Source organism: Microcoleus sp. B4-C2, from assembly GCF_036705265.1.
Classification (GTDB): Bacteria; Cyanobacteriota; Cyanobacteriia; order Cyanobacteriales; family Microcoleaceae; genus Microcoleus.
Window position 1 is genome coordinate 13135 of record NZ_JAUBUB010000033.1, and the last position, 43147, is coordinate 56281.

Annotated in this window: 21 protein-coding genes; 12 read left to right on the forward strand and 9 right to left on the reverse strand. The window is 46.7% G+C overall.

Annotated features, from left to right (window positions below; all coding sequences use genetic code 11):
• Nucleotides 1-218: 218 nt before the first annotated feature.
• The 9 genes from QUB20_RS12265 (at nt 219) to QUB20_RS12305 (ending at nt 28018) form a co-directional block, all read left to right on the forward strand.
• Nucleotides 219-4880 (forward strand): amino acid adenylation domain-containing protein, encoded by a 4662-nt coding sequence (locus tag QUB20_RS12265; protein ID WP_333246363.1) that lies wholly within the window; start codon nt 219-221, stop codon nt 4878-4880.
• 1 nt (nt 4881) lies between these two features.
• Nucleotides 4882-8154, forward strand: a complete 3273-nt coding sequence (locus tag QUB20_RS12270) for an amino acid adenylation domain-containing protein (RefSeq protein WP_333246362.1) — start codon at nt 4882-4884, stop codon at nt 8152-8154.
• 205 nt (nt 8155-8359) lie between these two features.
• The gene (gene panP / locus QUB20_RS12275; RefSeq protein WP_333246360.1) at nt 8360-10048 is read left to right on the forward strand and encodes a pyridoxal-dependent aspartate 1-decarboxylase PanP; all 1689 of its coding nucleotides are present in this window, start codon (nt 8360-8362) and stop codon (nt 10046-10048) included.
• On the forward strand, nt 10038-11579 hold the full coding sequence (locus QUB20_RS12280) for a condensation domain-containing protein (RefSeq protein ID WP_333246358.1): 1542 nt from the start codon (nt 10038-10040) through the stop codon (nt 11577-11579). Before panP ends, QUB20_RS12280 begins: the two co-directional genes overlap by 11 nt.
• A 173-nt stretch (nt 11580-11752) precedes the next feature.
• A complete protein-coding gene (locus QUB20_RS12285; RefSeq protein ID WP_333246356.1) occupies nt 11753-12811 on the forward strand; it encodes a TauD/TfdA family dioxygenase in 1059 nt (352 codons plus the stop codon).
• Nucleotides 12812-12958: 147 nt separating this feature from the next.
• The gene (locus tag QUB20_RS12290) at nt 12959-16201 is read left to right on the forward strand and encodes an amino acid adenylation domain-containing protein (protein ID WP_333246355.1); all 3243 of its coding nucleotides are present in this window, start codon (nt 12959-12961) and stop codon (nt 16199-16201) included.
• A 134-nt stretch (nt 16202-16335) separates the two neighbouring features.
• Entirely contained in the window at nt 16336-22071 is a 5736-nt protein-coding gene (locus QUB20_RS12295; protein WP_333246353.1) for an amino acid adenylation domain-containing protein, read from the forward strand.
• Nucleotides 22072-22262: 191 nt separating this feature from the next.
• On the forward strand, nt 22263-26603 hold the full coding sequence (locus tag QUB20_RS12300; RefSeq protein WP_333246351.1) for an amino acid adenylation domain-containing protein: 4341 nt from the start codon (nt 22263-22265) through the stop codon (nt 26601-26603).
• A gap of 59 nt (nt 26604-26662) precedes the next feature.
• Nucleotides 26663-28018 (forward strand): aspartate aminotransferase family protein, encoded by a 1356-nt coding sequence (locus QUB20_RS12305; RefSeq protein WP_333246349.1) that lies wholly within the window; start codon nt 26663-26665, stop codon nt 28016-28018.
• A 438-nt stretch (nt 28019-28456) separates the two neighbouring features.
• On the opposite strand, the gene QUB20_RS12310 is transcribed toward QUB20_RS12305, so the two are convergent.
• The 7 genes from QUB20_RS12310 to QUB20_RS12340 form a co-directional block, all read right to left on the reverse strand.
• Complete coding sequence (locus QUB20_RS12310; RefSeq protein WP_333239078.1) at nt 28457-29497, reverse strand: tetratricopeptide repeat protein; 1041 nt, start codon at nt 29495-29497, stop codon at nt 28457-28459.
• 450 nt (nt 29498-29947) lie between these two features.
• Entirely contained in the window at nt 29948-30721 is a 774-nt protein-coding gene (locus QUB20_RS12315) for a BMC domain-containing protein (RefSeq protein ID WP_333202721.1), read from the reverse strand.
• Nucleotides 30722-30926: 205 nt separating this feature from the next.
• Nucleotides 30927-31616: a carbon dioxide concentrating mechanism protein gene (locus QUB20_RS12320; RefSeq protein ID WP_333246347.1), complete on the reverse strand. Its 690-nt coding sequence runs from the start codon at nt 31614-31616 to the stop codon at nt 30927-30929.
• A gap of 289 nt (nt 31617-31905) precedes the next feature.
• A complete protein-coding gene (locus QUB20_RS12325) occupies nt 31906-33561 on the reverse strand; it encodes a ribulose bisphosphate carboxylase small subunit (protein WP_333246345.1) in 1656 nt (551 codons plus the stop codon).
• Nucleotides 33562-33737: 176 nt separating this feature from the next.
• Nucleotides 33738-34043 (reverse strand): EutN/CcmL family microcompartment protein, encoded by a 306-nt coding sequence (locus QUB20_RS12330; RefSeq protein WP_172186882.1) that lies wholly within the window; start codon nt 34041-34043, stop codon nt 33738-33740.
• Between the two features lie 411 nt (nt 34044-34454).
• Nucleotides 34455-34796: a carbon dioxide-concentrating mechanism protein CcmK gene (locus QUB20_RS12335; protein ID WP_006635058.1), complete on the reverse strand. Its 342-nt coding sequence runs from the start codon at nt 34794-34796 to the stop codon at nt 34455-34457.
• Nucleotides 34797-34892: 96 nt separating this feature from the next.
• Nucleotides 34893-35204: a carbon dioxide-concentrating mechanism protein CcmK gene (locus QUB20_RS12340; RefSeq protein WP_006635059.1), complete on the reverse strand. Its 312-nt coding sequence runs from the start codon at nt 35202-35204 to the stop codon at nt 34893-34895.
• 623 nt (nt 35205-35827) lie between these two features.
• Between QUB20_RS12340 and QUB20_RS12345 the strand changes: the two genes are divergently transcribed.
• The gene (locus QUB20_RS12345) at nt 35828-37702 is read left to right on the forward strand and encodes an NAD(P)H-quinone oxidoreductase subunit F (RefSeq protein WP_333246343.1); all 1875 of its coding nucleotides are present in this window, start codon (nt 35828-35830) and stop codon (nt 37700-37702) included.
• Nucleotides 37703-37827: 125 nt separating this feature from the next.
• On the opposite strand, the gene QUB20_RS12350 is transcribed toward QUB20_RS12345, so the two are convergent.
• The gene (locus tag QUB20_RS12350; RefSeq protein ID WP_333053456.1) at nt 37828-38439 is read right to left on the reverse strand and encodes a Uma2 family endonuclease; all 612 of its coding nucleotides are present in this window, start codon (nt 38437-38439) and stop codon (nt 37828-37830) included.
• 230 nt (nt 38440-38669) lie between these two features.
• Between QUB20_RS12350 and QUB20_RS12355 the strand changes: the two genes are divergently transcribed.
• Nucleotides 38670-40184 carry an NADH-quinone oxidoreductase subunit M gene (locus tag QUB20_RS12355; RefSeq protein ID WP_333246341.1) on the forward strand — a complete coding sequence of 505 codons (1515 nt, stop codon included), beginning with the start codon at nt 38670-38672 and terminating at the stop codon, nt 40182-40184.
• Between the two features lie 312 nt (nt 40185-40496).
• Nucleotides 40497-41663: a CO2 hydration protein gene (locus QUB20_RS12360; protein ID WP_333246338.1), complete on the forward strand. Its 1167-nt coding sequence runs from the start codon at nt 40497-40499 to the stop codon at nt 41661-41663.
• A gap of 485 nt (nt 41664-42148) precedes the next feature.
• Here the strand turns inward: QUB20_RS12360 and QUB20_RS12365 are convergent, their stop codons facing one another.
• A complete protein-coding gene (locus tag QUB20_RS12365; RefSeq protein WP_333246336.1) occupies nt 42149-42868 on the reverse strand; it encodes a PHP domain-containing protein in 720 nt (239 codons plus the stop codon).
• Nucleotides 42869-43147 lie beyond the last annotated feature (279 nt).

Here is a 43147-nt window from a genome sequence, read left to right on the forward strand (position 1 = left end):
TCCTCAAGAAAGAGACTCGATCCGTGGGGTCAATCCAAAATCTAAAATCTAAAATCTCAAATCTAAAATCCCATGACCGAGAATTTCTTGATGGTACAAGCCCCCTGATTTATCCGTGGAATCAATCCAAAATCTCAAATCTAAAATCCTCAAGAAAGAGACTCGATCCGTGGGGTCAATCCAAAATCTAAAATCTAAAATCTCAAATCTAAAATCCCATGACGGTGCATTTTTCCGAAAAACCTCTAACAGATACTCGCGACTCTGCAAATACTGCGGAAGAAGAAGTATTTGCATTTCCCACCTCTTTTGCCCAGCAAAGACTGTGGTTTATCGACCAATTTGAACCGGGAAACCCTTTTTACAACCTTCCGGCGGCTGTGTTACTAAAAGGCAGGCTAAATGTAGTAGTGCTAGAGCTAAGTTTCAAGGAAATTGTGCGCCGTCACGAAGCTTTGCGGACGACATTTGCCACTGTAGACGGTCAACCCGTGCAGGTGGTTGGTCAGAAATTTAATTTCGGGCTGCAAGTTTTAGACCTGCAACAATTGGCGGAAACTGAGCGAGAAGAAAAAGTAAAACAACTGGCTGCAGAAGAAGCTAGCAAACCTTTTGATTTAACCAAAGGGCCGCTGTTGCGAGCTAGTTTGCTACAGTTAGATGCTGAGGAATATGTCTTGCTGCTGACGCTACACCACATTATTTTTGATGGCTGGTCAATCGGAGTCTTTCTGCAAGAATTAGCAGCACTTTACGAAGCGTTTTTGATTGGCAAACCATCCCCACTTCCCGAACTTTCCATACAGTACGCCGATTTTGCTATTTGGCAGCGGGAATGGCTTGCGGGCGATCGCCTGCAAACTCAACTTAACTACTGGAAAAAGCAACTCAGCGGCCTTCCCCCCTTGCTGGAATTGCCAGCCGATCGCCCCCGCCCCCCGGTGCAAACCTATCGGGGCGCGAAAGAATCATTCCTCATCCCGAAAACGCTAAGGTCAGCCCTCAAAAAGCTCAGCCGCCAGGAAAATGCCACCCTGTTTATGACGCTGCTAGCAGCCTTTAAAACGTTGCTCTATCGCTATACAGGACAGGCAGATATCCCCGTTGGCTCTCCCATCGCCAACCGCAACCGAGCGGAAATTCAAGGGCTAATCGGGTTTTTTGTCAATACTTTGGTATTGCGAACTGATTTGTCAGGCGCTTCCACTTTTCGGCAGTTGCTCGATCGCATTCGGGAGGTGAGTTTAGAAGCTTATGCTCACCAGGATTTGCCGTTTGAGAAACTGGTTGAAGAGTTGCAACCAGAGCGAAATTTGAGCTACAATCCACTGTTCCAAGTTGCTTTTGTTTTGCAAACTGCACCTGTTGCTGCTGAATCAATCGCCGGACTCAATCTCACTCTTTTAGATGTTGAGAATCAGACAGCAAAAGTTGACTTAACGTTGTATTTAGAAGAAAAGCAGGAAGAAATTAGCGGTCAGTTTGAATACAGTACCGATTTATTTGATGCCGTAACTATTAGGCGGATGGCGGGGCATTTTCTCACGTTGCTGGAGGGCATACCTGCCAACCCAGAGCGGCGGATTGAAGAGTTGCCGTTGCTGGGGGAAAAAGAGCGGCATCAGTTATTAGTAGAGTGGAATGACACCCGCGCCGATTATTCGAGCGATCGCTGCATTCATCAATTATTTGAAGCGCAGGCATATCGAACTCCCGATGCAATTGCCGTCGTATTTGAAGACCAAAAACTCACCTACCGCGATCTGAATGAACGAGCCAACCAACTCGCGCATTACCTGCAAAAACTCGGCGTCAAGCCAGAAGTTTTGGTGGGGATTTGTACGGAGCGATCGCTGGAAATGGTTGTGGGAATTTTGGGAATTCTTAAAGCCGGGGGAGCCTATATACCTCTGGCTCCGGATTACCCGCAAGAGCGTTTGGCTTATATGCTGGCAGATTCTCAAGTTTCAGTGCTGTTAACTCAACAGAAAATACTCGCCAGTCTGCCTAAACATCAGGCGCAGGTTATTTGTCTAGATGCAGACTGGGATCTAATTTCTCAGGAGGCCCAGGACGAGCCTGTCAGTGGCGTGCAAGCTGGTAATTTAGCCTATATCATTTACACCTCCGGCTCTACCGGAAAACCCAAGGGGACAATGATTCTCCACCAAGGGGTGGTCAATTATCTAAGCTGGTGTACGAAGGCTTATGCAGTAGCCGATGCCGACGGCGCTCCGGTTAACTCTTCAATTAGTTTTGACGCCACCATTACCAGTTTATTTTCTCCCTTATTAGTAGGGCGAAAGGTCGTGCTGCTGCCAGAAAATCAGGAACTAGAATCTCTGAGTGATGCCTTGCATTCCCAGAATAATTTCAGCCTCGTCAAAATCGCACCGGCTCAATTAGAGATACTCGGCCATTTGTTGCCTCAAAAGCAGGTTCCCACTGGGACGAAAGCCTTTATTGTCGGTGGGGAAGCTCTCTCGCCAAAGATCGTTTCATTCTGGCAGGCGAGGGCGCCTCACACAAAATTGATCAACGAATACGGACCGACAGAAACCGTCGTTGGATGCTGCGTCTATGAAGTTTCGGCTCAGACCTCGTTATCAGGTTCAATTCCCATTGGTCGTCCGATTGCTAATACTCAGCTTTACATACTCGATCGGTATCTCCAACCAGTTCCCATTGGCGTTGGGGGCGAACTGCACATAGGTGGCGCTGGCGTAGCCCGAGGCTACCTCAACCGTTCAGAGTTGACAGCAGAAAAATTCATACAAAACCCCTATAGCGATGAACCAGGGGCACGCCTATACAAAACTGGCGACAGGGCGCGTTATTTGCCAGATGGCAATATCGAATACCTGGGGCGAATTGATAGCCAAGTGAAAATCCGGGGCTATCGCATCGAATTGGGAGAAATTGAGGAAACCCTGAGACAGCACTCCGCCGTGCGGGATGCTGTGGCGATCGCGCGCGATGACACTTCGGGCAACAAGCGCTTAGTCGCTTATTTAGTGCTTAACCAAGACAAACTCCCAAGTATCAGCAACCTGCGTGCCTACCTGCAAGAAAAGCTGCCGGAATACATGGTGCCTGCTGCTTTCATGACGCTGGAATCGCTGCCTCTAACTCCCAACGGCAAAGTCGATCGCAAGGCGCTTCCCGCACCGGATCGCGATCGCCCAGAACTCGAAGAGGCATTCGCCGCGCCAAGCACGGCTATTGAGAAAATCCTGGCAGAAATTTGGGCGCAAGTATTGGGGTTAGAACAAGTGGGAATTGACGACAATTTCTTTGAATTGGGCGGCGATTCTATCCTCAGCATTCAAGTCATTTCTAAAGCCAATCAAGCCGGGTTGCGACTTACACCAAAACAACTGTTTCAACACCAAACCATTGCACAGTTAGCAGCCGTCGCCGATACAACTGAAACCCAACAATCGGAACAGGGATTAATCACTGGCGAAGTTCCTCTGACACCGATTCAGCACTGGTTTTTCGAGCAAAATCTCTCCGATCCGCACCACTGGAATCAGGCGGTGCTTTTAGAGTTGCGGCAACCTCTCGAACCTGCATTAATTGAGTCAGTTTTGCAAGAATTGCTGAAGCACCACGACGCGCTGCGCCTGCGTTTTGCGCGAGGAGAATCTGGCTGGCAGCAGGAGCTCGCCAATCCCGACGAGGTTGCGACCTTTACCTGCATTGATTTGTCGTCCCTACCTCCAGAGGAGCGAGAAGCCGCTTTCCAAACCGCCGCCACTCAGTTGCAAGTTAGTTTGAATTTGTCAGAGGGGCCATTACTTCGCGCTGCCCTATTTGACTTGGGCAAACATCAGCCAAATCGCTTGTTATTGGCCATTCATCACTTAGCGGTTGATGGGGTTTCGTGGCGAATTTTAATTGAGGATTTCCAGACAGCTTATGGGCAGATTAGCCGCGGCGAAACAGTCGCGCTACCGCCCAAAACAACCTCATTTAAGCAGTGGGCAGAACGCTTGCATGACTGGGCGCGATCGCCCGAATTGCATGGAGAGTTGGATTACTGGTTCGCGCTTTCTCACCAACCAACTTCTCGCTTGCCGGTGGATTTCCCAAACGCAGCCAATTTAGTTGCATCTGAAAAGACAGTATCCGTTGCTTTGAGTGTTGAAGAAACAAAACTGCTCCTGCAAGAAGTACCTGCCGCTTACCGCACTCAAATTAATGATGTATTGCTAACTGCTTTAGGTCAAGCATTTGAACGCTGGACTGGCAATAACTCACTTTTACTTGACTTAGAAGGTCACGGGCGCGAAGATATATTTGAAGCAGTAGATTTGTCGCGCACAATCGGCTGGTTTACAGCAGTTTTCCCCGTTTTGTTAAATTTAGAAAAACATTCCGCTCTAGGGGCTGCGATTAAATCAGTGAAAGAGCAATTACGCGCAGTACCCAATCGCGGTATTGGCTGCGGCGTCCTACGATATTTAAACCGAGAAATTGCTGAGAAATTGCACAAATTGCCGCAATCTGAGGTAAGCTTTAATTATCTCGGACAGTTTGACCAAGTGCTGCCGAAATCTTCTTTATTCATGCTGTCCTCCGAGCCTAGTGGCCCCCTTCGCAGCCCGCGCGGAAATCGGCGTTACCTCCTAGAAATTAACGGATTTATTGCCAGCGGCAAGCTGCAATTAGATTGGACGTACAGCGAAAGCATTCACCGACGAGAAAGCATTGAAAATTTGGCAACGGGCTTTATAGAATCGCTGCGATCGCTAATTCAATACTGTCAGTCCCCCGACGCCGGCGGCTGCACTCCTTCTGACTTTGCAGAGTTTAAGTGGAGTCAGTGGGGCCAGGACGATTTAGACAACATTACTGCAATTTTGGGAGAGCTGTAAGATGAGCAAAGGCAATATCGAAGATTTTTATCCCCTCTCCCCAGCGCAGCAGGGCATTCTCTTTCATTCCCTTTACCAGCCAGAATCGGGCGTATATTTCGGGCAACTGCTGTGCGTCTTGCGCGGCGATCTCAATGTTTATGCGTTGAGAAATAGTTGGCAAAAAGTTGTAGAGCGACATCCCATTTTGCGGACTTGTTTCGTGTGGGAAAAGTTGAAAGAACCCGTGCAAGCGGTGCGTAAGGAGGCTGGATTATCTTGGCAGCAGATGGACTGGCGATCGCTCTCGGCCTCCGCACAACAACAGCAGCTAGAAACGTTCCTCAAAGCCGATCGAGAGCAGGGCTTTGACTTGACATCATCTCCCTTAATTCGCATTGCACTGGCGCAGTTAGAAACAGATACTTTTCAGTTTATTTTGAGCCACCACCACTTAGTTTTAGATGGGTGGTCGCTTTCTATTGTTCTTGAGGAAGTTTTTGCATTTTATCAAGCCTTCTCCCAGGGCGAGGAATTGCACCTCAAACGCCCTCGTCCTTATCGGGATTACATCGCGTGGCTGCACCAGCAAGATTTATCTGCGGCTGAGTCATTTTGGCGGCAAACTCTCAAAGGTTTTACAGCTCCAACTGCGATCGCCCGGAGCAATATTGTCGCGGGAAACCGTTTAGAAAGTAGTGGCGAACAGCAGGTGATATTTTCTGCAACAGCCACCGCCGCACTGCAATCTGCCGCGCGGCAGCATCAGCTAACATTAAATACCCTCGTACAGGCAGCTTGGGCGCTACTTTTGAGCCGATACAGCGGCGAGGAAGATGTGGTTTTTGGTACGGTTGTATCCGGGCGACCGCCAGAGTTAATGGGTGCTGAATCGGTAGTGGGGCTGTTCGTAAATCCTCTGCCAGTGCGCGTAAAAATTGACCCACAGGATTCTATTTTATCCTGCTTGAAACAACTCCAAGCGCAACAAGTTGAGGCGCGGCAGTATGAGTACAGCCCCCTCGTTGAGGTGCAGGGGTGGAGCGAAGTTCCTCGGAGTTTGCCTCTATTTGAGAGTCTCGTTGTCTTTGAAAATTATCCTTCGGATGCTTCTTTGCAGGAGAAGATTCACAACTTAAAAGTAGAGAATATTCGCTCCTTGGAAACAACGAATTATCCTCTAACGGTGATGGCGATGCCCGGTGCGGAATTGACGCTGAAAATTATTTTCGATCGTAGCTGCTTTGAGGACAGTGCGATAGCGCGAATGCTGGGACACCTGCAAACTTTACTAGAGGAAATGACTGCCAATCCTGAGCGGAAACTGTCAGAATTGCCCCTATTGAGCGCCGCCGAACGCCAGCAATTACTTGTCCAGTGGAACGACACCCAAGCGGATTATCCCAAAAATTCCTCAATTCACGAATTATTTGCAGCGCAAACAGAGCGAACCCCAGATGCAGTGGCTGCAATTTGCGAAAATGAACAATTGACTTACCGCGAATTGAATGCCAAAGCCAATCAAATCGCGCATTACCTGCAATCTCTAGGCGTAAAACCCGAAGTTTTGGTGGGAATTTGCTTAGAGCGATCGCTGTCCGGGCTGGTGGCCATTTTGGGCATTTTAAAAGTCGGTGCCGCTTACGTTCCTATCGACCCTGCTTATCCCCAAGAACGCCGATCGTTCATGCTGGCAGACGCAAAAGTTCCCGTGCTTTTGACTCAAAAAAACCTCCTAGAAACCCTCCCCGAACACAACGCTAAAGTCGTCTGTATCGACGCCGAATGGCAGGAAATTTCCCGCGAGAGCGATCGCAACCCCGCTGTTAAAGTGGAAGCTGATAACCTCGCTTACGTCCTCTACACTTCCGGCTCGACAGGCACTCCCAAAGGCGTACTCGGCACCCACCGAGGCACAGTCAATCGCTGTTTTTGGAACCCCTACCCTTTTATCGAATCAGATATTTGCTGTCAAAAAACGTCCTTAAATTTTGTCGATTCGGTTTGGGAAATCTTTGCTCCTTTGCTGCATGGGTTGCCCACTGTCATTATTCGCGATCGATCCGTCAAAGATATTAACCAATTCCTTCAAACCTTATCAAAGCAAAATGTAACGCGACTGGTGCTGGTTCCTTCTTTGTTGCGCGCTATCTTAGATGCTTTCCCTGATTTAGACAGGCGTTTGCCTCAATTAAAGTATTGGATTTGCAGCGGAGAAACTCTGCCGATCGAACTTTGCCAGCAATTTCGAGAGCAGATGCCCCAGCGGGTATTAATCAATCTTTATGGCTCTTCTGAAGTAGCTGCGGACGTGACGTGGTACGATGCAACTCACTGTGTCGAAAAAGTGCCAATTGGTCGCCCGATCGCCAACACGCAAATTTATCTGCTCGATCGCAATTTGCAACCCGTTCCCATAGGAATTCCCGGCGAGATTTACGTCGGGGGCGATGGATTGGCAAAGGGCTACTTAAACCGCCCCGACTTAACCTCGGAAAAATTCATTTCTAACCTGTTTGGGCAAGAAAAATTAGATTTTGTCGGTAATTATCATCAAAAACTTTTGTTCAAAACAGGCGATATCGGTTGTTACCTGCCGGATGGTAATATAGAATTTCTGGGTCGGGGCGATTCCCAAGTAAAAATTCGCGGTTTCCGCATCGAACTCGGAGAAATAGAGGCAGCACTTTCTCAACATTATTCTGTGTCCACCGCTGCTGTTTTGCTTCAGGAAAATGCACCGGGCAGTCAACGCCTAGTCGCTTACCTAGTTCCTAACTCAGGGTTCAGAAATCAGCACCCAGAACTTATTTCCGAACTGCGTTCATTCTTGAAGCAAAAACTGCCCGATTACATGGTGCCTTCAGCTTTTATGCTATTAGATGCGTTGCCATTAACGCCCAACGGAAAAATTGACCGTCTCGCCTTATCTCAAAGGTGCGATTACGTTTCTGATGAAACAGCATTCACTGAGCCACCAACGCCCACAGAGAAAGAAATTGCTGAGATTTGGACTGCTATTTTAGGGATAGAAAAAGTAGGAATTAACCAAAACTTTTTTGACCTCGGCGGTCACTCTCTGATGGCAACACAGTTAATATCGCGAGTGCGATCGTGCTTTGGGGTAGAGCTAGCGCTGTGCGATTTTTTTGCCGAGCCCACCATTCAGAATTTAGCTGAACTGGTCGAGGAAGAAATTCTGCTAAACGCCGATTCTAACCAGATAGATGAATTGCTCGATCTCTTAGAAAAAGTGGATGGAGAGGAAGCACAAACTGTGATGGTGGCTGAGTAAACATCGGGTGGCTAAAAAAACACAAAAAGCCCTTTGCTCCTTAAGGGTTCGGTGGGGAATTGGAGATTTAAAAATCCCATTTAATATCCATTCCGGTTGTATCGGAATGATTAAACCGCAGAGGACACAGAGGATACAGAGAAAGGGAAGAGAGAGATGGATAATTACGATGCTAACAAATTTGATATAACAGGATTGATTTGGCATGAGTAAACTAACAGTAAAAACCAAAAATTCTCAAGATGTAATGGAGCAATTAAAAGCCTCTGTTATCCCACTTGAAGAAAAGTTAATGGAGCTATTCAGTGCCTCAGAAAAGTCATTTTTGGCAGAAGAAGCAATGGAGGAGCGAATTTCTGCCCTAGTTCAAGACTTTTTGTACGCAAAAACCGCTAGTACAGATATTGACTTAGAGTTAATTATTCAGCAGTTTATGGAAAATAAAATTCCCGCCCTTCCTACAGATGTTGGGAATTATATCGATGATTTGACCCAAACCCTCGTTGCCCATTCCATTCACACATCTTCCCCCCGATATATCGGTCACATGACGAGTGCACTTCCCTATTTTGTGCGCCCGATCGCGAAGCTTGTAACCGCGATGAATCAAAATTTAGTCAAGATGGAAACTGCCAAAGTTTTAAGCCCCTGCGAGCGCCAGACTTTGGCAATGATGCACCGATTAATTTACGATTTTTCTGAGGATTTTTATAACCAGCACATTCAAAAAAATGAGAGCACGCTGGGTATCATGGTAACGGGCGGCACCCTAGCTAATATCACCGCCCTGTGGTGCGCTCGCAACGCTTCTTTAGGGCCAAAAAATGACTTTGGTGGCATTGAAAAAGAAGGCTTGTACGCAGCTTTAGAATTTTACGGCTACAAGGGAATGGTGATAATCGGATCGAGTTTGATGCACTATTCTTTTGAAAAGGCTGCCGGTTTATTAGGCATTGGCGATCGCAATCTCCTAAAAATCCCCACCGATTCCAATCACCGCATGGATTTGGCAGCGCTGCGCCAAACTGTAGCCGAATGTCGCGATCGCAACCTGCACATTCTGGCAATTGTCGGTATCGCCGGCAGCACCGATTCGGGAAGTATCGATCCGCTGCCAGAAATAGCCGCGATCGCCCAATCCGCAAACGCTCACTTTCACGTCGATGCCGCTTGGGGCGGCCCCGTGCTTTTTTCCCAACGTCACCGGCACAAATTAGCAGGCATTCAACTAGCAGATTCCGTCACCATAGATGGACACAAACAAATGTATTTGCCAATGGGAATCGGTATGGTTTTATTCCGCAATCCCCAAACCGCCAAAGTTATTGAAAAAAACGCGCCCTACACGGTGCGAAAAGAGTCGAGCGATCTAGGCAAGCGCTCTCTCGAAGGCTCTCGATCGGGTGCGAGTTTGTTCTTGCAAGCCGCCTTGAATATCATCGGCCATCAAGGCTATGAGTTTTTGATAGATGCAGGCATCCATAAAACCCAGCACTTGGCCAATTTAATTCGGGAAAATCCAGCATTTGAATTGCTGCTAGAACCAGAAATTAATATTCTTTTATACCGCTACATTCCAGAAACATTCAGGGAAAAAGCAGCCAAAAAACAACTAACCGAAACAGACAACCACTTCATTAATCAATTTAACGAGCGCCTTCAGGAGGCCCAGCGGCGAGCCGGTCACACCTTCGTATCGCGAACAACCGTGCAAAACACCTGTTATGGCAAAACCATTCCCATTGTTGCTTTTCGAGTCGTCCTTGCCAACCCCCTCACCACTGAAGCAGATATCGATTTTGTTTTAAACGACCAGCTAAAAATAGCAGCAAAGCTTTCCTTAACTATCACAAACAGCGATTACTGCGAGGAAGTGAATCATCATGTCTACTAATCGTTCAGAACGACTAAAAAACCTCTCGCCCCAGAAGCGAGCGCTCCTCCTCAAAGCCTTGGGCAAAGAGGCCGTACAGGCTGAGCAATCTCAGCGCATTCCCAGGCGATCGCAGCCAAATTCTGCTCCCCTTTCTTTTGCCCAGCAACGGCTGTGGTTTCTCGATCGATTGTCTCCCGAAAACCCTGCCTACAACCTTCCGGCTGCTGTGCGGTTGCAAGGGCAATTGAATTTGTCGGCACTGCAACAAACACTCAATGAAATTGTCAGGCGTCACGAAGTTTTACGAACTGCTTTTGCAGAAGTGGACGGGGAACCTGTTCAACTGATTTCTCCTTCCTTGGATTTCGCTTTGTCGGTGGTAAACTTGCGACATTTACCAGAAACTGAGCAGCAAGCTGAAATTGAGCAGCGTACTCTTGAAGAAGCCCAACGCCCCTTTGACTTAACGCGATCGCCCTTACTGCGAGGCACTTTGCTGCAACTTAGTTCGGCAGAATATGTGTTGCTGCTGACGATACACCACATTATTTCTGATGGTTGGTCTATGGGGGTATTGGTGCGAGAAGTGGCCGCACTTTATGAAGCTTTTTCCAATGACAAACCATCTGGGCTGCCTGAACTTGCCGTACAGTATGCCGACTTCGCCAGTTGGCAGCGGCAGCATTTCCAGGGAGAGAAATTAGAAAAACAGCTCGCTTATTGGAAACAGCAATTGGGAGGCGGTTTAGCTGTGCTGTCAACAGATAGGCAGCGCTCTCCCGTGCAAACTTTCCGAGGATCGCAGCAATCTTTTGTGATTTCTGCTTCTTTAACTGAAAGGCTGAAAACGCTCGCCCAGCAACAAGATGTCACCCTATTTATGACGTTGTTGGCAGCATTTCAATCCTTGCTATCCAGCCAAACAAAGCAGGATAACCTCGCGATTGGCTCTCCCATTGCCAATCGCAACCGCCTTGAATTAGAGGAACTGATTGGATTTTTTGTCAATACTTTAGTGCTGCGAGTTGACACCGCAGGTAATCCAACTTTCCGCGAACTACTCAATCGAACACGCGAGGTAGCGTTAGCAGCTTACGCTCACCCCGATGTTCCTTTTGAAAAGCTTGTGGAGGAATTGCAGCCGGAGCGAAATCTCAGCTATAACCCGCTGTTTCAAGTGTGGTTTGTACTCCAGAATGCGCCCATGCCACCCCTGGAGTTAGCTGGTTTGACCTTGAGCATTCTGGAATTCGATGTCGGTATGTCGAGACACGACTTAAGCCTCACTCTCTGGGAGAGTTCAGTAGGAATTCAAGGCTTATTTGACTACAAAACAGACTTATTTGAGGCTGCGACTATTGCCCGAATCGTAAGAGGTTTTCAAATCCTCCTCAACCAGGTAGTCATCCAGCCAGATATCAGGATCGACGAGTTGGCAGAAATTCTTGCCGAAGCAGAAAGGCAGCACCAAATCGAGCAGCAAAAACAAATTCATCTTTCGGGAATTCAAAAATTAAAAATGGCTAAACGCAAAGTTATGAAAAGTTAAAAATGATGGCTCATATCAATTCCGGTTGCATTGGAATGATTAAACCGCAGAGAACGCAGAGAACGCAGAGGAAGAGAACAGAGAGATGAATAGTTCCGATGCTAACGGATTTGATATCAATCTCTCAGGTTTTTTCGGGAAAAAGGGATAAATTTTTCACCAAACCCAAAACTATGACAAATACAGAAACAAAGAATCTCAATTCCCAAAAGTTAGGATTGGTTAGGCGAAAAGCCGTCAGCCTATCCTCAGAGGAATTAGTCAAAACCGCCTACCTCCAGCCCGAAAACCTTCTACCTCTAGTTGTTGGGCCAACAGTAGAAAAATTAAACCTCGCAGGTTGGGCACAGAACAATCGCTCATCAATTGAAACGCAGTTATGGAAGCATGGAGGAATACTTTTTCGAGGCTTTGAAGTCGGCGGGGTGAATGGTTTCGAGCAGTTTATTCAAACTCTTGCTGGCGACTTGTTGGAATATTCTTTTCGCTCAACTCCGCGCAGTCAGGTGAGCGGAAATATCTACACTTCCACCGAGTATCCTGCCGAGCAATTCATCCCACTGCACAATGAAATGGCTTATTCTCGAAATTGGCCGCTGAAAATCGCTTTTTTCTGCGTCAAGAAAGCCGAACAGGGAGGAGAAACTCCGATCGCTAACAGCCGCAAAGTGTTTGAAAGCCTGGATTCAAAGATTAGAGAAAAGTTTGCCCAAAAAAAGGTTATGTATGTGCGAAATTACGGCGGTGGCGTAGATTTGCCCTGGCAAAATGTCTTCAATACTGATAGCAAAATTGAGGTAGAAGAGTATTGCCAAAAAGCGGGAATAGAGTTAGAATGGAAAAGGGGCGATCGCTTGAGAACTCGGCAAATATGTCAAGCTGTCGCTGGGCACCCACACACGCAGGAAATGGTGTGGTTTAATCAAGCTCACCTCTTCCACATTTCCAATCTCGAACCCGCCGTTCGCAAAGAGCTTTTAACTTCTTTTAAAGAGGAAGATTTACCCCGCAATGCTTATTACGGCGATGGCTCGCCCATTGAAGATTTTATCTTAGACGAAATTCGTCGCTGCTATCAGCAAGAAACGATTGTTTTCCCTTGGGAAGAAGGAGATGTCTTGCTGTTAGATAATATGCTAGCCGCGCACGGACGCACGCCATTCTCTGGTTCGCGTCGGGTTGTTGTCGGTATGGCAGAACCGTTTAGGGCGTGTTTTCAAACTCTTCTGTAGGTTGGGTTAAGCGTAGCGCCACCCAACAAATCTACAAAAAATGTTGGGTTTCGTTCCTCAACCCAACCTACAATTTAAGGCAATTCAGGGGAAAGAAAATACGCCCTAGCTGTCAAGACATTTAGGCTTATGAAAGGAACTGTAGATATGCAAAAGGAAACAATCGAAGGGTTTAGAATTTCTCCACAGCAACGGCATCTGTGGGGGTTACAGCCAAATAAAAGCCAACAGACTTATCGCGTTCGAGGTGCAATTTTAATTACCGGAAATCTCGACAAAGAGATGCTTAAAAGTGCGCTCCAAAATGTCGTGAATCGGCACGAAATCTTGCGTACCAGCTTTCACTGCTTGCCAGGGATGACACTACCCCTGCAAGCGATCGCCAGCACTGGTGAAGTTCCTATCTCGGAACACAATCTCAGCGCTTTGTCTCCCGAAGAACAAGAAGCTAAAATCGCAGCGCTTTTTCAGCAACTAAACCTGCTTCCTTTTGATTTTGAGCGCGGCCCACTTTGGCATCTCTCTTTAGTCACTCTGGCGCAAAACAAGCAGCTATTGCTGGTGAACTTCTCTGCCTTAATTGCAGATAGTGCCACCCTGAAAAATTTCACCCGCGAACTCAGTCTTTCCTACTCAGCCTGCGCGTGCGGGGAAGATTTCTCTGATGAGTCAATGCAATATGCCGATATTGCTGAGTGGCAAAATGAGTTACTCGAATCAGAAGAAACGGCAATCGGCCAAGAATACTGGCGAAAGCTGAACATTGAATCTTGGGATTTATTAACGCTTCCTTGGGAAAAGAAGAATTCAGAAGCGGAATTTAAGCCGCTAGTAGAAAGGGTGGAAATTCGGGGTGATTTGTTAAACAGCCTGGAAGTGATCGCCCCAAAGCACAAAAGCGATATTTCTGCCTTCCTGCTAACTTGCTGGCAAATTCTCATTTGGCGGCTTACCAGACAGCAAAACCCGATAATCGGCGTAGCGATTGACGGCAGAAAATATGAAGAATTAGAACACTCTCTGGGGCTGCTGTGCAAATACTTACCCCTAGGATGCCCAGTGCAAGACGAGTTAAATTTCTCACAAGTGAGGCAGCAAGTTGAGCTTAATCTCAACGAGATGTACAACTGGCAAGAATATTTTAGCAGGGAAGAAATCTTAGAAAACGAAAAAACCAGCAGCTTTTGGCCCGTCTGCTTTGAGTTCCAAGGTGAGCCTAAGAACTATGGTAATTCAGACGTTTCATTTTCCCTTGTTCGGCAAGATGCCTGCCTAGAGCCATTCAAAATCAAGCTCTCCTGCCTTCGCCTGTGCAATTCCCTAAGCGCTGAATTTCACTATGATTCCGCTTTATTTGCTGCGGCAGATATAAAGCGCTTGTCAGAACACTTTCAGGCGCTTTTAGAAAGCACAGTCAAAAATCCAGAAGTCGCTATCAGTCAGCTAGACATACTCAGTGATCGCGATCGGCTGAAACTTCTCATTGACTTTAACCAAACTCAAAAAGATTACCCGAAAAATAAATGCGTTCATCAGCTTTTTGAAGAACAAGCAGAACGCCACCCAGACAAAATTGCCGTCGTCTTTGAAAGTGAAAAAATCACCTACCGAGCACTCAACGATCGCGCCAATCAACTCGCCCATCACCTGCAAAACTTGGGAGTTGAACCAGAGGTCGTTGTTGGCATTTGCCTCGATCGCTCTTTAGAAACAATCGTAGGAATGCTGGGCGTACTCAAAGCTGGTGGTGCCTATTTACCGATCGATCCAACGACCCCAATAGAGCGCAAAGCGCTAATGCTAGAAGACGCTCAGGTAAAGGTTTTGCTCGTACAACAGCGGCTCATCGAAAGCTTGCCGAAAACTCAGGCAAATATTGTTTGCATCGATACAGACATTCCCACTGTTTCTGCATCTTACACCGCTCGCGCCTCTTCTGACAATTTAGCTTACGTCATCTATACTTCCGGTTCCACTGGCATTCCCAAGGGAGTCGCGATCGAACACCGGCAACTGCTCAATTACCTGCACAGCATTCAAGAAAAATTAAACCTACCAGCCGATGCCAGTTTTGCTACCGTTTCCACCTTCGCCGCCGACTTAGGAAACACAGCGATTTTCCCCGCCCTTTGTTTCGGCGGTTGCCTGCATATTATCTCCCAAGAACGCGCCACCGATTCAGAGGCACTGAGTGAATATTTCTGCCGCAATTCCATCGACTGCCTCAAAATAGTTCCCTCTCACCTAGCCGCCCTTTTAAATTCCTCTCAACCCCAGTCAATTTTGCCTGGTAAACGGCTTATTTTAGGAGGTGAATCTGCCAACTGGAGCTTAATTAAAACACTTCGCAATCTTGCTCCCAGTTGCTCAGTATTCAATCACTACGGGCCAACAGAAACAACTGTAGGTGTCCTGACTTATCAAGTCGAATTTGATAAAATTGGGTGCGATTTTGACACAGTTCCCCTCGGTCTTCCGATTGCCAACACTCAGATTTATATCTTGGATTCTTACTTGCAACCAGTGCCGATAGGCGTACATGGTGAACTGTACATCGGCGGTGATAATTTGGCGCGCGGATATCTTAACCGCCCTGAATTAACCGCAGAAAAATTTATTCCCAATCCCTTTGACACGCAAGCAAAGACGCGACTGTACAAAACCGGCGACTTGGCTCGCTATTTGCCCGACGGAAACATCGAATTTATCGGGCGAATTGACGGCCAAGTAAAAATTCGCGGTTTCCGCATTGAATTGGGAGAAATTGAGGCGGTGCTGGGGCAACATCCAGATATCGCGCAGGCTGTAGTTGTGGCGCGGGAAGATGCGCCTGGTGAAAAGCGTCTCGTGGCTTATTTTGTTTCTAATCAGAAACAAGCACCTACCCACAAGGAAATTCGCAATTTCTTAACGTCAAAATTGCCGGAGTACATGGTGCCTTCTGCTTTTGTGATACTCAAAAGTTTTCCTTTAACTTCTAACGGAAAAGTAGACCGACGAGCACTGCCCGCACCTGACGAAATGCGACCGGAGTTGACAGGAAACTTGGTCGCGCCTCGCACAAATATCGAGGAAGTTTTAGCCGCTATCTGGGCTGAAGTTCTCAAACTTGAAAAAGTCGGCATTTACGACAACTTTTTTGAATTAGGAGGGCATTCCTTATTAGCAACTCAAGTAATTTCCCGAGTGCGCCAAGCATTTCAGGTCGAGTTGCCTTTGCACCGTTTATTTGAGTCGGCCACTGTCGCCGATTTTGCTGTAGCGATCGCGCAAAAGCAAGCCGAACAAACAGACAGTGAAATGCTCGCTCAAGTTTTAGCAGACCTCGATCAACTGTCAGAAGCAGAAATTCAGGAAATTCTCGCCCAACAAGGAGTCAATCGATTTTAGATTTTAGATTTTAGATTTTAGATTGACCCCACGGATAAATGCGGGGGCTTGAGGATTTGAGATTTGAGATTTGGGATTGATTCCACGCATAAATCCGCCGCCTTGTACCACCTTTGAAATTCGCTTTTTAGAAAATGAGTGATTTAATCGAACGCATCGCGACTCTTTCTCCCCAAAAGCGCGAGTTGCTGTTGCAGCGACTCAACCAGAAAAAAGAAAGCGTTTCGCTAGAAAAAATTCTGCCTCAAAGTCGAGAGTCTAACACTTTTCCTCTGTCGTTTGCTCAACAGCGATTGTGGTTTTTTGAGCAACTAAATCCCGGCAACTTTACCTATCACATCCCCGCCGCCGTGCGTTTGACGGGAACACTTGACGCGAGAGCCCTCGATCGCAGTCTCAACGAACTTGTCAAGCGTCATGAAGTTTTGCGAACGGCTTTTAAGACAATAAACGGGCAACCCGTTCAGGCGATCGCTTCCAATCTGGAATTGCAAATTTTAGAAATAGATTTGCGATCGCTTCCTGAAACTGAACGATCGCGCGAAGTAGAACGGTTAATCTTCGCAGAAGCAAAGCTTGCTTTCGATCTCTCACAAGCACCCTTATTGCGTGCCAAATTGCTGCAATTGAGCGATTCAAACTGGGTGCTGCTATTGAGTACGCACCACATCATTTCCGATGCCTGGTCAATGGGAATATTTATTCACGAACTCGCCACCTTTTATCAAGCCTTTTGCACTGGCAAACCTTCTCCCCTTCCCGAACTGTCGGTACAGTACGCAGACTTTGCAAGTTGGCAGCGCCAGTGGTTGCAGGGAGAAGTTTTAGAGACGCAGCTTGCTTACTGGAAAAAACAGCTCGGAGGCAATCTCCCGGTACTAAATTTGCCAACCGATCGCCCGCGATCGGCAGTACAAACCTTCCGAGGTGCGGTGCATAAATTCACCATTCCCAAGGCAATCGCAGAGGAAATCGCCCAATTAAGCCAGCGGGAAAAAGCTACTTTATTTATGACCCTACTGGCAGCCTTTAAAACATTGCTCTATCGCTACACCGGGCAAGAAGATATTTTAGTCGGCTCCCCCATTGCTAACCGCAACCGACGCGAAATCGAGGAAGTAATTGGCTTATTTGCTAACACCTTAGTTTTCCGCACCAATCTGTCGAGCAACCCGACTTTTAAAGAGTTACTGGGTCGTATGCGAGAAGTAGCTCTCGGCGCCTATAACCACCAGGATTTGCCCTTCGAGAAACTGGTAGAAATCATACACCACGAACGAGATTTAAGTCATAATCCCCTATTTCAGGTATTGTTTTCTCTGCGAAATGTTCGGACGCCGCAGATAAAATTGCCAGGAGTTACGTTGAGCAGTTTGGAAATAGAACGGAAAACGGCAAGATTTGATTTAGCGCTTGACCTGGAGGAAGGATTAGAGGGTATTAATGGAACGCTTGAGTATAGCCAAGATTTGTTTGACGCTAGCACTGCACGACGGATAGCCGGACATTTTCTAACCTTACTAGAAAGTATAGCTGCCAATCCCGAACAGCGCATTTCACATTTGCCAATCTTGACGAAACCTGAACAGCAGCAACTGCTGTTCGAGTGGAACAATACTCAATCGAATTTTCCGCAAGATAAGTGCATACATGAACTATTTGAAGCGCAGACAGAGCGGACGCCGGATGCGATCGCTGTCGTCTTTGAAAATGAATGTCTGACTTACCGGGAACTGAACCAAAAAGCAAATAACCTCGCAAGTTACTTGCAAAAAATCGGTGTCAAACCAGAAGTTTTGGTGGGAATTTATGTCGATCGCTCCCTAGAAATGATGGTAGGGCTTCTCGGCATTCTCAAGGCTGGTGGCGCTTATGTTCCCCTCGATCCAGCGTATCCACCAGAGCGCCTTGGATTCATGCTGGAAGACGCGAAAATTTCAGTGTTACTCACTCAGAAAAAGCTATTAGAAGCCCTGCCCAAAAATAGCGCCTCCCTCGTGTTTCTGGATGCAGATTGGGAAGGCATATCGAGCTGCGACGAGCCAGTCGTAGGTTTACAAAATTCCTCCAACTTAGCGTATGTCATCTATACTTCAGGCTCAACAGGTAAACCCAAAGGAGTGCAAATTTCCCACGCCTCTGCCGTTAATTTCTTGAGTTCTCTGCGCCAACAACTTGCGATCGCAGACGGCGATGTTTGGCTAGCAGTAACATCCTTATCTTTTGACATTGCAGCGCTGGAACTGTTCCTGCCTATTACAACAGGTTCTCGCGTTGTTGTAGCCAGCCGAGAAGTGGCATCTAACGGCGAAAAGCTTTTAGAAACATTAACAAATTCTGGCGCAACCATTATGCAAGCTACTCCAGCCAGTTGGAAAATGCTTTTAGCAGCAGGATGGCAGGAAAACAATCAATTAAAAATACTGTGCGGGGGAGAAGCTTTACCCCGACACCTCGCCAATCAGTTGCTTTTGCGCGGCGCTTCTGTGTGGAATTTATACGGCCCTACAGAAACCACGATCTGGTCAACTCTCTATCAGGTCGATCGCAAAGATGAATCAGTTTCCATCGGTCGCCCGATCGCTAACACTCAAATTTTCATATTAGACCGCTATTTAATGCCGGTTCCCGTTGGCGTTTTTGGCGAACTGCACATCGGCGGTGCAGGCTTATCTAGAGGCTACCTAAACCGACCGGAACTGACCGCAGAGAAGTTTATTCCTAACCCCTTTGCAGAAGACCCAACTCATGCTTCATTCATCCTTAATTCTTCATCGTTTATTCTTTCAGAACGCCTCTATAAAACCGGGGACTTGGCTCGCTATCTCCCAGATGGAAACATTGAATTTATGGGGCGCAGCGACAACCAGGTGAAAGTTCGCGGATTTCGCATTGAATTAGGCGAAATTGAAGCGGTACTCAGCCAATACCCAGCCGTGCGAGAAGCGATCGCACTGGTTCGAGAGGACAATCCGGGCGACAAGCGTTTAGTAGCTTATATCGTTGCTAACTCAGCACTCAAAACTCAAGACTCAGAACTTATTAATGATTTGCGCTCTTACCTCAAACAAAAACTGCCGCAGTACATGATGCCGTCAGCGTTTGTGCTGCTGGAAGCAATGCCTTTAACGCCTAACGGAAAGATCGATCGGCGATCGCTAAGAGCACCTGACACAAACACAGCGGAATTCGAGAGCAATTTTGCCGAACCTCGAACTCCCGAAGAGCAATTAATAGCAGAAATTTGGGCGGAAGTTCTCGGTTTAGAGCGAGTGGGAATTCACGATAACTTCTTTGAATTGGGAGGTCATTCATTGCTGGCTACTCAGGCGATTTCTCGCCTGCGAGAAGCTTTTCAAATTGAAGTACCCTTGCGCTCTCTTTTTGAATCCCCTACCGTCGCAACTTTCACCGAAAGCCTCTTGCAATATCGCGCCGAGCAAAAACTGAAAGCACCCCCCATCAAGCGGGCGTCAAGGCAGGGAGAATTACCCCTTTCTTTTGCACAACAACGACTGTGGTTTCTCGACCAATTGCAGCCGGGAAATCCTGCCTATAATATCCCAGCAGCCGTGCGCTTGAAGGGGGCGCTCAATGTAGCGGTTCTAGAGCAAACTTTTCAGGAAATTATCAAGCGACACGAAGCATTGCGGACAACTTTTAATGCGGTGGAAGGACGACCCGCTCAGGTTATTATTTCATCTTTTAAATTCACATTGCCGATCGTAAACTTAAGAGAGTTATCGCAAGCTGAACGAGAAGCCGAGGCAATGCGACTTGCCGCTGAAGAAGCGCGACAGCCTTTTGACCTAACAAAATGGCCGTTACTGCGCGTCACATTGTTACATCTTGACGAGACAGAATACCTGCTGTTACTGACAGTACACCACATCGTAGCTGATGGCTGGTCGATGGGGGTATTCGTGCGGGAAGTGGCGGCGCTTTATGAAGCTTTCTGCAGTGGCAAACCTTCTCCCCTACCCGAACTTTCTGTACAGTACGCAGACTATGCTGTTTGGCAAACAAATTGGCTGCAAGGCGAAGTTCTGGAAGCAAAACTCGCTGACTGGAAGCAGCAGTTGGGTCAAAATTTGCCCCCACTGCAATTGCCAGCAAAACAACCGCGTTCTGCTGTTTCTAGCGATCGAGCTGAGATTCAAGAATTCCAGCTTGATTGGCAACTTTCAGAAGCCCTAAACGCACTCAGCCGGCAACAAAATGTCACCTTATTTATGACATTGTTGGCAGCACTTCAAACGCTGCTTTATCGCTACACAAATCAAGAAGATATTGTCGTAGGTACTGACCTGGCAAACCGCACACAAGTTGAGACAGAAGCTTTAATTGGTTTCTTTGTTAATATCCTCGTCTTGCGAACCGATATGCGCGGCAATCCTACATTTCGCCAACTGCTCGATCGCGTGCGCGAAGTGACATTAAAAGCTTACACTCACCAAGATTTGCCCTTCGACAAACTGGTAGAGGAATTGCGTCCCGATCGCACCCTGAGTCAGACACCGCTATTTCAAGTTTTATTCGTCATGCAAAATGCGCCTATGCCGACTTTAGAAATGGCGGGTTTAACTTTAATGCCGGTTGCAATTGATAGCGGCACGGCTAAATTTGATTTGGCGCTATTTGTGTCGGAAACAGAGAGAGGAATTGTCGGCAGTTGGAAGTATAATTCCGACCTATTTGACAGAGAGACGATCGCTCAAATGTCAAATCGCTTTGAAACCCTCCTCGGCAGCATTGTGGCGCAGCCTGACAGTCGTTTGAACACTTTAGAAATTCTCACAGAAGCCCAGAAGCAGAAACAAGCCATGCAAGAATTAAAGCGTGAAAAAAGCAATTTTAGTAAGTTCAAAAGCGTCAAGCCGAAGCCAGTGGCATTGCCGCAAGGCGAATTGATAAAAACCGAGCACCTGCACCCCGACGAACTCTTTCCTTTAGTGGCAAAACCCGCAGTAGCCGATGTCGATCTCGCAGACTGGGCGAAAAATAACCGCGAATTTATAGAGGCAAAATTGCTACAGCATGGAGGGATTCTTTTTCGAGGGTTCACCGGCCCTGTGGTTGCCGCATTCGAGCATTTTGCACTCTCAATTTGTTCGGAATTATTTGGGGAGTACGGGGATTTGCCACGCGAAGGAGTTAGCGGAAAAGTTTACGGTTCAACTCCTTACCCAGCAGATAAAGCTATCTTATTTCACAGCGAGAGTTCGCACCTGCACCGCTGGCCGATGAAAATCTGGTTTTTCTGCGTTCAGCCAGCGCAACAAGGCGGAGAAACGCCGATTGTTGACTGCCGTAAAATTTACCAGTTACTAGATCCGAAACTCAGAGAAAAATTTGCCCAAAAGCAAATTATGTACGTCCGTAACTACACCGACGGACTGGATGTAAGCTGGAAAGATTTTTTCCAAACAGAAGACAAATCCGTGGTTGAAGAATACTGCCGACAAGCTGGGATGGAATTTGAGTGGAAAGCAGGAAATAATTTGAGAACTCGCAAAATTCGCCCCGCAATTGCCAAGCATCCAAAAACCAAAGAAATGGTATTTTTTAACCAACTTCCCTTGCACCACATTTCCTGCTTAGATGCAGCAACCCGCGCTTCCTTGCTCTCTGTTTTTGGAGAAGAGAACCTCCCCCGCAATGTTTATTACGGTGACGGCACTCCTATTGAAGACTCAGTAATGGAAGAAATTCAGGCAGTGTACGCGCAAGCTGCTGTTAGTTTTCCCTGGCAAGCAGGAGACATCTTAATGCTAGATAATATGCTTGCAGCTCACAGTCGCAATCCATTTATCGGTTCGCGAAAAATTGTTGTAGCGATGGGCGAAATGATTCCTGAATCAGGAATTTAATTCCCTCTCATATCATGTCCGGTCGATTAGCCTGATTCCTGTAGGGGCGGGTTCACCAACAATATCTGCCAATAATTGACAATCTCAAAAACCCGCCCGGCCGGGATATTATGGTCAATCGATCGGGCATAATATCATCTCTTCCAGGCAAATGTAACGAGAATAAAGTAGTGCTTTGATAAAGAGGAACAATGCAAACAATTAATGGATTTCGGCTTTCACCCCAGCAAAAATATCTGTGGCTGTTGCAGCAAAACAGCCCTGCTTATCGCGTTCAATCTGCTATTTCGATCGAGGGAATTCTTCAAACCGAGCGCCTAAAGAAAGCTTTAGAAAAAGTTAGCGATCGCCACGAAATTATCCGCACAAGCTTTCAGGGAAAGGCAGGGCTAAAAATTCCTATACAAGTTATCTCCGAACATAGCTCTGTTTCGTGGAACTGGGTTAACTTAAGTGAAGTAACTCCCCAGGAGCAAGAAGCCAAACTAGAACAGATTTTTCAGCAAGAAAAGAGCGCTTTCTTCAACTTCGATCGCAATCCTGCTTGGCGCTTGTCTTTAATTACACTTTCATCTGAGAGGCATATTTTACTGGTTAGTTTGCCCGCACTGTGCGCCGATAGTCGCACACTAAAAAATCTGGTTCAAGAAATCAGCCAGTGCTATGCCGCCCGCCTTCACGGCAAAGAAATTACCGATGAAGTTGTGCAATACATTCAATTTTCCGAATGGCAAAATGAATTGCTCGAAGATGAGGAAGCGGCGGAGGGCAAAGAATACTGGACTGGGCATAATTATTCAGCGCTAGCGAGTTTAAGGTTGCCGTTTGAAAATAGATTAATTAACGCGCTAGCTCAATTTACTCCCCAATCTTTTGAGGTCAAATTAGAGTTAGCTTTGCTGGGAAAAGTGGAAGATCTCGCCCGCCAGTACAACGCCTCACTTTCTACATTCTTGCTCGCTTGCTGGAAAATTTTGCTCTGGCGGCTGATTGGCCAATCAGAGATTACTGTTGGCGTGGCATTCGATGGTCGAAAATACGAAGAATTAGAGCCAGCGCTGGGGCTGTTTGCCAAATTTTTACCGCTGCGGGGCCAACTAACAGAAAACTTTTCCTTCGCGGAAACCTTGCAGCAAATTCAGCAGGAAGAACGCGAGGCATACAAGTATCAAGAATATTTCTCCCACGAATATCTAGGCAACTTTTCCGGCTTTCCATTTGGTTTTGAGTTTGAGGAACAGCTCGAAAAGCATTCGGCTAGTGGCGTATTTTTTTCGATTTACAAGCAGTATGCGTGCTGCGATCGCTTTAAAGTTAAACTCTCTTGCCACCGCCAAAATGACTCGATCGCCGCTGAGTTTCACTACGATCCTATCTTCCTTGCAGACAACAGTATCCGGTGTTTGGCAGAGCAATTTTACGCCTTAGTGCAAAGTGTAGCCAGCAACCCACAAACCCCAATCGGCAAGCTCGAAATGCTGAGCGATCGCGCCCGAAATCAATTATTACTAGAATTCAACAGCACAAAAGCAGATTACCAGCTCGATAAGTGCGTGCACCAGCTCTTTGAAGAACAAGCAGAGCGATCGCCCCACCGTATAGCTGCTGTTTGTGAAACTCAGCAAATTACCTACAGCGAACTCAACGCCCGCGCTAACCAAATCGCCCATTACTTGCAGCAATTAGGTGTCAAGCCAGAGGTGATTGTCGGCATTTGCGTCGATCGCTCTTTAGAGGCGATCGCTGGAATTCTAGGCATCCTCAAAGCAGGTGGCGCGTACCTACCGCTCGACCCAGCCATGCCCAAAGAGCGCCTAGCATTGATGCTGCAAAATGCTCAGACTCCAGTGCTGTTAACCCAACAGCATCTCCTCAAAAATTTGCCTGAAACTACGGCATATATTGTCTGCTTAGATACAGACATTCCCTCTTTTTCTCCTACTACTTTCGTCTCTGCTTCTGGTGAAAATTTAGCTTACATTATCTATACCTCCGGTTCCACCGGCACCCCCAAAGGAGTCGCCATTGAACACCGGCAACTGCTCAATTACCTGCACGGAATTCAGGAAAAATTAAACCTGCCATCAGGTGCAAATTATGCCACCGTTTCTACCTTCGCAGCAGACTTAGGACACACTGTTATTTTTCCCGCTTTGTGTTCGGGTGGATGCCTGCACATCATCTCTCAAGAACGCGCAACAGATCCTCAAGCAATGGCCGCTTATTTTCAGCAACATTCTATCGATTGTCTTAAAATTGTTCCCTCTCACTTAAAAGCTTTGTTGAGCGCTGATAACGCCTCGCAAATATTACCGAAAAAGCGATTAATTCTCGGCGGTGAGCCTTTGATGTGGAATTTAATTGAAACAATTCAGAAATACAATCCAGACTGCTCGATCTTCAACCATTACGGGCCGACAGAAACAACTGTAGGCGTGCTGACTTATCAGGTAAAAATGCAGGGCGATCGCATTTCCCAGACAGTTCCTTTAGGTCGCCCGCTACCCAACACGCAGATTTATTTGCTCGATTCGCACTTGCAGCCGGTTCCTGTAGGGGTAGCCGGTGAATTATATATTGCTGGGGCGGGATTGGCTCGCGGCTATCTAAACCAACCAGAACTCACAGCAGAAAAATTCATTTGCAAGTCATTGACTCAGGAACCGGAAACTCGACTTTACAAAACTGGCGACTTAGCTCGCTATTTGCCAGACGGAAATATAGAATTTATCGATCGCGTCGATCGCCAAGTAAAGCTGCGAGGTTTCCGCATTGAATTAGGGGAAATTGAGGCGGGTCTGTCTCATCATCCCTCTGTACGCGAGGCAGCCGTTTTACTTCAGGAAAATGAACCGGGGAATCAGCGTTTAGTCGCCTATATCGTTTCTCACTCAAAACTCAGCGTTCAGGACTCACAACTGATTGAAAGCCTCCGTTCATTCCTCAAAGAAAAGCTGCCCGAATACATGATACCTTCTGCTTTTGTGGTTCTGAAAGCGCTGCCACTGACTCCCAATGGCAAAATAGACCGTCAAGCGCTTCCTGCACCGTCCGTAGCAGCCAATTTTACAGATACGTTTGTAGGCCCTCGCACTCCCGGTGAGGAGATTCTTGCCGGAATTTGGAGCCAGCTTCTCAACCTGAAAAAGGTAGGAATTCACGACAATTTCTTTGAATTGGGGGGACACTCATTACTGATTACTCAGTTGTTAGCCCAAGTGCGAGAAATTTTTCAGGTGGAATTGCCTTTGCGCGTTTTGTTTGAAGCTCCTACTGTAGCTGGTTTAGCTGAAAAAATCGAAATGCAGCAAGGGGGCAACACAGCGGGCGATCGCACTGCAAGTTTCGATATTAACGCTGAAGTTGTTTTAGACCCGGCAATTCGCCCTGCAACTCCATTGAGCGAGCCAAAAACTGAGCCAGCTTGCATTCTCTTAACAGGGGCGACGGGATTTTTGGGAGCCTTTTTACTCCGCGACCTCTTGCAACAAACTCAAGCAGAAATTTATTGCCTAGTCCGTTCTGCCGATGCAGAATCAGCTAAAAAGCGGATTCAAAGCAGCCTCGAATCCTATTTAATTTGGGATGAAAGCAGCAGCGATCGCATTATCCCAATTGCTGGAGATTTGTCTCAACCGCTTTTGGGGCTTTCCGAGGAGCAGTTCCGAGTTTTAGCCAGTAAAATTGATGTCATTTACCACAATGGCGCGTTTGTCAAGTTTACTTATCCCTACTCGGTTCTCAAACCCGCTAACGTTTTGGGGACTCATGAAGTTCTGAGATTGGCGAGTCAAAGTAAGCTAAAACCAGTCCATTTAATTTCTACGATTTCCGTTTTCTCGGCAAGGGGAGAATCTGGGATTAAAGTCGTGCGAGAGGATGATGAACTCACTCCGGGAGAGAGTCTCAAAGGCGCTTACACTCAGACTAAATGGGTGGCAGAAAAGTTAGTAGAGGTGGCGCGCGATCGTGGCATTCCTATTAGCATTTACAGGCCAGGTCGCATTTCTGGGGACAGCCAAACAGGGGCTTGCAATCCCAGCGATTTACTGTACAGGTTAATGGCTGGTTGCGTGCAACTTGGATGTGCGCCCGATGACGATAAGCTGATGAATGTAGCGCCTGTTGACTATGTGAGCAGAGCGATCGTTCATCTTTCGAGCCAAAAAGAATTGCTCGGAAAAACTTTTCATTTAGTCAACCCTCAGTCCTTTCAAATGAGTGAATTGCTTGGCTGGATTGGCTCAATGGGTTATCCAATCAAACGAGTTTCTTCTGAGGCTTGGCAAGCAGAAATAATCAATCGCGCTGGAAATTCTCCCGATCATGCTTTGTACCCGCTAGTCGGTCTTTTCTCCGAAAAAGTTTCTGAAGCGGAAATGCCACAATCAGGAACGCTACATTTCGATTGCCAAAATACGCTAGATGGACTTGCTACCACTGACATCACCTGTCCCCAAGCGGATGCGAATTTGTTTCGCACTTACTTTTCCTATCTCGCGGATTGTGGCTTGATAGGTAGCCGCAATTAAAACCTGTAAGGGCGCAAAGCATTGCGCCCCTACCTGACTCAATCTCTGGAGAATTCAAAATGAACGAACAATTGCAGCAAAGACACATGAAAGCGCTCATAGATCGCTACACCGATCGCACAAAAACCTCTAAGAATTTCGCGCAAAAATACCGTCCGGTTCTCGCTGACAATCGGGCTTCTGATGGGTTTCGCTTTCCCGTCAAGGAGATGTTTTATCCTATTGTCGCCGAGCGATCGCTTGGCTCTAAAATGTGGGATGTTGATGGCAACGAATACATCGATATCACGATGGGATTTGGCATCAATCTTTTCGGTCATAATCCGCCCTTTATTAAAGAAGCCCTATTCGAGCAACTCGATCGCGGCGTGCAAATTGGTGCTCAAGCAGAACTTGCCGGAGAAGTTGCAGAATTAATCTGCGAACTAACGGGAATGGAGCGCGTCGCTTTTTCTAATACCGGCACTGAAGCGGTGATGGCAGCTCTACGATTAGCTAGAGCGGCAACTAAACGCAATAAAATTGCTTTGTTTTCTGGTTCTTATCACGGTCATTTTGACCAAACTCTCGCAGTTGTAAAAAAGATAAATGGCGATTTACGCACCATTCCAAAAGCGCCAGGAATTCCTGCTAATTTTATTGAAGATGTTTTAGTTTTGGATTACGGAAGCCCTCATGCCCTGGAAATTATCAAAGCTCATCAGCACGAATTAGCGGCGGTTCTCGTGGAGCCGGTGCAAAGCCGCCGTCTCGATTTGCAACCTAAAGAATTTCTCCAGCAACTCAGGCAATTAACAAAAGAATCAGAAATTGCGCTGATTTTTGATGAAATGGTTAGTGGTTTCCGAATTCATCAAGGTGGCGCGCAGGCGTGGTTTGGCATTGAGGCAGATATTGCAACTTACGGTAAAATTGTCGGAGGCGGTATGCCCATTGGAATTATCGCTGGAAAAGCTGCTTATATGGATAAAATTGACGGCGGTTTGTGGGACTACGGCGATGATTCCTACCCCCAGGTAAAAACAACAATTTTTGCCGGCACTTTTTGCAAGCACCCACTTGCTCTGGCCGCTGCACGTTCCGTACTGCGCTATCTTAAAAGTCAAGGCCCAGCCCTTCAGCAGCAGTTGAATCAGCGAACTTCGCAGCTAGTTGAAACCCTGAATGCTTATTTCAAAGAAAATGAAGTTTCTGTCTGGCTTGTAAATTTCGGATCGCAATTTCGTGCTGCTGCATCCGTTGAGATAGATCCGCTACTTTTTCACTTACTCGAAAAGCGTATTTTCATATCCGAAGGTCGTAGCTGCTTTCTCTCCACCGCTCACACTAATGAAGACATCGATCGCATCATTCAGGCTGTTAAAGAAAGTATTCAAGAAATGCGCGAAGGAGGCTTTTTCCCGATTCAGCAATAAACTTGGTTTTTGACCGATGCCTACGGCCAGCTTCGCTAACGCATTTTTAACGGAATCAGATTTAACTCAAATCTTGCACCCTTGTCAATTAGCCTTTTCTGAACAGGCTTTTCGGCCTGTTCCACAAGAAAATTTATCTTTTGTGGAACAGGCATCTTGCCTGTTCTTGAGAATGGTGCAACATCTCAGATTTAACTCTCTTCCGAACCTCAATTTTCAGGAATGGAGAACAGGGTGCTCATTAGGGACAGAAATTATTGAATATTTCTACTTACCATTGTCTCTGATGATTCACTTTTATCTACTCAATCCATGTACGCAGCCCGTTGGGGGTTGCGGAATGTGGATTTAAATGTCTGTGCCTTGCAACTGCGCTTTCCACGCTCAAAGATTTATGCAATAAGTCTAAGGACTAATGGCTACTGATTACTGACTAAATCAATCATTAATAAATTCACCTTCACAGATAATCGAGTCTCTGTTCTCCAAATCTTCTTGATTCCAGACCGCGTTTAATGCTGCGGAACTTAAGGAAGTTGACATCGTATTTAATGTTGTGTTGTAGTATTCCGCAGCATTATTAAGTTCCACCTGCGGCGCTTCCTTGAAGTATGAATTAATATCAGGCGTACACCGCTGGGCTTGGTAGTATACATAAGCTTCAGCATTAATGCACATTACGTGGTAAAAATCCTTATTTGCTGCCGCAACATCTCCAAGTTTATACAGCGCTAAACCCCGGTTGAGATAAGCTTTAACATAGTTCGGATCGAGTCTTACTGCTTGGTCAAAGTCTTCAATTGCAAGCTGCATTTGTTTTAATTTATAGCGAACGCAACCTCTGTTATAATAGGCATAAACATTTTGTGGATCGATGGCGAGTGCAATGTTGTAATCGGCCATCGCCTGCGTATTGTCTCCTAGTTGGTGGTAACAGAGACCTCGATTTATGTAAGCTTTGATATATTTAGGATTCAACCGCAGCGTTTCGTTAAAGTTTTCCGTTGCTGCCTCTTTTTCTCCCAAAAGGTAGTAAGCGCGCCCCCGGTTGTAATAGGTTTTATAATTGTTGGAATTGATAGAGAGAGCTCGATTGTAGTCTTCTATTGCTTCTTCGTAGTTTCCTAAATTAGCAAGTACCAGTCCCCGGTTGTTGTAGATAGCGTGGCTGTTAGGCTTATTTGCTAAAGCACAGTTTAAATCTTCAATGGCTTTGTCGTGTTCTCCGAGATGACGCCAAGCATTGCCTCGATTCAGGTAAGCCTCGAAGAAATTAGGATTGATATCTAGGGCTTGGCTGAGGTCTGCGATCGCTTTTTGGTAGTCTTTCATGTAATAATACACCAAGCCGCGATTGTTATAGGCTTTGGCATCGGCGGGATTGAGTTGCAGTATGCGATCGAAATCGTCGATCGCCGCTTCATAGTTTCCTTTCTTGGCGCTGTGCAAACCGCGCTTGTAAAATTGTTTGAGGTTCATAGGTCAACTTTCAGGAGTGCTTGATTCTGGGGGTTGATTCCTGTGCTGTCAGTTTTGAGTTCGACAGCCGTTAATCTGTTGAAAGAGCATCCACCTGCGGTCAGAGTAACTCTTGAATGATTCCGGGCAATCTACCGTAAACAGGATTTTTGGTTTATTTTAACAGTAGTTAAATCATGTGGAAAGGCTTTGCACGTCGGCTGGATTTACTTATTAGTCAGTTCGATTGTTTACCTGATCGACTTGATCTCAAAAGTCTAGTTTTACTTGGTGCTCGGTGTCTCTTGATGCAGCGACGATCGGCTCGATCGGCAAATTAAGTTTGAGACCGCTACTCAGTATAAATTGTTGCCAGCAGTCCTACCGAGTAAACTCTCTATTTTTTTGACAAATTTCGTCTCAGTATTTGCGGCAGTACGTCTCTACAAACTTTTGTTGCCTAATTACCAATTACCGATTGATTTCCTCTTCCACATAAACTCTCAATTTCTCCAAATCTGGAAGTTCGATCAATTCTTGTTCCTTTTCCTTAACCGACATGGGCATCATCACAGGTTTACGCTGCTCGATCCAGCAACTCGCCAGCGGTAAAGTTTGTTCCAAATCTTCCAAAGGCCTCGGAATTACCATCACCGCGTTCAACTCGCCAATTCGCTCAGCTTCGTACATCCCGGCTTCTACGGCTACTGCTACATCTGCAACTGCACCGCGAATAATTGCCGTGCACAAACCGGCGCCAATTTTCTCGTAGGCTGCCAAGTGTACGTCTGCGGATTTGAGCATAGCATCGCAAGCACCGACCATTGCCGGAAATCCGCGGGTTTCGAGCAAACCGATCGCCTGATTGCTAAGCCGAGAATAACTGCCTTTTTCCGAAAGTTCAGTCAGCCGAAAGCCGATCGGCAAAACCACTTCCAAATTAGCCAAAGGTCTAGCAATCACTAACTTAGAAACAAACTGCCCGAACTGTTCGGCAGTTTGAGCTCCAGCTTCCACAGCCAAACGCACATCCGAAATTCTGCCCCGGACGATCGCGGTACAGTGACCGGAACCAATTTTTTCGTATCCTACTAAAATCACTCCTGCCGACTTCAGCATCATGTCAGCAGTCCCGACAATTGCCGGAAAACTCTTGGTGGATACCAAACCCAAAGCAGTGTCTTTGAAGTATTCCTGGCGCTGCGATCGCTCTTCGTGACTGTTACGATCTGTTTGTCCGTCCATCTTCTATTACCCTTAGAAACTTCCCAAAATAAAAATTTGTTGATAGTTTATAGTTTCTCAGATGAGAAGACAGACTGCACGAGCTACAAGACACAGATTGCTACGGCAAGGCCTGACAAATTGCTGAGCTACCAATAATATGAGATTACCTATTTATATGTGATCTTTCTGCCTTCAGCATAGCTGCCTTTTGCCGAAATGAGGGCTACCCGGAACCGCCCGATAGAGTTTGGCCGTTTTCCTCCGATCGATTAAAAGCTTGTCGGTGCGGAAACAGCGTCCCCAACAGCCGATTGATGTGAGCTTGACCGTAGAGAATAGTTGGCGTTTCCCCTGGTTGGGGAGGCTCTGCGGCGGTGGATTCCGGCGGGTCTGGGGCCGTCTCCGGCGCAGTTTGAGGCGGTGTTTGGGCGGGTTGTGGCGGCTCGATCGGCTCGATCAGTCGATCGACTGGTGGCGTAGTGGCTTCGGGGGTTTCTGGTGATGTTGGCGCTGCTGTTGGCGCTGCTGCTGTTGGTTCTGCTGTTGGTTCTGGGGCGACTTGGCGGCTGGTATCTCCCATTAGAGAACCTGCTGGCATAATTTGCATTTTGTCGATACAAGGATTGATTAGGGTCGTCGCGGCGCCAATACAGGCATTTTCCCCGATCGTTCCCGCACCTACCACCAGCACCCCTGCACCCAGAATAACGCCCGCCGCGATTTCCAGAGTACCTTCACGGGCGTGAAGGATAACTCCCATACCGATACAGGCACCGGCGGCGATCGAGATCCGGCTTCCGGGCTCTGCTTGCAGGATTGCTCCAGGGGCGATCGCCGCACCCTCATGAACAACTACATCGCCACTCATCAAAATCTGAGAGTTGCTACTTAATTGCAGGGGCGATAAATACATTCGACTTCACCATGAAAGGAGCTATTTTTTTCGATAAAACGACTTTAAATTATGGGTTTTCTCGACTGATAAATTTAACCATGTCAATCTAAGAAACGATAATTTACTAATATTGAGAAGCTTGATGCTTTAACGTTTTATAGAAACTTTCAGAAGATTCTAGATTTTGACCAACATTTGTCAATCGAGCTTTTTAACTATCTCAAATCCAACTTCAATCCGCTGGGGTTTCTCCCGTTGGCCCCAGTGCGAGGACTTAACGGAAGAAACAAGCTAATTACCTAGCAAATTAAGGACGCTGGATAATTTCTTCCAGTACCCGGCGCTTCGCCTTGGAGTCGATACCCAGCAAGCGGACGTACTCGCCGCTGTGTTCTTTGAGACAGCTTTCGAGGGCGGAAATCACTTCGGCTTCGCGGTTGGAGGCGATCGGGGCGCAACTGCTCCAAGAACCGGTGCGGAAACGGCGCGCGTCGGCGTGTTCCGTGCCAATTTTGTAGCCTTGGGAAAGCAGGTTGCGGATTTGGTCGATCGTCTTGCCGGTCAAACTGCCGCTGCTGGCCGAACCAGTCGAAGCTGCTTTGTATCCCGATGTTGCTGCCGACTTAGATGTTCCTGCAGGCTTAGCCGATTGAGCAACCGGGCCGTCGGGACGCTGAATAATTTCTTCAACTATGCGTCGCTTAGCTTTCGGGTCAATCCCGATCAAGCGCACGTACTCACCCGGGTACTCGTTCATCACAGCTTCCAAAGCGGCGATCGCCTCAGATTCGTTTCTGACTTGCAGCGAAGCCCCGCTTTGCCAAGAACTGGTGCGGAAGCGGCGCGCGTCGGCGTGTTCCGTGCCAATTTTGTAGCCTTGAGCTAGCAAGCCGCGAACCTGAGTCACTGTTTCGGCACTCAATTTTCCGCTTGACACGGAACCGCTATTGTGGTATGAAGCTTGTTGTGCAACTTTACCGTTAGATTGGTGAGTTTTCGCACCGTTAGAACCGTTAGAGCCGTTGTCTCCCGGTCTTTGGACGATTTCTTCTAGTACGCGGCGCTTGGCTTTGGTGTCAATCCCGATCAAGCGGACGTATTCTCCTTGGTGCTCGGCCATGCAAGCTGACAAGGCCGCGATTACTTCAGAGTCGCGGGTTGAGGAAATTGGGCCGCAAGTGCGCCAAGAACCGGTACGGAAGCGGCGTGCGTCGGCGTGTTCGGCTCCCACGCTGTATCCTTGAGCTAGTAAATTACGGATGCTATCGGCAAGAGTTGAACTCAATTGGGTGCCGGCATGGGTAGAATATTTGGTTTGAGTCATATTTGGGTTTTTAGTTTGCTCGTTGCGAATTGGTGCTAGACAGGCGATGTTCTCAGCGCAGCGATAACCCGTTCTCAGAGCGTCATTGATGCCGATGACATGGGTCGCAAATTGAATGTCAGAATCTTGAACGTCAGGCAAGCGATCGGCTTGCTTCTGATTAGTGATGATGGCTCCCGAAGGTACGTACTTACCGGGGGGAATCTCCACATCTTTAATTAGTACGTGCATCATGACAATGCAGCCGTTGCCCACTCTGGCATTGAACACCGTGGAGCGAAAGCCGATAAAGCAGTTGTCGCCCACGTATGCCGGGCCGTGAATTAAACTCATGTGGGTGAGGGAAGTATTTTTCCCCACCCACACAGAATAAGATTTGTCGTCGTCTCCTGTGACTCGGCCTTGTTCTAGGCCGTGAATCACTACTCCGTCTTGAATGTTGCTTCCTTGTCCGATATAAAAAGGAGTACCTTCATCGGCGCGGATAGATGTCCCGGGGGCAATCATCACATTAGAACCGATCTGCACATCCCCAATAATGTTAGAAAAGGAATGTACGAAGGCGGTGTCGTGAATTTTAGGCTCAGCCAAGTTTTTCGACCAAGGCGTCGGGGGAGCCGCAACGTTGCGGACTGCCATAAATTAAGTTCTCCTAAGCTGAAAATTTTTTGTTAGTTGTTAGTTGTCAACTGTTCACTGTTAGCTGTTCACTGTTCACTGTCAACTGTTCACTGTTAGCTGTTCACTGTTCACTGTTCACTGTTCACTGTTCACTGTTCACTGCCAACTGTCAACTGCCAACTGTCAACTGCCAACTAGCGGTATGGGTCGTCTTTTTTACTGTAAATGAGGCGGTTTTCTACATTGACAGTATCTATAATGCCTACTACTAGAGCATCGATCGGACGGTTTTCGCTTCCGGGCGCGATCCGGGCTGCGCTGCCTCGGGTTACTAAAACCCATTCATCTATACCAGCGCCCACACAGTCAGCGGCTACCTCATAGCCGGGAACTGGCGAACCTTCCTCATCGATGAATTGCAGCAGTAGAAATTTCGATCCTCTCAGTGTCGGCTCTTTTTGGGTACTGACAACTGTGCCGAGAACTTTGGCCATTTGCATTTTAGGTAATAGGTAATAGGTAATTGGTAATTGTCATTTTTTCACTTAGTCACTTGTCGTTTTTAGATTTGCTTTCTTCTGTCTGCTCGGCGCCTTTTAGAGTTCTTCGTCTAGTAACTAATGACTCGCCAGAAACGGGTAAAATTCCCCACTTAAGTGGATGATCCCGAAATTTTAGACTAAGAGTTCAAGCTCCCCAATTCAATGCGAGAGTCAATCTAAAATCTAAAATCTAAAATCTAAAATCGACGGACTCATGACTAATGATTCATGACTAATAACCAATATCCCATGCCCACCTCAATTAAAAATTAAAAATGCTAAATCAAAAACATCGCGATTTTTAATTTTTAATTACCAAACGCCCCTAACAGCCGTGAAGCGAAGCTATCCCGTAGGGAATCGCCTATCTTATGATCTGTTGAGAGGGCGAATGCCACTCACGCCTTCACGGAACTGTTCTACAGCTTCGGTGTAGCGAATCGGCAGCACGTACTCTAAGTTTTCGTGAGGGCGGGCGATAATGTGGGTGGACATCACTTGTCCGCCGTTAACGCGCTTCACTGACTCTACTCCTGCTGCGACAGAAGCTTGCACTTCCGAGACATCTCCTCTTACAATGACCGTAACCCGAGCGCTACCGATTTTTTCGTAGCCTACCAAGGTGACGCGGGCTGCTTTGACCATCGCGTCAGCGGCTTCTACCACTGCGGGGAAGCCTAGGGTTTCGATCATGCCAACTGCAATTGCCATTGGTTTTACTCCTGATTGAATATTTGGGGAACTAAACAGTTAATTTTTGACGATCGCACAAATTTTCGTTTAACGAAATTTTTGTGCGCTAAGAACTTAGTAGCCTCGGAACTGTTCTACTGCTTCTGTATATCGAATCGGCAGAACGTATTCTAGGTTTTCGTGGGGGCGAGCGATGATGTGGGTAGAGACGACTTCTCCGCCGTTGACCCGCTTGACGGATTCCACTCCTGCTGCGACTGACGCTTGGACTTCCGACACGTTGCCGCGCACAATTACGGTGACGCGGGCGCTGCCGATTTTTTCATAGCCCACGAGGGTAACGCGAGCAGCTTTGACCATAGCATCGGCAGCTTCCACCACAGCGGGAAAACCTTTTGTCTCAATCATTCCCACGGCAATTGACATTTTTGAATCTCCTTTGAGGATGAGCGAAATTACCGTTACAAATCTTTGAGAAATCTAAAAATTTGGACGGGGAGGCCCACATTTTTTAGTAAGGCAGTGTAAAGCTTCCTATCCTATAAGAATAGGGGAAGCTGTCCACCTTGACAATATAAACTAACATCATAATGTTTAATAACAAAAATTAAAATTTTTTATGTTACTTAAAATAATTTCATATTTATTTAATAATCTTAATATTTAGAGGGGTAGATACCGAGAGCGAGGGGGGATTAAAGTAAGTAAGAATACTCATAAAGTAGAGTTCGGTATGCGAAGCCGGAGCCGATCGCTGGCGGGAAACTAGGGGAGTTCAAAATGGGGATCGCGGGTAAATCGCCAAAAAAGGCAGTCTTGGCCCATCGGCAGGCATTTTTTTCTTTGAGTGCCTCGTCTGCTCAGCCTATAATTTTGTGTTGAGATAATTATCAGTTTTGATGCTTTCATGTATAGTTAATCTGGACTGCAAATTATTTTGCCACAACTATACGATCGGGTTTAGTCAAAGTTTTAGGGCCTCGCGCGATCGCCCGCTACTGTTTTTGTATAAAAGCAGCCAGTAATTTCAAGTTTAAGGCATAAATTAAATGACTCAATTTCTCCTCCAAGCCTGTTGGTGGGTACCTTTATATGGCTTAATAGGCGCAATTTTAACTTTGCCGTGGTCTACCGGCACCATTCGCAGAACAGGCCCAAGACCAGCAGCTTACTTCAATTTGCTGATGACAGTGGTGGCTTTCATACACGGATCAGTTATTTTTACAGCGACTTGGGATCAACCGCCGCAACAGTTGCTCGTGCACTGGGTGCAAGCAGCCGATTTAGATTTGTCTTTTGCAATAGAAATCTCCACGGTCAGCGTCGGAGCAATGGAGTTAGTTACACTTCTGAGTTTGCTAGCACAAATTTACGCTCTAGGCTACATGGAAAAAGACTGGGCGCTAGCTCGATTTTTTGGGCTGCTGGGTTTTTTTGAAGCAGCAATTAGCGGCATTGCCATTAGCGACTCGCTGCTTCTAACTTACGCTTTGTTGGAAATGCTGACGCTTTCAACTTACTTGCTAGTCGGGTTTTGGTACGCTCAACCGCTGGTAGTAACAGCCGCTCGTGATGCGTTTTTAACAAAACGTGTAGGAGACGTGCCACTGCTGATGGGAGTAGTAACGCTTTCAACTTTAGCAGGAAGTTTGAATTTTTCCGATTTAGAAACATGGGCTGAAACTGCAACTTTGTCTCCCCTAGTGGCGACTCTTTTAGGTTTGGCTTTAATCTCCGCCCCTACAGCCAAGTGCGCTCAATTTCCCTTCCATTTGTGGCTCGACGAGGCGATGGAAGGGCCAAACCCGGCTTCGATTATGCGGAATACGGTAGTTGTGGGCGCTGGGGCTTATGTTTTGATTAAACTTCAGCCTGTTTTAGCGCTGTCGCCCGTGACGGATGGGGTGCTGGTGGTTTTGGGTGCGGTGACGGCTGTTGGCGCTTCCTTGGTGGCGATCGCCCAAATCGACCTCAAAAGAGCACTATCGCATTCTACCAGCGCTTCTTTGGGTTTGGTGTTTATCGCCGTGGGGCTAAATCAAGTTGACATTGCTTTACTGTTGCTGTTCGCGCACTCGATCGCCAAAGGCCTATTATTCATGAGCGTAGGGTCAATTATTACCACAACTAACACTCAAAATTTAACAGAAATGGGTGGGTTGTGGTCAAAGATGCCTGCCACGACTACGGCTTATTTAGTAGGCGCTGCGGGGATGGTAGCGTTGTTGCCTCTGGGCAACTTTTGGGCGATGCGACGCTGGCTCAACGGTTTTTGGACGGTGCCTTTGTGGCTGGTAATAGTGCTGCTTTTAGTTAACGGTTTGACAGCCCTAAATTTAACCCGCATATTCGGTTTAGTGTTTGTGGGAAAACCGCAGCCGAAAACTCGCAGAGCTCCAGAAGTTGGTTGGCCGATGGCTTTGCCGATGGTAATTTTGACAGTGATGGGGCTGTTGGTTCCTTGGATGTTGCAGCAGTGGCAACTGTTAATTAGTTGGACTGGCCCTTGGGCGGAAACGGGAGATTTTGATACTTTAAATTTGCTGTTGAAGACGCTGGATACGCCGCTGTTGCTGTTATCTGGGTTGATTGGCGTTGCGGTTGGGGTAGCGATTTATTGGTACGGGGTTTTACCTCGACCGGTACGGCTGCCTGTGCCGGCGTTGCAGGATTTGTTTGCTTACGATTTTTATATCGATCGAGTTTACCGTCTGACTGTCGTTTGGGCTGTGGCTTCTATTTCTAAAATCAGCGCTTGGACTGATAGGTATGTGGTGGACGGGGCGGTGAATTTGTTCGGTTTTGCCACAATTTTCAGCGGTGAAGGGTTGAAGTACAGCGGCACCGGTCAGTCGCAGTTTTATGTGTTGACTATTGTGGGGGGAGTTGCTGTGTTGCTGGCGTTGATTATTTGGCAGTTTTAAACCGCAGAGGTTGGCAGATGAATCTATTCTGGGTTTGTCTGCTTTTTGTCTGATGTTATTTAATTTTAAACCGCAGATGAACGCAGATGATTTTATTCTGGGTTTGTCTGCTTTTTTATCTACTTTTATTCAAACTCGATCGGCCACAATTCGATCACTGGAACTTCCCAACCGGGCAAAAGTTCGGGAATTGAAATCATGTCGCCGTCTCTCAATACCACTGGATCTGCTTGGGGAGTGTAAATTGTTATTGTGCGCTTGTCAGGGTCGATTAATATTCCTACTTTGGCTCCTAGTTCGATAAATGATAAAATTTTTTCTCGCAGGGGTTTGAGGCGATCGGACTGAGATTTGATTTCTACAACTAAGTCGGGAACGAGTTCGGCAAAATACCTTTTACTTTGTTTGAGGCGATCGGCGGTTACAAACGAAACATCGGGTGCTGTAAGATTTGAATTGGGGAGAATAAACCCGCCACTGGACTCAAACACTCGTCCAAGTTTGCGGGGTTTGACCCAGTTTAGTAAAAGTCTGACTAACTCTGCCCCAATTTCGCTCGATACAATGTCTGATGGGCCCATAAGGATAATCTTCCCGTCTACGAGTTCTAATTGGTAGTCTAGATGCGCTTCCGAGAGTATACCTTGCAGTTGTTCCAAGTCGGCAACGGTGAGGCGGGTGGAAGGAGAACCGGATTTAATTTGCAAATCTTCTCGATCTGTAAGACTTGAGGTCATAGGAGGATTCCAGACACATTTGAATCTATGTTAACAAGAAAATCAGCCGATCGCTTTTTTATGCAGTTGCTTTGCGTTAATGTTAAATATATACCAATCCTTGCAGGAGTCGTAAATTTTTTACCCCACCCCAACCCTCCCCGATGCCTTGGGGAGGGAGTAAGAAATTCACAAATGATTTAGGATTGCTATATCTCTAAAAACTGCGTAATAAAGGAAAGTTTTAATTGATGCTCAGTGCTTTAATCTGGATACCAATGTTGGCCGCTGCCCTGATTGGGCTCTGGCCTGGTTCAGTGAGTTCTAAAATAGTTCGGAATGTAGCGATCGCCATTGCGGGTATAACTTTTATTCTCTCGGTGATTTTGGCAGTTCAGTTTGATGCCAGTACCAGTCAGTTGCAGTTTGCGGAATTCATTCCTTGGATAGATGTTTTGGGATTGAATTACAATCTCGGTGTTGATGGTTTGGCTCTGCCTTTGGTAATTTTAAATACTCTGCTGACAGGAATAGCTATTTACGCTACGGATGAGTCGATCCGCAGACCTCGACTTTATTATTCTTTGATTCTGTTAATTACCGGCGGCGTAACAGGGGCTTTTTTATCTCAAAATTTGCTGCTGTTTTTCCTGTTTTTTGAGGTAGAATTGATTCCGCTTTACCTGTTAATTGCGATTTGGGGAGGCGAGCGCCGGGGTTATGCTGCTACTAAGTTTTTAATCTATACTGCATTTTCGGGAATTGTGCTCCTGGCTGCTTTCTTGGGTACTGGTTGGCTTAGCGGTGCTTCGAGTTTCGATATGGTTGGTGCAGCGGGCGCATCGCATTTACAAGGAGGATTGCCATTGCCTTTGGTAAGGCAAATTGTTTTGCTGGCAGGGGTGTTGCTGGCTTTTGGAATTAAGATGCCTTTGGTGCCTTTTCATACTTGGCTGCCGGATGCTCACGTTGAAGCTTCGACGCCGGTTTCGGTGCTGCTGGCGGGGGTGCTTTTGAAGCTGGGAACTTATGGGATGCTGCGTTTTGGTTTGGGTTTGTTTCCAGATGCGTGGGCGGTGGCGGCACCTTGGTTGGCGAGTTGGGCGGTGGTAAGCGTTCTTTACGGGGCGAGTTGTGCGATCGCCCAAAAAGATATGAAAAAAATTGTAGCTTACAGTTCGATCGCTCACATGGGCTACATTTTGTTAGCTAGCGCCGCAGCTACTCCGATTAGTATGCTGGGAACTGTTTTGCAAATGGTTAGCCACGGTTTAATTTCGGGGCTGCTATTCTTAACCGTCGGCATTGTTTACAAAAAATCCGGCACCCGCAACATCGATGTGCTCAAAGGTTTATTCAATCCCGATCGCGGTTTGCCGATGATTGGCAGTTTAATGATCCTCGGCGTGATGGCTAGTGCCGGCATTCCAGGTTTGGCTGGATTTATTGCTGAATTTTTGATATTTCGGGGCAGTTTGCCAGTGTTTCCCGTGCAAACTTTGCTCTGCATGATCGGCACTGGTTTAACTTCAGTTTACTTTTTAATTATGGTCAACCGCGCCTTTTTCGGCCGCCTTTCGGATGTGGTGGTAAATTTGCCGCAAGTCCGCTGGGACGATCGCATTCCTTCGCTGGTTTTAGCAATAATTATTGCCATCATGGGAGTGCAGCCGGGAGTTTTAGTTGCTTTGAGCGAAAAAACTGCGATCGGAATGGTTGCTAATGTGCCACCCCAAGTTAAAGTGATTGCTCAAAACTTGAAATAAAATATGACCTAAGTTTGTAGCATCTGACATCTTGCAGCAATATCAATAAGAGGATTTTTCGTGGGGTCGGGCGGGTTTATATAACCTATTTGCAAGCTTTAAGGCTGTTGGCGAACCCGCCCCTAGGGCTAATTGAGAATGGTGCAAGATATCAGTAGCATCGGACTTTAGTCCTATGGCAGTTTTCAATCCCATAAAATACAGCAGACGGCTGTAGGGACACGGCACTGCCGTGTCCCTACCTATTCCATTCATCAGTGTATCCGTGTTCAAATCCGTGTCGTGCCTTCCTTCAATTAAGGTTAAATAAAAATGACAAGTACCGTATTAAAACCATCTTCCCATCCCCTATCCGCATACATTGACATCTTGGAATCAGGCAAAGCTTTACTGCCTGAATCTACGGAAAATGTGGTTGAAGTTATCGGCGTACTGAAAAGTTATGCTATTGTTTTAGATGCCTATTCTCGCAATCTCAACTATATTGCAGAAGAACAGTTTTTAGTGCTTTTTCCGTTTTTTAAATATTTCAACGGAGAGGTGACGCTGCCGAAATTAATTCGCTATTTGTGGCACGATCGCATAAATTTTGAGTATGCTGAGTATTGCATGAAAACAATGCTTTGGCACGGCGGCGGTGGTTTGGATAGTTATTTGGATTCCCCGGAATTTAGCAGTTTGGTCGAAAAGGCGATCGCAGCTAAACTGAAAGGCAATTTTTTCATGCAGGGACTAAACAAAACCTTTCCTAATTTTTTGCCGGAACAAGTGCGGATGCTGGCTTACTACACCGGTCTCGGTCAGTTTTGGCGGGTAATGAGCGATTTGTTTATGGACTTATCCGATTCCTACGATCGAGGGGAAACTAAGTCTATTTCTGATGTAGTTGATTTTGTCAAAGCCGGTTTAGTCGCCGCCGCCAGCCTACCGATTACCTACAGCGTCAAGATTCACAGTCAAGTCTACGATATCATTCCGGCCTCGGCTAACTTGACATTTTTACCAGATGTAGCGGTGCCTTATGTAGAGGCTGTTTTCTTTCGGGGCACAGCTTTTTTTGGCACAGTTTCCTACAACGCTCAAGCCCATCAAATCCCGGAAAAACAAAAAGATTTTGCCTACGGGGCTTTGTTTGCTGATCCTTTACCCATTGGAGGTGCAGGGATTCCGCCAACTCAATTGATGCAAGATATGCGGCATTATTTGCCGGAGTATTTGCACGCAGTTTATCGCACTAGCTGTCGCGGTGAAGACGATGTGCGGGTGCAAATTTGCCAAAGTTTTCAGAAGTCGATGTTTTGCGTGACGACGGCGACTATTTTCGGTTTAGCACCTCATCCCATGAATACATCAGATCCAGAGGAAAGAAAGGCTAATCGGGCTTATTTGGAAGGTTGGATGGATCGGTTTGGGAATTCTCGCTTGGACTGGGCAAATCAGCCAACGAACAGGGCCTGTCAGTTGTTCCCGGAACGGTAGAAGGGCGACTGGTTTTTAGGGCGCAATGTCTCTAGGAGTTGCAACGATATTACCTGAAGAAAGCAATTGCTTACTTTTGGATACCGAAAGCTCATTCTGGCGATCGCAATTATCTCACGTCCCGTAAAATAGCCGTTATAAGGCAAGTAGTGAGGACTTCAGTCCACAGACTTTCATGAGGACTGAAGTCCTCACTACCAAACAATTTTATATTAGTCATTTTAGCGCACCTAATATGACAATCAAGCATCCAGGATACCCGCCACGTGATTCATCCGTCCAGAAATAAAAAACCTGTATCAAATGAAACTTGCCGAACGTATTTATCCGTGGAGTCAATCTAAAATCTAAAATCTAAAATCTAAAATCGATTGACCTGATCAACTGTTTGTTTTCGGCTCATGGTGATTGCTTTCATAAGAGATATATCCGCTAACGCTTAGACTGGCAAGGACAGGATAAAGCACTTCTTATTTCCAAACTCTCTAGATTCGGACTAAAAGACTCAGGCCGTGAGAGTCCGTGCCACAAGTTCCCAGCAAACCATAAGTTTCTGCTAAATCTTTGACTAAAGCAGTTTGTTTGGGGCTTGGTTTCCAAGGATTTGGATTACCGTAAGCATAGTAAATTTCTACACCGTCAATGCCGAAACGAGCTGCTTCTGGGATTAGTTGATCGGCAGTCGATCGATACCGGCAAGGATGTGCTAGAACTGCTAAACCTCCTGCTTCATGAATAGCTTCAATTACCCTGGCTGCTGAATAACAATAGGTGCCTTCTGTACTTTTACCTCGCAAGTAAGGTTTGAGACTGGGATTTTGCGGATCGAAGGCGTAACCGAGAATGTGTACGTCGTTGTTGAGCAATTCGGCATTAATTTCAGCGCCTGTCCAGAGACTAGGTGCTTCACTATTTTTGTCAGGATGGTTTAATTTCCAATTATCCAGCCAAATTTGAGCTTTAACGTAGCCTTCGGTGCTGTGGTGGTCGGTGATAGCTAAGCCCTTGAGACCGCGGGCTATGGCTTGTTCCATCAATTTCTCTGGCTGCAATCGCCCGTCAGAGTAGACTGTGTGCATATGAAAATTATAGGAACCCGGACAGCTATCGGCATCAATTGTCTGGAAGACTTGTTTGAGTGCTGAGATATTCTGGGCTTCTGGTTTGAGACTAGAAGCGGGGGACGTAGCGAAATTGACAGCCATAAGCGTTATTATAGAAAAAACTAGCTTTGTTTAATATATCTAATAAATTCATATGTTGCACCTGTGGCAATAGTCGGCTGTAGGATTGAAACATCTGGCTGATTGTGGCGTTCGGCACAAGATATCAATTCACTCGCACATCTTGCACAATTCTCTATCCAGCATTTTATCGTCGGGTGGGGGCGGGTTTATGAGATTATTGATTTTAACTACCAGCCGGGAAGTCCCGGGCGTATATTCAGAGGGGATGAATCTGAGCGCTAAGCGAAGTACCCCGAA

Coding starts and splice junctions, on each gene's coding strand:
- QUB20_RS12265 (WP_333246363.1), top strand. CDS start 219: ATGACGGTGCATTTTTCCGAAAAACCTCTAACAGATACTCGCGACTCT.
- QUB20_RS12270 (WP_333246362.1), top strand. CDS start 4,882: ATGAGCAAAGGCAATATCGAAGATTTTTATCCCCTCTCCCCAGCGCAG.
- panP (WP_333246360.1), top strand. CDS start 8,360: ATGAGTAAACTAACAGTAAAAACCAAAAATTCTCAAGATGTAATGGAG.
- QUB20_RS12280 (WP_333246358.1), top strand. CDS start 10,038: ATGTCTACTAATCGTTCAGAACGACTAAAAAACCTCTCGCCCCAGAAG.
- QUB20_RS12285 (WP_333246356.1), top strand. CDS start 11,753: ATGACAAATACAGAAACAAAGAATCTCAATTCCCAAAAGTTAGGATTG.
- QUB20_RS12290 (WP_333246355.1), top strand. CDS start 12,959: ATGCAAAAGGAAACAATCGAAGGGTTTAGAATTTCTCCACAGCAACGG.
- QUB20_RS12295 (WP_333246353.1), top strand. CDS start 16,336: ATGAGTGATTTAATCGAACGCATCGCGACTCTTTCTCCCCAAAAGCGC.
- QUB20_RS12300 (WP_333246351.1), top strand. CDS start 22,263: ATGCAAACAATTAATGGATTTCGGCTTTCACCCCAGCAAAAATATCTG.
- QUB20_RS12305 (WP_333246349.1), top strand. CDS start 26,663: ATGAACGAACAATTGCAGCAAAGACACATGAAAGCGCTCATAGATCGC.
- QUB20_RS12310 (WP_333239078.1), bottom strand. CDS start 29,497: ATGAACCTCAAACAATTTTACAAGCGCGGTTTGCACAGCGCCAAGAAA.
- QUB20_RS12315 (WP_333202721.1), bottom strand. CDS start 30,721: ATGGACGGACAAACAGATCGTAACAGTCACGAAGAGCGATCGCAGCGC.
- QUB20_RS12320 (WP_333246347.1), bottom strand. CDS start 31,616: ATGTATTTATCGCCCCTGCAATTAAGTAGCAACTCTCAGATTTTGATG.
- QUB20_RS12325 (WP_333246345.1), bottom strand. CDS start 33,561: ATGGCAGTCCGCAACGTTGCGGCTCCCCCGACGCCTTGGTCGAAAAAC.
- QUB20_RS12330 (WP_172186882.1), bottom strand. CDS start 34,043: ATGCAAATGGCCAAAGTTCTCGGCACAGTTGTCAGTACCCAAAAAGAG.
- QUB20_RS12335 (WP_006635058.1), bottom strand. CDS start 34,796: ATGGCAATTGCAGTTGGCATGATCGAAACCCTAGGCTTCCCCGCAGTG.
- QUB20_RS12340 (WP_006635059.1), bottom strand. CDS start 35,204: ATGTCAATTGCCGTGGGAATGATTGAGACAAAAGGTTTTCCCGCTGTG.
- QUB20_RS12345 (WP_333246343.1), top strand. CDS start 35,828: ATGACTCAATTTCTCCTCCAAGCCTGTTGGTGGGTACCTTTATATGGC.
- QUB20_RS12350 (WP_333053456.1), bottom strand. CDS start 38,439: ATGACCTCAAGTCTTACAGATCGAGAAGATTTGCAAATTAAATCCGGT.
- QUB20_RS12355 (WP_333246341.1), top strand. CDS start 38,670: ATGCTCAGTGCTTTAATCTGGATACCAATGTTGGCCGCTGCCCTGATT.
- QUB20_RS12360 (WP_333246338.1), top strand. CDS start 40,497: ATGACAAGTACCGTATTAAAACCATCTTCCCATCCCCTATCCGCATAC.
- QUB20_RS12365 (WP_333246336.1), bottom strand. CDS start 42,868: ATGGCTGTCAATTTCGCTACGTCCCCCGCTTCTAGTCTCAAACCAGAA.